The sequence below is a fragment of the Vibrio sp. KMM 9700 genome (genome assembly GCF_058545285.1).
This window is the reverse complement of sequence record NZ_CM178589.1, coordinates 2,363,786-2,421,456: the sequence shown is the minus strand read 5'-3', so window position 1 is coordinate 2,421,456 and position 57,671 is coordinate 2,363,786. Positions and strand designations below refer to the sequence as shown.

Genomic DNA, 57,671 nt, shown 5'->3' with positions numbered 1-57,671 from the left:
AGGGACGATTATCGAACTCATAGCGACCTTGCTTTTTCTCAACCGTGACACCAGCCCAGTTACCTACTTGTTGCTTAGCACCGGTTAAGCTATTGAAAAGCGTTGTTTTACCGCTGTTTGGATTACCAACGGTTAAGATATGAAAACTCATTATTCTGCCTCCACTAAGATCTTCTGAGCAACTTTTCCGCGTAGTGCCACAGAGACTCCACGGACTTCAACTTGCAGAGGGTCGCCAAAAGGCGCTTTACGCAACACGCGTACTTGGGTATTTGGCAATACGCCCATCACCATTAACTTTTTACGGATATCGGCTTCAAGATCAGAAAATTCGAGCACTCGCGCGAGTTGCCCTATTTGTAACTCATTTAATGTCATTTGCTCATACCTTAATGATAAGGATTCTTATTTGTTTTTATAATACCGTTTTTTTTGTAACAATTTCTTGCGATATCTCAAAATTCACCCAATTTAATCAAAAAGTTTTAAGACCTTTCGCCTGAATTAGGATTAAACAATGAGACTTGTCGATCGCTAGATTGGTTGTTTGGCTGGAATAAAGGTTGCGGTTGCATGGGCGCAGATTGTGGGGAGACTCTAGGTTGATATTGGTCAGCTTGACGCTGCATCAAAGGTAAATCTTGATTTATTTTAGCTAAAAACTCACGTCGCTGTGCAGACGAAAGCGGATCTGACTGTGGCAATTTGGCGGTCATAGGGTTAATTGCTTGACCAAATTTTATCAACTCAAAATGTAAATGTGGCCCTGTCACCCTTCCAGTTGCCCCAGATAAAGCTATTTGTTGCCCACGATTTACCTTTTGACCTTGATGTACCAGCACTTTACTTAAATGCAAGAAGCGTGCGCGATAAGCGCGATTGTAACGCAAGACAATATAACGCCCTGCCAGTGGATGATTGCCAATTTTAACGACCTCGCCATCGGATGTGGCAACAACCGGCGTGCCAACCGGCACAGCAAAATCAGTGCCGTAATGGGGCGCAATTTTACCTGTGACCGGATGCAGTCTCTGAGGGTTAAAGTTTGAGCTGATCCTTGCCTGAGAAAGCAAAGGTAAGCGCTGAAAAGTGGATTCTTGGGTTTGCCCTTGTCTAGAATAAAAACCTGAATTACTGGCTCGAAAAATAGAATAATCTTTACGTGGGGTGCGATACAGCGCGGCTTCAATCTGCATTTGCGACATATCTTGGGCGCTTAAGCTAAATTTAGGCGCGGTTAAAATCAAGGTCAGATAATTCACCCCGATCTGAGGTTTGCCTAAATCAACTTGAGGTTGCAAGCCAAGTACAACGCTTTGAATTTGCTTTAAACTTAAACCAAGCGCCTTGGCGGATTGATAAAAATTGCCTTTGATCTCCCCAAAAACCAACACCTTATTTTTACTCACCCGTTGGCTCTGCTGAGCGCTTTGGGCCACTTTAATACTTGGCTCAGTTTGCTTAACTTGAGAGTGCTCGGATAATGATGGCGTTTGTTGCAACTGTTTATCTAATTCATCTTGATGAAACTCAAATGCAGGGTCATCAAATGCAACTTGCTCTTCTTGCCAACTATCTGGCGCGGAAGAAAAAGTGAGCGAATGAAACAAAGGTAGGCGTAGGAGGATCAAAAAGGCGCACAAAAACAGCAGCAAAAGACTGAGCCTTTGCTGCCACTTTGGGATTTGTCGCCAAGAGGTTGCAATCCATGCTTTCATGAAGCTAAATACACTTCAATGGTTCGTTTCATTCACTTATCTTTTATTTTTTTAAGCAAGAAAGGTAACTATTTTTAAGACTATCTAAAAAGTCAAAATAGCTGCCTGATTTCACATCAATCTTGGTTCCAAGCGGATCAATCTCGCCAATTTTAACATCTGTGCCTTTGACAACGGTTTCAATAATTGCGGGTTTAAATTGAGGCTCAGCAAACACACAGACAGCATTTTGTGCGCTTAAATCCTCACGGATCGTTTGCAGAGTCTTCGCGCCTGGGCTACGCTCAGGGCTCACAGTAAAGTGACCTAAGTTATTTAGCTTAAATTTAGATTCAAAGTATTGATAACCATCGTGGAAAACATAATACCCTTGTGCATCAATTGGTGCTAACGCTTCTTGTATTTGTGTGACCTTCTGCGCTAAATTTTGCTTAAAACTTGCGAGGTTGGCTTGATATGTAGCTGCATTTTCAGCGTCAAGCTCAGTTAGTCTTTGAGTTAGAATGGTTGCTGTTTCAAGTGCTTGATCTGGGCCAAGCCAAATGTGTGGGTCTTTGCCGGTGTGCGAGTGACCATGGTGACCTTCTTCTTCATCATGATGTTCATGTTCATCTGCATGTTCGTGGTGATCGCCATCCTCATGATGTTCATGCTCATCTGCATGTTCGTGGTGATCGCCATCCTCATGATGCTCATGCTCATCTGCATGATCGTGATGCTCACTATCCTCATGGTGCTCATGCTCATCTGCATGATCGTGATGATCACCGTCATCATGGTGCTCTGCGCCTGAATGATTATATTCACCAAAGTTTAAAAAGTGGATATCTTGTTGCGCTGACAGTTGCAGCGAATTAGCCTCATCTTCAAGCAAGTGATCTAAAAAGGTTTCAAGCTCAGGGCCAACCCAAAGCATAACATCGGCTGATTTAATTTTACGAATATCAGATGGTTTTAACGCATAATCATGTGGTGATGCAGTGCTATTTAATAAAAGCTCCGGCTCTGTCACCCCTTGAGTAATTTCATTGGCAATCAGTTGCAAAGGCTTCACCGAGGTCACAACCTGTGGCGCAGCGATACTTGCAGCAGAGTACATCGCAAAGCTTGAGCCAAGCAAACTGGTTAAAACAAAACTTAATTTAGATTTTTTCACGAAGATTCCTTTTAATACTTTCTATGCTTGCCGTTAAACCAAGCCAAATGTTACAATATAACAAGACGACAAAATGTTACTATATAACATTACTTCATGACAAGCTGGTTTTCGATGACTTCCCTAATTTCTTTACACAATATCAATGTCACATTTGATAATAAACAAGCACTGCAAAATATCACCCTTGATATTGAAGCAAATAACATCATTACTATTATCGGTCCAAATGGCGCAGGTAAGTCAACCTTAGTCAAAGTGATGCTTGGCTTGCTCAAACCTACTTCAGGTAAAATTAATCGTGCGCCAAAACTCAAAATTGGTTATGTGCCGCAAAAGTTACGTCTTAATGAAACCTTGCCATTAACGGTCGATCGCTTTTTAAAACTTGCAGGCAAAAACACTCTTGCGCAAAGACAAGCGGTACTCGAACGTGTTGGCGCGGGGCATCTTGCAAAACAAAATATGCATCGTTTATCTGGTGGTGAAAACCAACGCGTCTTACTTGCTCGCGCCCTACTTAAACAGCCTAATTTATTAGTTCTCGATGAGCCAGCCCAAGGCGTTGATGTCCAAGGTCAAATCGATTTATATAAACTGATTAATCAGATCCGCCATGAAACAGGTTGCGGCGTGCTGATGGTGTCGCATGATTTGCATTTAGTGATGGCGCAAACCGATGAAGTGATTTGCTTGCAGCACCATATTTGTTGTCATGGTAGCCCAGAATCTATCAGTAAGCACCCAACTTATATTGAATTATTTGGTCAAAGCGCTAAAGATACGCTCGCAGTTTATCACCATAATCATAAGCATGAGCACACGCTCTCGGGTGAAGCTGTCAGTGAATGCTCACACCAAGATTGTCACCACAACACTCAGCCAACAAGTGCTAATCACAAAGGTTAATTATGTTTGAACTCTTACTTCCAGCGCTGATTGCAGGCTTAGGTATTGCATTAATTTCAGGCCCACTTGGTTCGTTTATTGTTTGGCGTAAAATGGCATATTTTGGCGATACCCTTGCCCACGCCTCGCTGCTTGGCTTAGCTTTAGGCTTCTTGCTCGATATTAATATCTATCTTGCATTAGTGCTTTGCTGCATCGTGTTGGCTATTGTGCTCACCCAGTTGCAACGACAAAAAGTGGTCGCCACCGATACCTTACTTGGTATTTTGGCGCACAGTTCACTCTCACTAGGTTTAGTTGCGGTGAGCTTTTTAGATAATGTGCGGATTGATTTAATGAGTTACTTATTTGGCGATCTCTTATCTGTCAATACGCAAGACTTACTTTTTATTTACTCAGGCGGCGCCGTTATTTTGGCCTTACTTGCTTATTTTTGGCGTGACTTACTCAATAGCTCCATCAATGAAGATTTGGCTGAAGTCGATGGCGTGAGCGCAGATAAAATGCGCCTGCTATTAATGCTTCTGGTAGGGTTAATGATCGCACTTGGAATGAAGTTTGTTGGCGCTTTAATTATTACCTCACTTTTGATTATTCCTGCCGCTACCGCGCGCCGTTTTGCGAAGACGCCAGAGCATATGGCGCTCCTTGCATCTTTCATTGGCATGCTTGCGGTTATTGGCGGCATCAGTATGTCTTGGTTTTATGACACCCCAACCGGCCCATCGGTTGTCGTCTGCGCTGCATTTATCTTTTTACTTACTCAGTTTAAAAAGATAGACGATTAAGATCTTAAGCTAAGATAACCCCTGCAATAATGCCGCTGGCGCTGACCACAAGCCAAGGCGGCAATTTCCAAAACACCAATGCCACAAAAGCAATCAGCGCCAAAGCGAAATCTTTGGACTGATGAATCGCGCTTATCCAAACTGGCTGATAGAGGGCTGCAAGCAGTAAGCCAACCACGGCTGCATTGACCCCACACAAAGCGGCTTGGGTGCGAGCATGTGAACGTAAACACTCCCAAAATGGCAACGCCCCTGTGACTAATAAAAAAGAAGGGATGAAAATAGCCAATAAACATAGCATGCCGCCCAACCATCCGCTTGGCGCATCATTCATCGACGCCCCAAGAAATGCAGCAAAGGTAAACAAAGGCCCAGGAACGGCTTGCGCTGCGCCATAACCGGCTAAAAAGGTGTCTTTATCAACCCACCCACTCGGCACAACTTCAGCTTGAAGCAATGGCAGCACCACATGTCCACCACCAAAAACTAATGAGCCACTGCGATAAAAAGTATCCAGCACAGCTAAGCTTTGGTTTGGGTATTGGTTGGCTAAAAGCGGCAATCCGAATAGCAAACTAAAAAATAAAACCAAGCATATAAAGCCTGCTTTACGCCCGAGTTGGATCGGTAACGGATCATGCGTAGCCACTTGCTCTGGTTTAAAAAATAAAAGCCCAATCAGCGCCGCAATGCCAATCACGCTTACCTGTCCCCAAGCCGATGGAACCATTATCACGAAACAAGTTGAGGCAGCCATAATCGACACCCTTGCTGCATCTGGGCAAAGGTTTTTACCCATTCCCCAAACGGCTTGCACAACCACTGCCACTGCGGCAATTTTTAGGCCATTTAACACCCCAACTGGCATCGCATCAGCATAATGACTAAGCCCCAGCGCAAAAAGAATCAAAGCAATGGCAGATGGCAAGGTAAACCCAAGCCAAGCAGCTAAAGCGCCGCTATAACCTGCGCGAGAAAGGCCTAATGCAATTCCCACTTGGCTACTCGCAGGGCCTGGCAAAAATTGACACAAGGCGATTAAATCCGCGTAACTTTGCTCAGATAACCATTTACGTCGGCTCACAAACTCATCACGAAAATAACCTAAATGCGCAACCGGCCCACCAAATGATGTGAGACCTAGCTTAAGAAAAATAACAAAAATATTCCAAGCGCTTCGACTTTCAAACCTATCCATTTGGCTCTTTGCCACAATCTGTACTCCGTTAAAAAGCTAAATCCTATCTAGGTTTTGAATATAACCTTGCAAGTCTTGATCGGCTTTAAGATCAAGCAAAGCATCATTGAAGAAAAACCTTGGCGTCCCCCACACTCCTTTGATTGCCGCATAACGGTTTGGTGTACGTCCAATATGGTACAATTCATCCTGCGTTAATGCGTCAATAAAACCATCTAAGTTCTGGAAACTATTCGCAAATCTCTTATCGTATTGACGCAATTGATCCAAGCAAAAGAGATATAAATCTTGATGTGTTTTATTATAAAAAGCTTTATCTCTAAAGCTCTCTTGATTGGCAAATAAAGTATCAATCAAGCCAAGTGCTTTTTCACCATCCCTTTTGGCATATAAGTGGACAGTTTTAGTTAACTCCCAGCTTTGCCTATGATTGGATAGACTAATCAAGTGTAAACGTACCCCGATCGTTTCATCCGCCTGAGTTAACAAGGCATAAATAGTTGGCCAAGCGATTTTTGAATGCGGACATTGAAGATCAATAAATATCTCCACTTGCTTGGCGGCGTTCATATCAGAAAATTGAAAACCGCTTCTATATTTACTTACCGGTATCGGCATGCGCTCCTCCTTGGACTAATGTTCAGGCATAAAAAAAGGCAGCCATCACGGCCACCTTCTTAGCATAACTTAATTTCTGTTACCTTTTGACGACAAGCTTACCAGCCTGTGATTTCTCGCAGCGCACTGCCAATATCTGCCAAGCTCTTCACAGTTTTTACGCCTGCGGCTTCAAGCGCAGCAAATTTATCTTCAGCTGTGCCTTTCCCGCCCGAGATAATTGCGCCCGCATGGCCCATACGTTTGCCTGGAGGCGCAGTCACGCCTGCAATGTATGAAACCACTGGCTTGGTGACATTGTCTTTAATGAAAGCTGCCGCTTCTTCTTCCGCAGTGCCGCCAATCTCACCGATCATCACAATCGCTTCGGTTTCAGAATCTGCTTCAAATAGCTTTAAGATATCAATGAAGTTAGACCCAGGAATTGGATCCCCACCAATGCCGACGCAAGTCGATTGACCAAAGCCTTCATCCGTTGTTTGCTTAACGGCTTCATAAGTCAAAGTACCTGAACGTGACACGATACCAACCTTACCTTTTTTATGAATGTGGCCTGGCATAATGCCAATTTTACACTCATCAGGGGTGATAACGCCCGGACAGTTTGGACCTATCATGCGCACGCCAGATGCATCTAAGCGCTCTTTGACATCGACCAAGTCTAAGGTTGGGATGCCTTCGGTGATGGTAATAATTAGCTTAATCCCAGCATCAATCGCTTCTAGGATTGCATCTTTACAAAATGGCGCCGGTACATAAATCACAGACGCCGTTGCACCTGTGGTTTCAACCGCTTCGCGCACAGTATTAAACACAGGCAAACCTAAATGCGTGCTGCCACCTTTGCCTGGCGATACACCGCCAACCATTTGCGTGCCATATTCAAGCGCTTGCTCTGAGTGGAAAGTCCCTTGACCGCCAGTAAAACCTTGGCAAATAACCTTAGTGTTTTTATCAATTAAAATCGACATTATTTGCCCTCCGCTGCTTGTACTACTTGTTGTGCTGCATCTGTCAATGATGTTGCGGCAATAATATTTAGGCCACTTTGTGCCAATTTTTGCGAGCCTAACTCTGCATTATTCCCTTCAAGGCGTACCACAACCGGCACACTAACGCCCACTTCTTCGACAGCGCCGATGATGCCTTCAGCAATCAAATCACAACGCACGATACCACCGAAAATATTGACCAATACGGCTTTTACATTTGAGTCAGATAAGATGATTTTAAATGCTTCGGTGACGCGCTCTTTGGTTGCACCGCCGCCAACATCCAAGAAGTTTGCAGGGCTGCCGCCATGTAGGTTAACGATGTCCATCGTGCCCATCGCAAGGCCTGCGCCATTGACCATACAACCAATACTTCCATCTAGCGCAACATAGTTGAGCTCCCATTTTGCCGCGTGTGCTTCGCGCTCATCTTCTTGAGAGGCATCATGCATATCACGTAGCTTTGGTTGGCGATACATGGCATTTGAATCAATGTTGATCTTGCCATCAAGGCACAATAAATTTTCTTCTGCAGTGATCACAAGTGGGTTTATTTCAAGTAAGGCAAGGTCATAATCGACAAACATTTTGCCTAGGCCTAAGAAGATTTGGGTGAACTGTTTGATTTGCGCGCCAGTTAAACCAAGTTTAAACGCCAATTCACGGCCTTGGAATGCTTGTGGGCCAACCAGCGGATCAATTGCAGCTTTGTGGATTAGCTCAGGCGTTTCTTCAGCGACTTTTTCAATTTCAACGCCGCCTTCTGTTGACGCCATAAACACGATACGGCGCGTAGCGCGATCAACAACAGCGCCAAGATAAAGCTCGTTTTTGATATTAGAAGCTTCTTCAACAAGAATTTTAGAGACTGGCTGCCCATTGGCATCCGTTTGATATGTGACGAGGTTTTTACCTAGCCATTTTTGCGCAAAGGCTTTGGTATCGCTTTTATTGTCATGGAGTTCAACACCACCTGCTTTGCCACGCCCCCCAGCGTGAACTTGGCACTTGACCACCCACTTTGACGTCGAAAGTTTACCTGCAGCTTCTGCAGCTTCTTGTGGGGTATCACAGGCGTAGCCTTCTGGCACAGGTAGCCCATATTCTGCAAACAATTGTTTGGCTTGATATTCATGCAAATTCATTATGCGTTATCCGTAAGTTTGTCTTTTAAACTTCTCAGCCTAAATCAGGTCAAGGCCTTACACTTAAAAGATGCTATATCCATAACTCTACTGCAAAGATTGGTTTCAACGTCCAACAAATCTTAGGTTGACCTCGGATTTGAACCATTTCAACGCACATCTTAAAACCCGTATTTATCCCAAAACATTTGAAAATTAAAGGCTTTTAGGCTTGCAGTCGCTTCTCTATTTTCATTTATATCACGTTATATTGATTTATAAAATGCACCTATTGCGGAAATAACAAAATAAATACAATGAGTTACCTCGCGCTTCTCCCTTTGGTACATGGCATATCATTTAAATATGAATTCGATCGCGTTTTTTCAAACTTGCAATCTATCTATTTATTTTTCAACACCAACCTCATGTTAACAAAGTGTTAGGAGAAGTTAAATCTACATTTATGCGATCTATCGAACACTTCGAGAAGAAACCAAATCGATTTGTCTGCATCTTTAATTTTACCTTATAAATTAAAGGATTAATCGGGTTTTATTTTAGACTAGAAACAAAAAAACCAGCCTATACACTCAAATAAATGAGTAAAGACTGGTTTACAATTGAAGCTTAATTGTCAACTAAACCAAGGAAGATCAACGCCATCCCTTGGTTTAAAATGATCAAATATCAAGCAATAGGCGTGCTGGATCTTCCAGTAATTCCTTGATAGTGACCAAGAAGCCGACTGACTCACGACCATCAATTAAACGGTGATCATAAGAAAGCGCTAAATACATCATCGGCAAGATTTTTACTTCGCCATCAACCGCCATTGGACGATCTTGAATTTTGTGCATGCCTAAAATCGCCGCTTGCGGTGGGTTGATAATTGGCGTCGACATCAATGAACCGAACACACCACCATTGGTAATGGTAAAGTTACCGCCCATTAACTCTTCAACTTTCAGTTTGCCATCACGCCCTTTCACCGCTAAGTCTTTAATGCCTTGCTCGACTTGCGCAAAGCTCAAGACATCACAATCTTTTAGCACTGGCGTCACCAAACCACGTGGGGTTGATACTGCCATGCTGATATCGAAATAGTTGTGATAAACGATATCTTCGCCATCGATCGAAGCGTTGACTTCTGGGTAGCGTTTAAGCGCTTCGGTGACAGCTTTCACATAGAAAGACATAAAGCCCAGACGCACGCCGTGACGTTTTTCAAAGTCATCTTTATATTGGGCGCGCAAGTCCATGATTGGCTTCATGTTAACTTCGTTGAAGGTCGTCAACATTGCTGTTGAATTTTTCGCCTCAAGCAGACGATTCGCAACCGTTTTACGCAGACGCGTCATCGGCACACGTTTTTCACTGCGACCGGCTGCGCTTGGCATGCTAGGCGCGGCTTCTAACTCAGATTTCGCTTGGCCTGGCGCAGCGGTTTTCGCTTTTTGATCCGCAAGATATGATTCGATATCTTCACGGGTTAGACGTCCGCCAACACCTGTGCCTTTAATGTCATCAGGGTTTAAATCATGTTCTTGCAATAAGCGACGTACCGCTGGTGACTGGGCATCGTTCTCGTCATCTTTAAGCACATCTGTGCGACGTTTTTCAGGCGATGGTTCCATTTGCTCAGTCGCAGGTTTGTCTGCTGTCGGCTCACCGGCAACTGCGCCTGGTTTAAGTTTTGCAAGCAGCTGCTTACTTAAAACCGTTGCACCTTCTTCTTCAAGAATTTCTTCTAATACGCCAGACTCAGGCGCAGGCACTTCCAATACAACTTTATCTGTTTCAATATCAACAAGAACTTCATCACGTTCTACAGCATCACCTGGTTTTTTATGCCAAGTTGCAACCGTTGCATCGGCAACAGATTCTGGTAAATCAGGGACTAGTATTTCAATTGTCATCGTATTCATCCTTGTCTATTAATCTTTTTTATCAATTGTTAGTGCATCTGCAATGAGTTCATTTTGTTGTTGAATATGAACAGACATATAGCCGACAGCCGGCGATGCAGAGGCCTCGCGACCTGCATAATGTAAAATCGCACCATCTGGCAATGCATAGCGCATATTGTGCTGGCTGCTATACCAAGCGCCTTGGTTTTGTGGCTCTTCTTGACACCAGACAAAGTCTTCCACATTGGTATAAGCTTCGATGGCCTGACTCACATCCTCATATGGGAATGGGTAGAGCTGCTCAATACGAATAATTGCCACATCTTCTTGTTCATTCTTACGACGCTCAGCTAAAAGATCATAATAAACCTTACCCGAGCACATCACGACGCGACGTACTTTTGCTGGATCTAAATCATCAATTTCAGGAATCGCGGCTTGGAAAGTGCCATTCGCTAGCTCTTCCATGCTTGAAACACAAAGTGGATGACGTAAGAGTGATTTTGGCGACATCACGATCAATGGACGACGCATTGGGCGCACCACTTGGCGGCGGATCATGTGATAAACCTGGGCTGGCGTTGACGGCACCACCACTTGCATATTTTGCTCCGCGCAAAGCTGTAAGTAACGCTCTAAACGTGCAGAGGAGTGCTCAGGTCCTTGACCTTCATAGCCGTGTGGCAAGAGCATAGTTAAGCCGCATAAGCGACCCCATTTTTGCTCACCGGATGAAATGAACTGATCAATCACGACTTGCGCGCCATTAGCAAAGTCACCAAACTGGGCTTCCCAAATGGTTAAACCTGCCGGCTCTGCCGTTGCATAACCATATTCATACGCAAGTACTGCTTCTTCGGATAACACCGAATCAAAAATTTGCACAGGACCTTGTTTATCATGAATATGTGCAAGCGGCATATAAGTGCTCGCATCTTCTTGATTGTGAAGCACAGCGTGACGGTGGAAGAAGGTTCCACGTCCTGAGTCTTGGCCGGTAATACGAATGCGCTTGCCATCATCGAGCAAGGTTGCATAAGCTAAGATTTCTGCCATCCCCCAATCAAGTGGCTTCTCGCCATTAATCATGGAAATACGGTCATTATAAATCTTCGCAACACGGCTTTGCAGTTTATGGCTATCTGGGTATTGGCACACCTTCATGCCAAGCTTTTTGAGATAATCAAGCTCTATATGACAATCCCACTCTTCTTGCCAATCGTGGTTAATATAAGGAGACCAGTCAACCGAATGCATTTGCATTGGGCGCCACTCTTTAACCACGACTTCACCTTTATCGAGCGTGTCACGGTAGTCATTGACCAGCGCAGTCGCATCTTCGAGTGAAATATCACCACGCTCAACCAACACATCGGTGTAAAGTTTACGCGGCGTTGGGTGTTTCTTGATTTTTTGATACATCAAAGGCTGGGTTGCATTTGGCTCATCCGCCTCATTGTGACCATGGCGGCGATAACACACCAAGTCAATCACAACATCACGTTTAAATGTATTTCTAAAATCAAGTGCAATATGGGTAATGAAAGCCACCGCTTCTGGATCATCAGCATTGACGTGGAAAATTGGCGCCTGCACCATTTTCGCAATATCCGTACAATACATAGTTGAGCGGGTGTCTCTTGGGTTGGAGGTAGTAAAGCCGATTTGGTTATTCACCACGATGCGAATCGTACCGCCGACTTGGAAACCGCGCGTACGTGACATATTAAAAGTTTCAGCCACAACGCCTTGACCGGCAATCGCAGAGTCACCATGCACGGTAATTGGCAACACTTTCGCGCCATCTTTATCACCGAGTCGATCTTGACGCGCACGCACAGAGCCAATCACCACAGGGTTGACAATTTCTAGGTGCGATGGGTTAAACGCAAGCGCTAGGTGAACGTTGCCTTTTTCTGTGGCAAAGTCCGCAGAGAAACCTTGGTGATATTTTACATCCCCAGTGCCCCAAGTTTCATCATGCTTGCCAGCAAACTCATCAAACAAGTCTTGCGGCTTTTTACCCAGCACGTTGACGAGCATATTTAAACGCCCACGGTGCGCCATACCAATCACAACTTCGCGCATTCCTTGGCTACCCGCGCGGCGGATAAGCTCTTTGGTCATCGGGATAAGTGCATCCCCACCTTCAAGTGAGAAGCGCTTTGCTCCCGGGAATTTGGCGCCAAGATAACGCTCAAGACCTTCTGCTGCGGTGAGCTCATCAAGGAAGGTTTTCTTTTGCTCTTTCGTAAATTCGCCTTTACCAATCACAGATTCTAAACGATCTTGAATCCAACGTTTTTGTTCTGTATTGGTAATATGCATATATTCTGCGCCAATCGAGCCGCAGTAAATTTGATTAAGCGCTGCATAAATATCTTTAAGCGCCATGGTTTCGCGGCCGACAGCAAATGAACCGACATTGAACTCTGATTCCATATCATCTTGAGTCAGGTTATGGAATGCAGGGTCAAGCTCTGCCACTGGGTCACGTTGCCAAATGCCTAAAGGATCAAGGTTTGCAGCCTGATGCCCGCGAAAACGGTACGCATTGATAAGCTGTAGAACTTTAACTTGCTTCGCGTCTACTTCTGGATCTGTTACTTGGCCGGCACATTTTGGCGTTTCTTTAGCTAAACTGCGAAAGTAATCGCGAACGCGTGAGTGAGGCTGTTCTGGCGCATCAGATGATGGCGCAGGCAAGCTTTCAAACACAGTTTTCCATTCGCCACTGACGCTGTCTGGATCACTAAGAAATGCTTCGTAGAGTTCTTCTACATACGTGGCATTAGCGCCAGCTAAGTGGGAAGACTCAATCCATGCCTTCATCGCACTATTATGCATATATCCCCTTAACCTTTTTGGATTCAATCGTATTAGAGTGGATTTCATTTAGGTGCTTCCTAGCTTAACTGAAATCCACTATGTAAAATACCTTAATTTACTTAACATTCAATGAGTAAGATTAAGACACACTAAACCGAACGGCTCACCAACATCTTACGAATTTTCCCGATCGCTTTGGTTGGATTTAAGCCCTTAGGACACACACTGACACAGTTCATAATACTGTGGCAACGGAAGACACTAAAGGCATCATCAAGCTCAGACAAACGTTCGTCAGTTGCAGTATCACGGCTATCAATTAACCAGCGATAGGCAGCGAGCAAACCTGCTGGGCCGATAAACTTATCTGGGTTCCACCAAAAAGATGGACATGAGGTGCTACAACATGCACATAAAATACAGTCATACAGACCATCAAGATGCGCACGCTCCTCTGGTGACTGCAAGTGCTCACGGCTCGGTGGCAATTCACCATCTGAAATCAGATAAGGTTTGACTCTAGCATAATTATCATAAAACTGTGACATATCAATAATTAAGTCACGAATAACTGGCAAACCCGGCAGTGGTCGAACCACGATCTTACCTTTGCCTGCAAGCGCAGACACTGGCGTGATACAGGCGAGGCCATTTTTACCATTCATGTTCATGCCATCAGAGCCGCACACCCCTTCACGGCACGAACGTCGAAATGAAAGACTTGGATCTTGCTCTTTAAGCAAAATCAGTGCATCCAGCATCATCATATCTGAGCCTTCATCCACTTCTAGCTCATAGTCTTTCATATAAGGTTTAGTATCCACATCTGGATTATAACGATAGATAGAAAAATTTAATTTCATCGCTCAATCCTCCTAGTAAGTACGTGCTTTTGGTGGGAATGCTTCACGCAGAGTTGGCTGCATGTTCACATCACGTTTGCTCATGTCTTCTGTCTCAGGATTATAAATCGAGTGACATAGCCATTTCTCATCGTCACGATCTGGGAAGTCAAAGCGAGAGTGCGCGCCACGACTTTCGGTGCGATAATTTGCTGCTACCGCTGTCGCAAACGCAGTTTCCATCAAGTTATCTAGCTCTAAACATTCGACACGTTGGGTATTAAACTCAGTCGATTTATCCGCCAAGTGTGCATCTTGCAAACGCTCACGAATTTCTTTGAGCTCTTCAAGGCCAGACGCCATCGCATCCCCTTCACGGAAGACCGAGAAGTTACGCTGCATGCAGTTTTGCAGATCTTTACGGATTTGGAATGGATCTTCACCGCCTTTGCTGTTTTCCCAACGCATGCTACGTGCAAGAGAAGCTTCAATATCAGACTCAGTTGCCGCGCGTGCTTCACTTTGCGCGGCCAAGGTTTCACCAAGGTGCAGACCGGTTGAGCGACCAAAGACCACTAAATCAAGCAAGGAGTTACCACCTAAGCGGTTTGCGCCATGCACAGATACAGAGGCAATTTCACCGCAAGCATATAAGCCTTGGACTTCGACATCTTGACCTTGAGCATCTTGTTTAATCGCTTGACCTGACACCTGAGTTGGCACGCCACCCATCATGTAGTGACAGGTTGGAATCACAGGAATCGGCTCTTTCACCGGATCCACGTGCGCAAAGGTGCGCGAGAGTTCCAAAATGCCCGGCAAGCGTGCATCGAGTACATCTTTGCCTAAGTGGTCCAGTTTAAGTTTAAGGTGCGGGCCCCAAGGACCATCACAGCCGCGGCCTTCACGGATCTCAATCATCATTGAGCGCGCGACCACATCACGGCTAGCCAAATCTTTCGCATTTGGTGCATAACGCTCCATGAAGCGTTCGCCATCATTATTAAGAAGATAACCACCTTCACCACGACACCCTTCGGTCACCAATACACCTGCGCCAGCAATGCCTGTTGGGTGGAACTGCCACATTTCCATATCTTGCATCGGCACGCCAGCGCGCAATGCCATGCCTACGCCATCACCGGTATTAATGTGTGCATTCGTGGTCGATTGATAAATGCGCCCTGCGCCACCGGTAGCCAGTACGGTAGCTTTGGATTTGAAGTAACACACCTCACCGCTTTCCATGCTAATTGCGGTGCAGCCAAGAATTGCGCCATCTTGGTTTTTAACTAAATCAAGTGCATACCACTCAGAGAAAATCGTCGTTTTATGTTTAATATTTTGCTGATATAAAGTATGCAATAACGCATGCCCGGTGCGGTCAGCCGCCGCCGCAGTACGCGCTGCTTGCTCACCACCAAAATCACGTGATTGACCACCAAATGGACGTTGATAAATGGTGCCATCATCAAAACGAGAAAATGGCAGACCCATGCGCTCAAGCTCAAGAACTGATTCTGGGCCATTTTTACACATATATTCAATGGCGTTTTGATCACCAATATAATCTGAGCCCTTGACTGTGTCATACATGTGCCACTGCCAGTTATCTTCGTGGGAGTTGCCAAGTGCAACCGTGATCCCACCTTGTGCGGAGACCGTATGTGAACGGGTTGGAAAAACTTTAGATAGCAAAGCACAAGATAGGCCTTGCTCTGAGATTTGTAGTGCAGCACGCATGCCAGCACCACCTGCGCCAATTACGACAGCATCAAATTCACGAACTGGAATACTCACTTACACACCCCACAAAATAAAAAAGCCAGAAAACAAATAGCTTACCAAAGCCACAATCACGATAAGTTGCAGTATCGCGCGCAGCATAGGTGGTTTGACATAGTCGGTTAAGACTTGCCACAGACCAATCCAGGCATGCACAAGCACACTTAAAAGTGCCAGCATAGTGAAGACTTTGGTAAACGTTCCGCCAAAGAAAGAGGCCCAAGTTGCAAAATCAATCTCGCCGCTAAACGCGAAAAAACCGATTAGGTAGATAGTGTATAAGAGAAGAATTGTGCCTGTTGCACGTAACAGAACCCAATCTTGAACCCCATTACGACCAACGGATGTGATGTGTTTTACCATACTAAAATCCCCGCAAGTAGTGAGAGAACAACAGTTGCAATCATGGCAGCTTTGGCTGTCATCGCACCTTGCTCAAGGCTTTCATAGCGCCCCGTATCCATCACCATATGACGCAAACCGCCACAAATGTGATAAGATAGAGCGGTAAGGATGCCCCACAAGATGAATTTTACAAAGAAACCATCAACAAGTTCTTTAGCTGATTCAAACCCTGCCGGCGACGACAAGGATGAAGATAAAAGCCAAAGTAAAATGCCAACAGCGACGAACATGATCACACCTGAGATGCGGTGTAAGATGGATGCAATTGATGCAATAGGAAATTGTATCGTTTGCAAATCAAGATTGACTGGTCTAGATTTTTTTTCTTTCACGACTGCTCACCTAAGCTCCATGATAAGAGCAATTATTGTTATAAACATACAACTTAAGCCAAACACCAAGTCTTGCAGCAAGCTACAAGCTATCCATTTGTTTGTACTTATTTTGCGTCCTTACCTTTTTATCACTTACTCAACCAAAATACTCAACAAAATATTAACTTAACTTTGCTCTTGTTAACGAAATTTGTATTTTTGCTATCTTGCTCGCAAATTTTATGTGACAAAAGACCCAATAAAAACTGCAACTAATTCTTGAAAAACAAAGTGTTTATCTAAGGTTAAGTGCTAGCCTACCTCTCAAAATTGATAAATACAAAATTGGGTTTTATTTTTGATACGAAGTACAAATTTTTAACTTTTTAGGTATAAAAATTAGAAACTAGGCCGCACAAATCAATCTATTGATTGACTTTCAAGCAGTGCATCAGTTACAAAAGTAGTTATATTTATATTCAAAACATAAGAATATGAGTCTGGAAAGGAATAAATAAAACAAGGAGAACATCATGACACAAAAGAAAGCAGTGCTTCAAATTGAAGGTTTAACGCCTATTGATTTGCCAATTTTAAGCGGCACTGAAGGCGCTGATGTTTTGGATGTACGCAAATTAGGCGCAAGTGGTTACTTCACGTTTGATCCTGGTTTTCTTGCAACTGCCTCATGTGAATCACAAATTACTTTTATTGATGGGGATAAAGGTATTTTGCTACATCGTGGCTATCCAATTGACGAGCTTGCTAACAATGCTGATTATCTAGAAGTCTGCTATATCTTGCTTTATGGCGAAGCACCTACAAAAGAAGCATATAATGAATTTAAAAGAGTTGTCTCTCAGCACACCATGGTGCATGAGCAAATCTCAAGCTTCTTCCATGGTTTCCGTCGTGATGCTCACCCTATGGCAGTCATGTGCGGCGTGGTCGGTGCATTGGCAGCGTTCTACCATGATTCATTGGATATCAATAACGAAGAGCACCGTAAAATCACCGCTTTCCGCTTGTTATCAAAAATGCCAACACTGGCTGCAATGTGTTATAAATACTCGATTGGTCAACCGTTTATCTATCCACGCAATGATTTAAACTATGCTGAAAACTTCCTTCATATGATGTTTGCCAACCCATGTGAAGAATATGTGGTCAGCCCTGTGCTTGCGCGTGCAATGGATAAAATCTTTACCCTTCATGCCGATCACGAACAAAACGCGTCCACTTCAACCGTGCGTCTAGCCGGCTCTTCAGGTGCGAACCCATTCGCTTGTATCGCTGCAGGTATTGCATCACTTTGGGGCCCTGCCCACGGCGGCGCAAACGAAGCCTGTTTGAAGATGCTAGAAGAGATTGGCAGCGTAGATAAAATCCCTGAGTACATCGAAAGAGCCAAAGATAAAGATGATCCATTCCGTTTGATGGGCTTTGGTCACCGCGTATACAAAAACTTTGACCCACGTGCAAAAGTCATGCGTGAAGCATGCCACCAAGTACTGACAGAGCTTAAACGCGAAGATCCTCTTTTGGATGTTGCGATGGAATTAGAACGCATTGCATTGTCTGACCCTTACTTTGTGGAGAAAAAACTATACCCTAATGTAGACTTCTACTCAGGTATTATCCTCAAAGCGATCGGTATCCCAGTGTCGATGTTTACGGTAATTTTTGCCCTTTCTCGTACAGTCGGCTGGATTGCCCACTGGAATGAAATGCATGATGATCCAAGTAACCGTATCGGTCGTCCGCGTCAGCTTTATACTGGCTTATCACAGCGTAAATTTACGCCGATCAACGAGCGTGACTAATTGATTTTTAATTAAGTTTATAGTGAATGAAATCCCCCAAATTGAGCATTCGATTTGGGGGATTTTTCTATTTTTAGACTCGGTTTAGATGACGCTTATGATGCAGCCTTCGAGTGAAGTTTAGTGCGAGAATATAAACGATACCAAACGGCTAAAATCAGGCAACCAAATGCAGGAATAAGTAAGGCTTGACTATGTAATATTTGGAACAAAAATGCTCCAAAACCAGCGCCTAAAATAAAGCCAGATAAAATAAAACTAAATAATATTAGCTTTTTATAATCAAAAGCTTGCCCACGAAATGCCTGCCCAAGCATCAAGCCTAAATCCGTCACAATTCCAGTTAAGTGAGTGGTGCGCACGACAGCCCCACTGTAGGTCGTTGCCATAGCATTTTGAAGACCACACGCCATTGATGCAGCCAAGTGCCCATAAAAACTATTTTGAGATAAAAAATAGCAGCTTAAACAAAGAAGTAGCGATTCTAAAATTAAGACTAAATCATAGTAATGCCCTAGCTTGAGTTGACCGTGATGTAAAATCATTCCAGACAGGCATGCACCGATAAAAAACGCAACTAAAATGCCAACAAGGTGCAGGCTATTAAGCTCGGTTGTGACCAAAGAGCTGCCAAGTAAGGTGGCAGTGCCTGAGATATGAGAAACGGCTTGGTGCTCAAAGCTAAGCAGTCCAATCGCATTAATGCTGCCAGCAATCAAGGCAAGGATAAAAGCGCCATATTTTACCCAAGGTGGGAGTTTGCGGATCAAGGGGGCTCCAAATAAAATACCCATCCTAGTCAAAGCTGCAACTTCAACTATTTTGGGTATTTTAGTTCAAAAAGTAAGGATTATATGAAATTTGGATGTTAAACAGGGTTATCTATATCAATAAATTCCACATCTAAGTCAAATTCTTTCGCTAAATACTCACCTAATGCCTTGACGCCATAACGCTCGGTCGCATGATGGCCGGCGCTGAAATAATGGATCCCAATTTCACGCGCAGTATAAGTTGTGCGCTCTGAAATTTCACCTGAAATAAAGGCATCAAAGCCTTGGCTTGCAGCCAGTTCAATGAAATCTTGACCGCCACCTGTGCACCATGCAATGCGGCGAATCGGCTGGCTGGCTTTTGCTTCATCCGATGGCGCAATATGTAGCGGCTTACGCGCGAGCACCTGCTCAATCTTATTTGTTAACTCATCCGCTTGCATTGGCGTATTGAGCTCACCATAAATCGCCACAGATTGCGCATGCCCTTCCAGACCGCCTTGCACCTTGATATCAAGTAAACTTGCAAGCTGCGCGTTATTACCCAATGTTGGATGAATATCAAGCGGTAAGTGATAGGCATACAAGTTAATATCATTTTGAATCAACGCCTTGATGCGCTTGCCTTTCATCCCGCGAATGGATTCGGCTTCACCTTTCCAAAAATAGCCATGATGAACCAAAATTGCATCCGCTTGCTTGGCAATGGCTGCATCAATTAAGGCTTGGGATGCGGTCACGCCTGTGATGATTTTTGTCACCTCAGGCTTGCCTTCTACTTGCAGGCCATTTGGACAATAGTCTTTAATTTGCTCAGGCTGTAGAATTTGATTGAGTAGCTGCTCAAGCGCGATATTATTCTTCATCATACCCCTTCTCTTGATTCTCTTGTTCTTGTTGCAGACGTTTGTGCTTTGGCACATAGTTTAAAATTGAAATTGGCACTGGCTTGCGTGGCACAAAACCTTCAATTTCGCGGCGCTCTAAAAGATGGCCCAAACGGCTTTCAATCATGCATAAGTTTTTAAAATTATCTTTTGATACGAGTGCAACCGCTTCACCTTGTGCATCGGCGCGACCTGTACGGCCAATACGGTGGACATATTCATCGGCAGGATAAGGCAAGTCATAGTTAATCACGCACGGAAGGCCATCAATATCAAGGCCACGCGCCGCCACGCCAGTTGCGACCAAGTATTGGATTTTGCCTTCTTTAAAGTCTGATAATAATTGCTGGCGCACCGCTTGGCTGCGACCACTGTGAAAACCTTCTGCTTTAATCCCGCGTTTTTCAAGTTGGGTGACAAGTTTGGCTGCGCCATGCTTGGTTTCGATAAAAATCAGCGCTTGCGCCCAATCATGGGTTTGAAGTAAATGACTTAGCAGTGATGATTTCATATCTTTATCGACGGTCACAATCCACTGCTTAATATTTGATTTTGACGCACTGTGCTTGGCAATCGAGATCTCAAATGCATCTTCCACCGCGCTACGCGCCAGATCGCGCACAGGGTTAGACAGAGTTGCAGAGAAAAGCAGCGATTGCAGATCATCTTCAGGCAGGCGCGATAAAATCTTATTAATATCTTCAATAAAGCCCATATCTAACATGCGATCAGCTTCATCAAGCACCAGCATTTGCACTTCTTCAAAGTGAATCGCTTTTTGAGTGCACAAATCAAGCAAACGTCCCGGCGTTGCCACCAAGATATCAGTGCCATCAATCAAGGCTTGCTTTTGCGGTTTATCATCCACCCCGCCATAGACGGCAAAACTTTTAAGATCAGTAAATTGACCATAAGTTTGAATGCTTTGGTTAACCTGAATGGCAAGTTCGCGCGTTGGGACTAAAATCAGCGCGCGGATACGTTTTTTGCGCTGAGTTTCACCTTTGGATAAGATCTCAAGCATAGGCAAGACATAGCTTGCGGTTTTACCTGTACCGGTTTGGGACGCCGCAATCAGATTCTCACCCTTTAAGATCACAGGGATAGCTTTATTTTGAATTGTGGTTGGCTTGGTGTAACCTTGAGCTTCAATCGCTTGAAGGATAGACGGCGATAACGCGAATTTAGAAAATGACATTCAGACTCTATTTTATGTGATGGAAATACTGCGCCTAGTTTAGCGGTTTTCCGGTTATTTCCCAAGCTTAATCACACTGACAAGAAATTATCACACAGGTAATGCATTTATGGACGATAAAGCGCAGATCATGCAACTGACAACTTGGGTCACCCATGCGCAAAGCTTAATCGGTGAGCCAATCCCCTTTGATCAAAGCTACCCCGTGGCTTACCTACCATACGCTGGCAATTCACGGCTTGGCTTTTATTATCAACATGCGTGCATGAGCCATTTTGCGTCCCATCCTAACTATCAAATTAAAGCCAGTGAAATTCAGGTGTTTGAATATAATGAAGCGCTCAAGCAAAACAAAACCTTAGGCGAAATTGATTTCTTAATTCAAAATCAAGACTCTCAAGAGCTTGAACATTGGGAAGTTGCGGTAAAGTTTTATTTACTCGATCAAGGGCTTTGGTATGGCCCAAATCGCGGTGATAGGTTGGATCTAAAACTAGCCCATATGCTTGAGCATCAATTAAAAATGAGCCAAACAGCGGCCTTTAAAGCTCAATACCCAGAATATGCGAATACCCAAATAGTGCCTAAGCTTTTACTCCAAGGGCGTTTATATACCAATCCATTTTTAGACCAAGACATTCCTCAAACCTGCTTAGGTTACCCATTAAATCAAGCGCAGATATGCGGCCATTGGTGTTATCACAGCCAAATGAATTTACTTGCCAGTGATTTGGGCTTAGTGGCATTTTGGCCGATTCATAAGGTCGAATGGCTATATGGAAAAGAGACTTGTAAACCTGAAGATGGATTTAACATTGAAGAAATAAAGGCAAAATTTTTTAGCCCAACACCAGCGCCTTGTCTAACGCAGCAAAACGGCGCTCAGAAAAACGACACTCAGCAAGCAAAAACTAACCGAGCCAAATACAACAAAACCCGCCCCCTTCATTGTTTAGATGAAAACGGCGAGTTTTGGTTTATCGTGCCAAATGATTGGGCTTAGCAGCCTGCTGCTGCAAACACATCATCGACAATTTTTTGCGCTTCTTGCTCGATACGTTTTAAGTGCTCGGCGCCTTTAAAGCTCTCGCAATAGATTTTGTAAATCTCTTCAGTGCCCGATGGACGCGCGGCAAACCAGCCAAACTCAGTGGTCACTTTTAAGCCGCCAATCGCCGCATCATTACCTGGCGCATGAGTTAAGCGCGCAGTAATCGGATCACCTGCCAGCTCAGTCGCCGTTACCATTTCAGCCGACAGATTGCTTAATACAGATTTTTGCTCTGCATTAGCAACCGCTTGCAAACGGTTATACGCAGACTCACCGTGCTGGCTGGCAAGTTTTTCATAATACTCTTGCGGATTCATACCTGTGACAGCTGTAATTTCTGCTGCGAGCAAGCATAAGATAATCCCATCTTTATCTGTTGACCAAGGCGTGCCGTCAAAGCGAAGGAAAGATGCACCTGCGCTCTCTTCACCGCCAAAACCAAAGCTGCCGTCATACAAGCCATCAACAAACCATTTAAAACCAACTGGCACTTCACAAAGCGTACGACCTAAATCAGCCACAACTTTGTCGATTAATGCACTCGAAACCAAAGTTTTACCCACTGCTACTTCAGGTTTCCATTGTGGACGGTGGCGGAATAAATAATCAATACAAACAGCAAGATAATGGTTTGGATTCATCAAGCCTTTTGGCGTCACAATGCCGTGGCGATCATAATCCGGATCATTACCAAAGGCTAAGTCATAATCATCTTTTAGTGCGAGTAGACCTGACATTGCATAAGGAGATGAGCAGTCCATACGGATCACGCCATCTTTATCAAGGCTCATGAAAGCAAATGATGGGTCAACAGCTTCTGAAACCAATTCAATGTTAAGATCAAAATGCTTGGCAATACGGCGCCAATATTCAATCCCTGCACCGCCGAGTGGATCAACACCAATTTTTAGATTCGCTTTTTGAATCGCTTCAATGTCAATCACATTAACCAAATCTTCAACATACGGCTGTACCAGATCTTTGGCATTCAGTTTGGCTTCAACATCTTTTAAGCTGGCACGTTTCACACCTTCAAGATTGTTCGCAAGGTAAGCATTGGCTGCATTTTCAACGCGCTTGGTAATTTCAGCTTCAGCAGGACCGCCATGCGCAGGATTATATTTGATCCCGCCATCTTGCGGTGGGTTGTGCGATGGGGTGATAACAATCCCATCTGCTTTGTCTGCATGCTTTTGATTGTAAGTTAAAATGGCATGTGAAATACCCGGTGTTGGAGTATAGCCTTGCTCTGCTTGAACAATCACTTCAATATCATTGGCAACTAAAACTTCAACCACACTACGTAGCGCAGGCTCCGACAATGCGTGCGTATCTTTACCGACAAATAAAGGGCCAGTCAAGCCTGCTTGCTTACGCTCATCCACAACGGCTTGCGCAATCGCTAAGATATGATATTCGTTAAAACTTGCTTTACTTGAGGTGCCGCGGTGACCGGAAGTGCCAAATTGGACACGGTTTGCTGGGATATCTGTTTGAGGGGTGATTTGATAATAGTCACTAACAAGTGCTGGAATGCTGATCAGATCACTTGCAATCGCTTGTGTACCTGCTCTTGGATGAACGGCCATTTAGTTGTCCTTTTCAATTTAAATAATAAAACCACAAGTAAATTACTCCACTTGTGGCTTATGATTCAATGGCTTTGGATACGTTTTGCGATCTTAGAGCGAGTATTTGTATGTTTTAATTCTTTGTATTTACGTTTCGCTAACCTTTATGAAAACTTCAGCGATAAAGAATTAAATCACTCAAATACAGATTTCAAATACATATTTAAAACCATTGCGCAAATTCCTAGATTGATTTACCGATGCGCTCGGCTAAATCTTGGCTAAAGCCCATACGCTCCATCAATTGCTGCACCATTTGGCGCTTGCGATTGGTGTTGTTATTTGTGATCACCCAAAATGGGGTGTCAGGAATCAAACGCGGCTTAGTCGTTTTACCACTTGCAAGCAAAGTTTCTTTATTATCGGCAAAATAAACACGCGTGCGTCCTTTGACTTGCGCAGCAGTGGCGAAATCTTCACTTGATAATTGATATAAATGGCTTAAAACCAGCATGAAACGATCAATCGCTTTATCTTTTGCTGCAAACTCATCTGAGATCAACAAAGATCGCATCGCTTTGACTTTGTCTTGTGACGATTGCGCAGCAAGCGCAACATTGGCTTCAGCTGTCTCTTGAGGCGCATCATTTTGTGCAGCAGGACTTACCAAAGGAGCAACCTGAGAAACACCAGCGGATAAACTTGGATTCGATAAAGGTGCTTGTTTTTCAATAAGTAAGCGTCTTAAAATATCGGATGCACTTTCACCTATATGCTTAGTTTGGCTGGCAATGTAGCGATAAAGCTCTTCATCTACCTCTATGTTTTTCATTGGCTGTTCTATCTCTGTTTAGTAAATACTTCAGTCTAGTATACATGGTTCTAAGTAAAGACTCTATGATTTCTTGATCTTGCAGATCACCCATTTAGATCAAATAAATACGCTTTATTTTCAAACACTTTGATTTTTATTTAAACAATCTAGATCGCATTGTGATCTGTTTAGGATGTGCCATAGCTAAGGCTTATGAGTGAATACAAATGCTTAGCAAAAGCCTGATTAAAACTAATGCTATAAAAATGATGCTAACACTTTTGTTCTCTGGCATTTATCTTTATGATAGCGAGTCGTATTTACCTTATTTTGTAGCTATCGGTACAGGCTTATTATGCTATCTAAGACTAATCAAATTTTAAATTATAAAGATTCTGGCCCCTTAAATGAGGCGGCGCAATCAAACCAGCCTTTGGTTTTAGTACATGGCTTATTTGGCAGTTTAGATAACTTGGCTGTCTTAGCTCGTCAGTTTGAAAAAAATTACCGTGTGATCCAAGTAGATCTTCGTAATCACGGCCGCAGTTTTCATCATTCACAGATGACTTACACTGAGATGGCAACCGATTTAGCCAACCTGCTTGCACATCTTGAAATCAAGCAAGCTATCTTTATCGGCCATTCTATGGGCGGCAAAGCCGTGATGAAGATGGCAAGTCTTTATCCAGAATCTGTGCATGCGATTGGCGTGCTCGATATGGCGCCGGTTGCCTATCAAGAGCACCGTCACCTTGATGTATTTGAAGCCATTCAAGCTGTCGCAGACGCTAAACCACAAAGCCGCAGTCAAGCGATGAGCATAATGAAAGCGATAGTTGCTGATGATGGCGTCGGCCAATTTCTAGGAAAGTCTTTATATCAAGCAGAAGATGGTTTGGCCTGGCGTTTTAACTACCCAGTCATTATTGAGCATTATTTAGATATTATGGGCTGGCAAGCGATCGCCCCAAACCCAGTGCCTGCGCTTTTTATTAAAGGCAGTGAGTCTGATTATATTCAAACCAGCCACCAAGCGATGATCCGCCAGCAGTTTCCCAATTCACGCGGGCACATAGTGCAAAATGCAGCGCATTGGTTGCATGCAGAAAAGCCTAGCGAAGTCATGCGCGCGCTGCAGGGATTTTTAGATAAGCTAGAGATTTAAGCAAAAGCTAGACATTCTGGCGCCTATCACACCAAAATTTCAAGCAAAGTTTAACTTTAAGCGTTAACAATGGTATAGTTTTGCCCATGATAATGCGATGAGTCTCAATTATGCTCTATGACTATTATGACACCTTAGAAGCAATAGGTTTAGACCTCTTTTTTGCACTGCTTTTTCTCTTGATTGGGCTGGCAATTAAAGATGTTCTCAAACAAGGCAACGTTCCCCCTTTTGGACGTAAAATTGTTTGGTTGGTGCTGTGTCTTGGCTGCATTGGATTTATCGCAAAAGGTGTGATTCAACTGATTTACGCATAAGGTATCCCTCTGATTTTAGATACCTTGAGAAGAAGAGTCTTAATCGCTTAGACGTCTTTGGCTCACTCTGAAACAAATTTTTATTTCTGCAATGCAGAGCAAACCATTAATAATAGGTACGATTAATTATGGCAAGTGTAGGTCTCTTCTTTGGTAGTGACACAGGCAATACTGAAGCTGTTTCTAAAATGATCCAAAAGCAACTTGGCAAGCAAATGGTGCATGTCCAAGATATCGCCAAGAGCAGCAAAGAAGATATTGATAACTTTGATTTACTTCTGATTGGTATCCCAACTTGGTACTATGGTGAGTCTCAATGTGACTGGGATGACTTCTTCCCAGAGTTTGAGAAAATTGACTTCTCAACCAAGCTAGTGGCTATTTTTGGTTGTGGTGACCAAGAAGATTATGCTGAGTATTTTTGTGATGCGATGGGCACAGTACGTGATATCGTTGAAGCAAAAGGCGGCACAATTGTGGGTCACTGGCCAACAGAAGGCTATGAGTTTGAAGCATCAAAAGCGCTTGTAGACGACAATACATTTGTTGGTCTGTGCATTGATGAAGATAGACAACCTGAACTGACTGAAGAGCGTGTTGACGCTTGGGTTAAACAAGTCTACGAAGAAATGTGTCTGGCTGAGCTAGAAGACTAATCTCGAAAATATTTCAAATAATTTCAATCACCTCCTTTAATGGGGGTGTTTTTTTATCCAAGCCTTGTTATGATGGAATGTAACAATTTAGTAAACTTATTAAAGCCTGACCCAAGATAAGGTTTTATCTTCATGGATACTAGCTTATAATAAGTTTTACCAATCGCAAATCATTCGCTAATCCTAGCGTTAGTAACTCGTACAGGGATAATCAATGCCAGATAATAACCAAGCACTAAAAGAAGCAGGCCTAAAAGTAACCTTGCCAAGGTTAAAAATCTTGGAAGTACTCCAACAACCTGACTGCCAACACATTAGTGCTGAAGATCTCTATAAGAAATTAATCGATCTTGGCGAAGAAATTGGACTTGCGACTGTCTACCGTGTGTTAAACCAATTCGATGATGCAGGTATCGTGACCCGCCATCACTTTGAAGGTGGTAAGTCTGTGTTCGAACTCTCTACACAAGAGCACCATGACCACCTTGTTTGCCTAGATTGTGGCGCTGTGATTGAGTTTTCTGATGCGATGATTGAAGAACGTCAGCATCAAATCGCAAAACTTTATAATGTTGAGCTAACCAACCATAGTTTATATCTTTACGGTCGTAGCAAAGATGTCAATTGTAAAGGTGACCCAAGCTTACACAAAAAGCAGTCTTAAGTTTATTGCTTAAATAAAGACAAAAAGCAGATAAATAAAAACCGAAACTCGAGCATTCAAGTTTCGGTTTTTTATTGCTTTAAATTAGCAAAAATTAGTCAGCGATTTTCGCCCATGTATCACGTAAACCAACAGTGCGGTTAAACACAAGTTTCTCTGGCGTAGAGTCTTTTGAATCTAGGCAGAAATAACCCGTACGCTCAAATTGGAAACCTTGCTCAGGGGTTGCATTTGCAAGACTTGGCTCCACATACGCTTTTTTAACCACAAGTGACTCTGGGTTAATGGTTGCTGCAAAGTCATCGGCTGCCGCTGGGTTTGGCACTGTGAACAAGCGATCATACAAACGTACGTCTGCTTCGATGCCCTGCTCTGCGCTGACCCAATGGATCACGCCTTTTACTTTACGACCATCTTCAGGGTTTTTACCTAAAGTTTGTGGATCATAAGTACAGTAAATGCACGTCACTTTGCCACCTGCATCTTTTTCAATGCGCTCAGCTTTGATCACATATGCGCCACGTAAACGAACTTCTTTGCCAAGAACCAAACGCTTGTATTTTTTGTTTGCTTCTTCACGGAAATCATCCGCTTCAATCCAAATTTCACGACTAAATGGTACAGTACGCGTGCCCATTTCAGGTTTGTTTGGATGGTTGCTAACGGTTAGCTCTTCTGTGTCATTGAAGTTTTCAATCACAACTTTCACAGGATCAAGCACTGCCATTGCACGTGGGGCATTTTCATTTAAGTCATCACGGATGCAAGACTCAAGTGAACCAAACTCAATCATGTTCTCTTGCTTGGTAACGCCGATACGTTGGCAAAACTCACGAATAGACGCAGGTGTGAAACCGCGACGACGTAAACCAGAAATAGTTGGCATACGCGGATCATCCCAGCCTTCAACCAGCTTCTCGCTCACCAATTGGCTTAGCTTACGCTTTGACATCACAGTATATTCAAGGTTTAGACGGCTAAACTCATACTGATGTGGGCGTGCTTCGATACTAATGTTTTCAAGTACCCAATCATATAAACGACGGTTATCTTGGAATTCAAGCGTACACAATGAGTGAGTAATGTTTTCCAGCGCATCCGAAATACAGTGGGTAAAATCGTACATCGGATAAATGCACCACTTGTCACCGGTTTGGTGGTGGTGGGCAAAACGCACGCGATATAACACAGGATCGCGCATCACCATAAATGATGACGCCATGTCGATTTTTGCACGTAGACATGCTTTGCCTTCTTCAAAACCGCCATCACGCATTTTTTCAAATAAAGCTAAGTTCTCTTCCACGCTGCGGTTACGATATGGGCTTTCTTTGCCTGGCGCAGTTAAGGTGCCGCGGTATTCGCGGATCTCATCTGGGCTCAGCTCATCCACATAAGCCAAACCTTTTTCAATTAGCTCAACAGCGTAGCCATACAAGGCATCAAAGTAGTTTGATGAATAGCAGATCTCGCCATCCCAATTAAAACCAAGCCATTGCACATCAGCTTTGATTGAATCAACAAATTCAATGTCTTCTTTTTCTGGGTTGGTGTCATCAAAACGTAGGTTACACTGCCCTTGATACTCTTGTGCTAAGCCAAAGTTTAAACAAATAGACTTGGCATGCCCGATGTGCAAGTAGCCGTTTGGCTCTGGCGGAAAACGGGTGTGAACAATGTTGTGTTTACCATCTGCTAGATCTTTATCAATAATTTGACGAATAAAGTGAGATGGACGAGCAGTTGTATCACTCATCAAAAAGTACCTCAAAAATAGGAAAATAAGTTTATATTCTAATATTGTACCTAAATTGACAAGATTTAGTTAGCTTCTATTTCGTTTTGTCTTATCAATTGGCTTATTAATGCCCAAGTATTCACACTTAGCCAAAAAAGGCCAACCACAAGTCAGTGATCAGCCTTTCATTTTTATATTGCTATGCTAGATAATTGCTTATTCTGGCAATTTCACATCAGCTAAGTCATCACCTGCTGGAATTTGCTTAATTTCTCCAGCAATAATCTCTGCTTGTGGGCCTAAAATTACTTGTAGGTTTTTCTCGCCAAGTTTCACCACCCCTTTTGCGCCAAGCTTTTTCAATGCAGCTTCATCAATTAAAGTGCGATCTTTTAAGGTTAAACGCAAACGTGTGATACAAGCATCAATATTTTCAAAGTTTTCAAGTCCACCAAGTGCTTTCGCATATTGACGCGCTTCTTGTAGCGGCTCTTTCGCGACACCTTTCGCATTCTTATTTGCCGCAGCAACTTCTGCCGCGCTTTGATCTTCACGACCAGGTGATTTGAGATTGAAAGTACGAATCGCAAATGTAAAGGTTAAGAAGTAAAGCACAAAGAAGGCCAAACCAACCACAATAATCATCAGCGGCTTAGTTGCCAAACCATAGTTCAATGCAAAGTCAATCATACCGGCAGAGAAACCAAAGCCATGCAGCGCGCCAAGCATGTTAACAATCACAAAAGAAAGACCTGTGAAAATCGCATGAATGAAGTATAAAACCGGCGCAAGGAAGACAAACATGAACTCAATTGGCTCTGTGATACCGGTTAGGAAAGCACAAAATGCAACAGAGAACAATGCCCCACCGACTTGGTGGCGACGCTCAGCTGGCGCAGCTAAGTACATTGCTAGCGCAGCGCCTGGTAAACCAAACATCATGATAGGGAAGAAGCCCGTCATAAAGACGCCCGCACTCTTGTCGCCTGCAAAGAAGCGGTTCAAGTCACCATTTTTCACTACATCTGTCACGCTGTTTACTACAGCTGTGATTTCAGGCGTTACTGAATTAGCAAACTGGAAGGTATGCTCTTGGCCAACGACTAAGGTTTTCGCCAGCGCAGGATCCACACAAAGTTGGCTAATGCCTTCAAATGCGCCAGTGCCAGTTACCATAATTTGCTGACACGTGCCCATACCAAACCAGAAGAAGGAGTTGAATACATGGTGCAAACCAACAGGAATTAAGGCGCGGTTTAAGCTACCAAAGAGGAATTGACCAAAGGCGCCAGCTTGTGAAATGCCATGTGCTAAGTTATCTAAGCCGGTTTGAGCAAAAGGCCAAATGACGCCAAAGACTGCGCCAGCAACCAAAGCAAACAAACCCGCCATAATCGGCACTAAGCGTTTGCCAGAGAAGAAAGCGAGCCATTCAGGTAAACGTGTGTCGCTAAACGCGTTATAGGAGTGGCCGGCAATGATCCCGGCAAAAATACCGCCGAAGAAAGACATATTTACATCAGCGTTAATGGTTTTAGTGGTCGCCGTTAAAACAAAGTAAGCGACAGCCCCAGCAAGACCTGCTGCGCCTGAGCCATCTTTAGATAAACCAATCGCAATCCCTAGACCAAATAAAAGTGGCAAGTTGGCAAAAATTGCATTACCTGCCTCCGCAATAAATGCCACATCGAAAAGATCAGGCTGACCTAAACGTAGTAACAGAGCTGCAACCGGTAAAGTTGCAATCGGTAACATTAGCGCTTTACCGAGTCGCTGCGCATATCCTAAAACATCCATCCTAAATCCTCCTGTGGATTTGATGCTATATTATTATTATCTTTGACCAAAAATCTTTGCCTTATCACGAAAGCCTTCAATTGGATCATAGCTTATGTTATTAACCGAGTATTCTACTCTATTTCATTAAACACATACTTATTTTTAATGTCGAAATATGTATAACTCATTTTCTAATCTTAGTTCACAAAAGATGCTTTTTGTTACTTATTTTTGAGATGTAAAGCACATTTATTGTTAAAACCGATCGTATTGCAAAAAAAATTCGCACAAAAACTAGCCTTGGCATAAAACTTATTTTATTATAAAAAATAACAATTCAATTCCTATAAGTAAAAGGCAAAAAAATGAGACTGATCCCTGTTCAAAATAAACATCAAGTGGGTTGCTGGGCTGCACGTCATATCGTATATCGTATTAACCAATTTGCACCAACAGCCGATAAGCCTTTTGTACTAGGCCTACCAACAGGTAGTACGCCACTTGAAACCTACAAAGAATTAATTCGTTTACATCAAGCTGGTGAAGTCAGCTTTAAGCATGTGATCACTTTCAATATGGATGAGTATGTTGGCTTGCCAGCGGATCACCCTGAGTCTTACCGCACTTTTATGTATCAAAACTTCTTCAACCACGTTGATATCCAAGAAGAAAACATCAACCTTTTAGATGGCACGACAGATGATCATGAAAAAGTCTGCCGTGAATACGAAGAAAAAATGAAAGCGTTAGGCGGCATTGATCTTTTCATGGGCGGTGTGGGTAATGATGGTCATATTGCATTTAATGAACCGGGCTCATCTTTGGCATCACGCACGCGCATTAAAACCCTAACGGAAGATACGCGCATCGCGAATTCACGCTTTTTTGAAGATGATGTGAGTCAAGTGCCTAAATATGCTCTGACTATCGGTGTTGGCACCCTACTTGATGCCAAAGAAGTGTTAATTTTGATCACAGGCCACAATAAAGCGCAAGCCCTGCAAGCGGCTGTTGAAGGTAGTGTGAACCACTTATGGACAGTCACAGCGCTACAACTTCATCCAAAAGCTGTGCTGGTTTGTGACGAACCATCCACCGGTGAGCTAAAAGTGAAAACAGTGAAATACTTCAGTGAGCTTGAAGCGCAAAATATTAAAGGACTATAAAATCTAATTCATATCTTTTATGAATGTATTTTAACCGTGCGTTGTGATAAATATCTTGATGTAAGCATATGAAGTCTTGCACTTAAATGTGAGATAGCTTGAAATATGACGAGTATATTACACCACGCATGGTTATAATACGGATAGATTATAAGAATAAAGGAAAAGACATGTACGCACTCACCAATGGCATTATTTATACCGCGCATGATATTTTAACTGAGCATGCAATTGTCATCCAAGGCACTCAAATCAAAGAAATATTACGCCAAAGCGAGCTTGATCCAACACTGCCAACGAAAGATCTTCAAGGCGCAACGGTAAGCGCAGGGTTCATCGATCTGCAACTCAATGGTTGTGGTGGCGTGATGTTTAATGATGACATTAGTGAGTCGGCGCTTGAGATTATGCATCAAGCCAACCTAAAATCAGGTTGTACGAGCTTTTTACCTACTTTTATTACTGCAAGTGATGCAGACATGCGCCAAGCAATTGAAGTGGCGCGTGCGTATCAAACTAAATACCCAAACCAGTCACTTGGCCTGCACCTTGAAGGACCTTATTTAAACTTAGCTAAAAAAGGCATTCATAACCCTGAATTTGTGCGCACGCCAAACCAAGAAATGATCGACTTATTGTGCGCCAATGCCGATGTGATTGCGAAGGTAACACTTGCACCAGAGAAAAACGACCCACAAACCATCCAAGCCTTAACTCAAGCTGGAATTTTAGTTTCTGCAGGGCATACCAATGCAACCTATCAAGAAGCACGCCAAGGTTTTGCTGCAGGGATTGGTTTTGCGACTCACCTTTTTAATGCCATGAGCCAAATCACAGGCCGCGATCCTGGTATGGTCGGCGCAATTTATGATACGCCTGAAGTTTACACCGGCGTCATTGCTGATGGCTTTCATGTCGATTATGCCAATATCCGTATTGCGCACCGTGTCAAAGCTGACAAACTTGTGCTCGTTACCGATGCAACTGCCCCTGCTGGCGCTGACATTGAATCCTTTAATTTTGTTGGCCAGACGGTTTATTATAAAGATGGCAAATGCATTGATGAAAATGGCACCCTAGGCGGTTCAGCTCTCACTATGCTTGAAGCGGTTGCCAATACTGTACATCATGTTGGTTTACCTCTGCCTGAAGCTATTCGTATGGCATCCCTCTATCCAGCGCGCGCGATTAAACAAGATCACAAGCTTGGACAAATAAAAGCTGGCTATATTGCGAATTTAGCAATATTTACGCCAAGCTCAAATGTAAAAGAGGCTTTTCAACTGCTTGCGGTTGTGGATAATGGGGAATATATTCCTTATACATAAAAATTTAATCAAGCAAGGCAGGGAAAAGCATGACCGATGGGAAAATTGGTAACATTGACTTAGTCAAACAGCTTAATAGTGCTGCGGTTTATCGCCAGATAGACAAACATGGTCCTATTTCTCGTATTCAAGTTGCCGAAGCCAGTCAACTTGCCCCTGCCAGTGTTACCAAAATTACCCGTCAATTGCTTGAACGTGGCCTAATTAAAGAAGTCGCGCATCAAGCCTCAACCGGTGGTCGCCGTGCTATATCACTCACCACTTCGACTCAAAACTTTCACACTATTGCCATTCGCCTTGGTCGTGATGATATTGAAATCGGCCTTTATGATCTAAGTGGCAGCTATTTGCTTGGTGAGCGTCAATCCTTTTTATATCAAGATCAAGCCCAACTGGCGCATGGCTTAGTTGACCATATTCAACGCTTTCTTGATACAAACATTAAAAATATCAATGAATTAATTGCTATCGGTTTGGTGATGCCAGGGCTTATCAACCCCAATACTGGGATTGTTGAGTATATGCCAAATATCCAAGTTTCAGATTGGCCGCTGGCGCAAGAGCTGCAAGCTGCCTTTGATATCAGCGTATTTATTGGTAATGATATTCGTGGCCTTGCTTTAGCTGAGCATTATTTTGGTGCGACGCAAGATTGCCAAGACTCGATTGTTGTGAGTATTTATCGCGGTACAGGCTCTGGGATCATCGTCGATGGCAATGTCTTTTTAGGCCATAAGCAAAACGTGGGGGAGCTCGGTCATATCCAAGTGGATCCGCTAGGCAAGCGTTGCCAGTGTGGCAATTATGGCTGCCTTGAAACCATCGCCACAGAGCCTGCGATGATTGCTTATATCGAAGAACAAATTCAAAACGGCTACCCAACTAGCTTGCACGATGAGCATGAGATCAACATGAAAGTGATTTGTCAGCATGCACAAGATGGCGATCCTTTAGCTCGTAATATGCTCGTCTATGTAGGTGAGCAGATAGGCAAAGTCTTGGCCATGACAGTAAACCTTTTGAACCCGCAAAAAATAGTCATTGCCGGTGATATTATTCTCGCCAAAGAAATCGTCTTTGATGCCATTCATCGCAGTTTAGCGCATCAAGCCTTACATGCTTTTGCCAAAGATTTAAGTCTGACCGAATCCCAGCTCTATACTCAGCCAAGTATTGCTGCATTTGCCCTAATCAAACGTGCCATGCTAAATGGTGAGCTACTCCTAAAATTGCTCAATGAGACCCATGAGACAAATATAAATCTCTGAAACTGATACGAATATCATTTGTGAAGTAGAAGTTTCAGTATAAAATGTCCTTTTCAAGCCAAGGCTTATATCTAAGTTATTGATAAGGATACTTTTAAGGTTAATATGGAATTTCTCACTTTTATTATTGTGGCCTATGCGGCTGGTTTTTTAGCCCAAAAATGCTATTTACCTCCTTTAGTCGGCTTTCTTATTGCCGGCTTCGGACTGGCTAGTGCAGGCTATGCCTCAACGGATCTAATTGAAGGCTTAGCCAATCTTGGGGTCACATTATTACTCTTCACCATAGGTTTAAAACTTGATGTCAGCTCTTTGCTCAAAAAAGAGATTTGGCTCAATGCGAGTATCCATAACCTTGCCACCACCGCATTTTTCACCTTAGCCTTAATTTGCTTTAAATATCTTGGCCTTAGCATGTTTGCAGGTCTTGAAATTTATCAATTAGCCTTACTTGGTTTTGCCTTGTCTTTCTCAAGTACTGTTTTTGCAATCAAGAACTTGCAAGAACACGGCACCATGAATGCCAACTTTGCAAAAATAGCGATTGGTATTTTGGTCATGCAAGACATCATTGCCGTGCTCTTTTTAACTGCATCGACAGGTAAAATCCCACATTGGACGGCAATCTTCTTATTTATCTTGCCTTTTGTACGCCCTATTTTCTATCGCTTATTGGAAAAATCTGGGCATGGCGAAATGCTAGTCTTATATGGCTTTTTTATGGCGCTTGTGATGGGTGCAGGCCTGTTTGAGCTAGTTGGCATGAAACCCGATCTTGGCGCGCTTATCTTAGGCATGCTGCTTGCGGGACATGCAAAATCTTCAGAGCTTTCCAAGGCATTATTTAATATTAAAGAGCTATTTTTAGTCTGCTTTTTCTTAAATATCGGCCTTGCACAACCGCCTCACCTAGACTCCTTTTTAATGGCTTTATTGCTGCTTCTACTCTTGCCATTTAAAACGATTTTGTATTTCTATTGCACCAATTTCTTCCGCTTTCGTGTGCGCACTAGCCTTTTAACTAGCTTAACCTTAACTAACTTTAGTGAGTTTGGCTTAATCGTTGCTGGAATTGCATATAAATATGGTTGGTTACCGGGCGAGCTACTGGCGACTATCGCCTTAACCGTTTCGATGAGTTTTATTCTCGCAGCACCGCTAAATAACTTAGCCAATACGATTTATGAATACATGGCAAAACGCCTCAAAGAACATACAGATGAAAAACTGCATGTGGTTGATCAACGTATTAACCCAGGCAACGCGCAAGTACTTATTTTAGGTATGGGACGTATTGGTACGGGTGCTTATGATGAACTGCGTACCCGCTTTGGTAAAATTTGCCTTGGCATTGAAATGCGTGATGAACTGGTTCATCAACATAAAATTCATGGACGTAACGTGATCCAAGGTGATGCAACTGATTCTGATTTTTGGGCACGTATTTTAGATACCGCCAACGTCAAGCTCGTGCTTTTATCAATGCCGCACAATAAAGCCAACCAAAATGTTATCGATCAACTTCAGTTGCGTGATTATCAGGGCAAAATTGCTGCGATTGCGGAATACCCAGACCAAGTTCAAAGCCTGTGTGAGAATGGCGTCGATGCCGCATATAACATTTATCATGAAGCCGGCGCTGGTTTCGCGCGTCACGTATATGAAGAACTCAAACCTAACTTCTCGCCAATGCAAAGCGGTGAGTGGCAAGCAGGTGAATGGGATCTTGAAACCCAAAGTACACAATCTTCTTTGCTTGAAGAGGTGACGCAAAACAAGTAAACGTGAACAAAAAATCACCATCATTAAAAATTATCTAATAAAAATGCACAAAGGTTAGATTTTATCTATCTTAGTGCGTTTTTTATTAATTAATTCATGTAAGGGCATTGCTTTTTTTGCACAGCGTGGCACATTGGATACATAAGCAAACACAACACTGCTAACACAATACAATAACCACTTGCGCTTGAACCCTTCAAGTGACAAGGGAATAAGGAAATAATATGTGCTCAATTTTTAGTATTTTAGATCTTAAAACAGATGTCGAAACCTTGCGCCCTGTGGCGCTTGAAATGTCCAAAAAACTTCGCCACCGTGGCCCAGACTGGTCAGGTATTTATGCTTCGAAAAATGCTATTTTAGCGCATGAGCGTTTGGCAATTGTAGGTTTAAATTCAGGTGCGCAGCCGCTTTATAGCTCTGATAAAAAACATATCCTAGCGGTTAACGGTGAGATCTATAACCACAAAGAAATTCGCGCACGTTATGCCGACAAATTTGACTTTCAAACCGAATCGGATTGTGAAGTTATCTTAGCCCTTTACCAAGAAATGGGTGAAGATTTGCTTGAAGAGCTAAACGGTATTTTTGCTTTTGTCTTGTATGATGAAGAAAAAGACACTTACCTTGTCGGTCGTGATCACATTGGTATCATCCCACTTTATCAAGGCTATGATGAACACGGTAACTACTACGTCGCATCAGAAATGAAAGCCCTTGTTCCTGTTTGTAAAACAGTCAGCGAATTCCCACCGGGAAGTTTTTATAGCTCAGGCATGGCAGAGCCAAAACGTTATTATGAACGTGATTGGATGGAATACAACGCAGTAAAAGGCAACCTTTCAAGTAAAGAAGAACTGACTGCGGCGCTAGAAGAAGCAGTGAAGCGTCAATTGATGACAGATGTACCTTATGGCGTATTGCTTTCTGGTGGTCTTGATTCTTCTATCACTTCTGCGATTGCAAAACGCTTTGCAGCTAAACGTATCGAAGACGATGAACAGTCACAAGCTTGGTGGCCACAACTGCACTCTTTTGCAATTGGTCTTGAAGGTGCGCCTGATCTAAAAGCTGCGCGTGACGTTGCCGATAAACTTGGCACGGTTCACCATGAAATGACTTATACCGTTCAAGAAGGTTTGGATGCTATCCGTGACGTGATTTATCACATTGAAACTTATGATGTGACCACGATTCGCGCCTCAACACCTATGTTCCTATTGGCGCGTAAGATCAAAGCCATGGGCATTAAGATGGTTCTTTCTGGCGAAGGCGCAGATGAGCTATTTGGTGGTTATCTGTATTTCCATAAAGCACCTGATGCAAAAGAATTCCATGAAGAAACAGTCCGTAAGCTACTTGCTTTAAACATGTTTGACTGTGCGCGTGCAAACAAATCATTGGCAGCTTGGGGCGTTGAAGGCCGCGTACCTTTCCTTGATAAAGAATTTATCGATGTGGCGATGCGTCTTAACCCTGAAGACAAAATGTGTGGCAACGGCAAGATGGAGAAACACATTGTTCGTGAGTGTTTTGAGCATTATCTGCCTGAATCTGTTGCATGGCGTCAAAAAGAGCAATTCTCGGATGGCGTTGGCTATGGCTGGATTGACTCGCTAAAAGAGCAAGCGGAAGAGAAAGTGACAGATCAACAACTTGAAAACGCAAAATTCAAGTTCCCATACAACACGCCAACAACCAAAGAAGGCTATGTGTACCGTGAGATCTTCAGTGAGTTGTTCCCACTAGAAAGCGCTGCGCAATGTGTACCGGGTGGCCCGTCAGTGGCATGTTCATCTGCCAAAGCAATTGAATGGGATGAGTCATTTAAAGATAACGCGGATCCTTCTGGCCGCGCAGTTAAAGCGGTTCACAACGACGCTTACTAAGAAAGACTGATGCATTGATACTCGCTATTGATTATCTTTTAGCGAGTTCTCATGAGTAGAGATACAAAAACACCAACTCAAAGTAAAATCTGAGTTGGTGTTTTTTTATGCTTAATAAATGCCTTAAGACTTCAGCAAATTAATTAAAACTTATAATCATCCAATGATACTCTTGGCGCACGCGCCGCATTGAGAACACATAAAAATGCCACCCCACCTGCAACTAAAAAGCCTGTTTGGAATGCATTGATAATCACATCTTTTGGACCCGTGAGTAAGGTTTCAATGGTCGAAGTCGCATCAAAGCCTGGGATCAATGAATAAGTCAGCGTCCCAAATAAAGCGGTGCCGACAGCTGCGCCCAATGAGCGCCCAAGAGATGCCATCGCAGTAATACGCCCAAGGTTTGCTTTGCCGGCAACAGTTTGAATCAAAATTTGAGTCGATGGCATCACAGTACCAAGACCAAGGCCGCACAACAGCCCCAAGCCGCCGGTTAAAGCTGGTGATGGCGTACTGATGCCAAGTAATACAAAACCGATACTGGTTATGCTCATGCCAACCACAGGGATAGGTTTTGGCACGCCAGTTTTAGCAATTAATTTACCCGTAATATAAGAGCCTGTGATAATCCCAGTGGTTAAAGGCAAGAGTAACAAGCCAGAATAGGCAGCATTAGCGCCAAGACCCAGTTGCAGATAAATTGGCAAGAAAAAGATCATCGCAAATAAGCAAGCTGCAAATAAGAAGGATGAGGTTAACGGCACATGAATTTCACGGCGCTTTAATAACTCAAGCGGCAAAAAAGAAACCGAAGTTTTACGTTGCTGAACGGCCAAAATAAGTGCAAAGCTAAGGCTAATGCCAATCACCCAAAAACTTTCCACAGATTGCCAATCAAACTCATGACCACCTGAAGATAACCAATAAATCATCAAGGTCACGCAAATAGGAAACAGCATTAAGCCCCACCAATCTACTTTACGCGCTTCGCCAGAGAACTTTTTAACCGGCAATCTTCTTAAACGATAAATTGCGTAAGCAGCCAAGGGAATGTTTGCCCAAAATAGCCAAGGCCAAGATAAATGGGTCACGACTAAGCCGCCAATCACAGGGCCAGATACACTTGAAAGCGCAAACAAAGAAGAAAAGTAACCTTGGAAACGAGCACGTTCACGCGGCGGAATAAGCTCACCAATTAAGGCTTGCGAGAGACTCATCAAACCGCCCCCCCCTATGCCTTGAATCACACGTCCAATCACAAGTGTGAGCATAGAGTCTGCCAAGCCTGCAACCGCTGAGCCAATAGAAAAAACCACCAGCGCAAACATCAACATATTACGGCGCCCAAAGCGATCCCCCATCCAGCCATAAATCGGCACTGTGGCAGCGCCGGCAAGCAAATAACCAATGGCTATCCAAGAAGCAGACTGTAGCCCGCCTAAGTCTTTCACTATTGAAGGTGTCGCCGTAGCAAGTAAGGTTTGATCCACCGCAGCCAAAAACATTGGCAAAAAGACAACCGTAAAAATCGCCACAAAATCTTGCTTACTTGGGGATGTCGATTTTGTTTCAGCTGGTGCTGGATTGTGTTCTAAATCAGTATCTTGTGATATGTCCTGTTTGGCTGACATGAAATAACCTTATCTTGAATATATATGTTGGTTGCGCCGCAAAAGTATTAGTTTTGATCACAATACTCCTGCCAATATGTAAGCGCTGTGCCCTGCGCTTGTTCGAGGTCTTGAAGTTGCGCATATAAAATAACTGTCATCGTACTAACAATCACATTAGCAATATGCATTGGCGTTTGTTTTTGCGATGCGAATAAGCGGCTTTGGGATAAATAGGACTCACTTGGCAAGCACAAGTCATCGCGCATTGCCTCAGCAAGATAAAAATCTTCAACCCCTGCATGGGTCGATAGCCAAACGCTTTGGCTCACACTAGGATTAAATTCTGCTTCCCCGTGCTGGCCTTTAAAAGAAACCACTTTCAAGCTCGTGCGATCGACTAATTGATCCACCTGCGCATGCAACTTGCCATAACCTGGATGAAAACTGCCACGTATCCCTAACGTTGCGCGTCCTGGATTGAGTCCTCGCGCCATCGTATTGATTGGCGTGCGCAAGCCATAACGGTTTTTCCAAAGCAGCATTTGTTGCGCTTTTGGCGCGAAAGATTGCAAAGGTAAATATGCAATATTGTTTGTCTCAAGTAATCTTTGTGCATCTTGCATATCACCAGCTTGAGTGATATCAAGATCGGATAGGTAATCCGAAATATGCTGACGCGCACTTTTGTCTATGCCGCCATGAAGCAAAACTTTATAGCCATTATTCGCTAAAATTTTTGCAGCTAAACCATGCCAAGGCGCTTCATCACGCTTACCGGAATAACAAGGCCAATCAATGTCAGCTTTCAATTCTTCTAAGTCTTCTTGGAAGGCCTGAATAAAACCTGCAATTTCAGCTGGCGTTTCTTCATTCACGCGCATCAACATCAGCATCATTGCCATTTGATCATCACCAATTGGCTCGATATCTTGATCTTTATCTTGCAACAAATAAGCGCGCATCACTTCATATGCTTGGGTTTGAGTCAAAGGCTTACGACCTCGAAGGCCACGTCCTAAGCTGCGAATCGATTCTAATATGAGACTCATTTCAATTCCTTGATTTATTCGGTATTTTTATTTATCTGAAGTATTTTTATTTCAGCTATTTTGCCTTACTTGGCCGTCTTTTATATGTTCTTTTCTTTTTAAAACTAGGTTTGACTTGCGGCAAGTTACGCAAACTCATTGGAATATCTTGAGATTGAACTTGCGCCATGAGTTGGCTCACTTGCTCATTTAAATGCTGCATAAAAGGTTGATATGCTTGTTTTTTATCAGCCATATCTTGTAACTGATGCTCCCAATGGGCCGTCATATCAGGAAAACTTGCCAGATCAGGCAAAGCGAGGACGAGTCCGCGGCCGGCTTGCGTGGCGCGCACTTGTTTGCCCTCACGCTTTAATAGCGCACGCTTAAATAAAGTATCTAAAATCCCAGCACGCGTTGCCTCAGTGCCCAAACCATCCGTCTCTCTTAAAATCTTTTTCAAAGACTTATCTTGAACAAAACGCGCAATCCCAGTCATCGCTTGAAGCAAACTGGCTTCATTGAAATAACGTGGCGGCTCAGTTTGCAGGGCTTTAACTTCTCCTTCACGGCAAGTTAATTGCGAACCTTTCTCAATCACAGGTACTTTATCAAACTCTTCTTGATCTTGGGAAGATTTTTCCTGTTTGGCTTTGGATTTTGGCATGATTTCACGCCAACCTGGTTTGATTAACTGCCTTCCTTTTGCGATAAACAAGCCGCCTTGGATCTCAAAGTCTAATTGTGCATGCGCATACACAGCTTTCGGGTAAAACTGATATAAATATTGACGCGCTATCATTTGATAGATTTTACTTTCATCGTCTGAAAGTTGCTGTGGATTTACTTGCCTTGGAGTTGGGATGATCCCATGGTGCGCATCCACCTTACTATCATTCCAAGCGCTTGATTTAAGGCTAAGATTTGCGCCAGAAACTGAACTAGCTAGCTGAGGATCATTATGCTCAATCGCAGCGCTCACCTGTGGCGCTTGCTGTAGATGCTCAAGGGGTAAGTATTGGCAGTCGGATCTTGGATAAGTAATAAGCTTATGTTTTTCATATAAAGCTTGGCAAACATCGAGCACATGTTGGGCGCTCATGCCAAAGGCGCGCGCAGCTTCAATTTGCAGTTTAGATAATGCATACGGTAGCGGCGGTGCTTGTTGGCTTTGTTTTTGCGTCATGGCTTTAACGAGTGCCGCTTGGTTTTGGATTTTCTTGGCGATATGCTCCACCAAAGCTTTATTTAAAACCCGCCCTTCTTCATCTTGATGCGGCTTAATATGCTCAGACGGCTGCCAACGCGCGCGAATATCAAAGCTTTCACCCTGCTGATTTTGATATGGGATCAAGGCATCAAGTTGATAATAATCATGCGGTTTAAAGTTTTCGATTTCAATCTCACGGCGCACCACAAGCCCGAGCACAGGGGTTTGCACCCGCCCAACCGATAACACCCCTTGATAGCCAGCTTTTTGCCCAAGCAAGGTATATGCACGGGTCATATTCATCCCATAAAGCCAGTCAGCGCGTGAGCGCGCGAGCGCAGAAACAGATAAAGGAATAAAGTCTTGATTGGAGCGCATCGCGGAAAGCGAGCGTTTAACTGCGGCAAAGTTTAAATCGCTGATCAGCAAACGTTGAATTTTCGCTTGCATGGTTTTGGATACTTTTAAATGATGGATCACTTCATCAACCAAAAGTTGGCCTTCACGGTCTGGATCCCCAGCATGGATAATTTGCGCCGGTTTTTGCTTGAGTAAAGTTTTGATCACATTAAGCTGAGACTTGGCGCTCGCCCTTGGCCTAAGCTGCCAAGTATCTGGGATAATAGGTAAGTCTTGCATCTGCCATTTTTTATACCGCGGATCATAAGCATCCGGCTCAACTTGTTCAAGCAAATGGCCAATACACCAAGTCACCACATCGCCATTGGCAGCTTGGATATAGCCGTTTTGTTTTTGGTGTGGTTTTGGCAAAGCCGCGGCAATCGCTCGCCCAAGGCTTGGTTTTTCAGCAATAAATAAACGCGCTATAGACATGAGTTAAACTTCAAGTGATCATCAAAACTTAAAGTTTAACTCATTTGGCTAAAAAATGAAGTCAAAAACTGTAAATATATACAGTTAAAAAGTATCAAGAAATTGATAATAAAGGATTAAGATGAGAGTTTATAAGCAAGTTCAAAACCTTGCCGAATCGCCCTTGCTGCATCGAGTTCACCTGCTTTATCAGCGCCGCCAATAACATAAACTTTATCCTGCCAAGCCTGTGAAATGCCTTTAGATTCATCTTGCCAAATCTCTTGTGCAAAACGCACTGACTCTTGACCGGCGCATAAAATAATCTGGTCCACATCAAGTAAGATGGACTCGCCATTGCGCGTAATATGCAAGCCTTGTTCATCGATTTTTTGATAGTTCACTTCATCCCACAAATGAACCCCACGTTGTTGCAAGGTTTTACGATGGATCCAGCCTGTGGTTTTGCCCGGTCCTTTGCCAACCGGCCCTTTTTTGCGTTGCAGCAGCCAAATTTGTGGCGATTGGGCTTGTAATTTTGCCTGCTTTTGCTCGGCTAAGGTATCACGCGCGATGACTCCTCCTGCCTGCATCAAGCTCGTATCAACGCCCCATTCATCTAGCCAATTTTGCAAATTCTGGGCATATTTTTCACTCAGCATGCTAGCTATATCCACGCCTATCCCACCTGCACCAATAATCGCCACCTTGCTTCCTAAAGCTGGTTTTTGATGAATAAAACTTTGATAATCAATTACCTTGGGTGATTCTGCGCCTTCAATTGCAACTTTCCTTGGCTGTACGCCAGAGGCAACCACTACCTTGTCAAAAGCTGATAAGGTTTGCCAATCTGCCGCTTCAGCTAATTTGAGCTCAACCTGATACATATCTAATTGATGTTTGAAATAACGTATGGTTTCACGAAACTCTTCTTTGCCAGGAATTTGCATCGCTAAACGAAACTGCCCGCCCACCTCATTGTTTTTTTCAAATAAGGTCACTTGATGTCCAAGGCGCGCAGCAGTGGTGGCAAAACTAAGCCCTGCTGGCCCTGCGCCAACTACAGCTATGTTATATACCTGCTTGGCATGAGTAAGTGTCCACTTCATTTCTTGCGCTGCCATAGGATTAACCAAACAACTCGCATGCTTGCCTTGAAACACTCTATCTAAGCAAGCTTGGTTACAGGCAATACAAGTATTAATTTGCTCGGGCGTGCCTGCAGCAGTTTTCGCCACAAATTCTGGATCAGCTAAAAATGGCCGCGCCATCGACACCATATCCGCTTGCTGGCTTGCTAAAATTTGCTCAGCCACATCAGGATGATTGATTCGGTTGCAGGCAATTAAAGGAATCGAAACTTGATGTTTGAGCTTTTGCGTCACCCAAGCAAAGGCGCCACGTGGCACTTGAGTGGCTATGGTTGGAATACGTGATTCATGCCAACCTATCCCAGTGTTGAGTAGACTGACGCCTGCTTTTTCCAAAGCCTTGGCTAAAGTTAAAACTTCCTCATATGTGCTGCCTTGCTCGACAAGATCAAGCATAGATAAGCGAAAAATAATAATAAATTTATGCCCAAGGGCGGCGCGCATTTGGCGCACGATTTCAAGCGCAAAACGAATTCGGTTTTCATAACACCCACCCCATTCATCCTCTCGCATATTGGTGCGCTGACAGATAAACTGATTAATTAAATAACCTTCTGATCCCATGATCTCAACGCCATCATAACCAGCATCTTTGGCAAGCTTGGCGGAATGAACAAAATCGGCAATGGTTTGTTTGATTTGGCGTGGGCTCATTGCAAACGGCGTAAATTTATTGATTGGCGCTTTGGCTGCGCTCGCACTTTGCAGTAAAGGATGCATGGCATAACGCCCAGCATGCAAGAGTTGCAGCACAATTTTGGTCGGATATTGATGCACGGCTTGGGTCACAACACGGTGCTTTTTAACATGCCAACTATGACTAAATTGAGCGCTTAAAGGATGCAAGCGACCTCGAAAATTAGGCGCAAAGCCTCCAGTTACGATGAGCCCAACACCGGCTTTCGCTCTTTGCTCATAAAATGCAGCAAGTTGTTTGAGTTCGCCTTTTTCCTCTTCAAGGCCAGTATGCATTGACCCCATCAAGACGCGATTTTGTAACTTGGTAAACCCAAGATCTAGCGGTGCTAACAGATGCTCATAGTTCATCGCCTGCGTATCCTTGCATGACTTATTGGTCTGACCAGACTAAAGCGCACTTAAAACTAGGTCAATTTTCATTCAAATAATTGCAAACTGCTTCAAGATTCGGAAAATTAATTTCAAATATTGTCAAATCCAAGTTGCGATGATTAAAATAAGTGCTTGTGTCTAAGTCTTTATTTTTAATCATTAACGCACTCATTTACCAAGTTATTAGTATAGAATTAGTAAATAACTAAAATCACTCTCAATTTTTGGGTAAACATATGAAAAAGTTTTTTCACTACATCGGGCGCTTTTTAAAAGGGATATGGAATATCGTCACCTTTTTACGTATGGCGGTTTTTAATCTTTTATTTTTAGTCTTACTTGCTGCTTTTGCGATCGGGTATTTTCTTGATAATCAAGAACCAAGCATGCCAATGACGCCAAAACCACAAGCATTAGTGCTGAATATTAATGGCCCAATTGTTGAGCAAACTCAAGAAGTCGATGCCTTTAGTGCTGTCTCTGAAAGCCTATCTGGACAAGAGCAGCCAAAAGAAACCAAGCTTTATGATCTCGTGCAAACCATACGCACTGCGGCCAATGATGAAAGTATTACCGGCCTCGTATTAAAGCTTGGTGAAATGCCAGAAACTAGCCTTACTAAGCTAAAATATATTGCCAAAGCGATACAAGAGTTTAAGCAAGCCGATAAACCAGTTTATGCGCAAGGTGATTTTTATAATCAAAGTCAATATTACCTTGCAAGCAACGCAGACCAAATATTCTTAGCGCCAGATGGCGGCGTGCTGCTCAAGGGTTATCAAGCTTATGGTTTATATTATAAAGACTTACTCGATAACCTAGATTTATCCACGCATATTTTCCGCGTTGGCACCTACAAATCTGCGGTTGAGCCTTTTATCCGCAATGACATGTCTCCTGCTGCGCGAGAAGCAACGCTTGCTTGGATCAATCAGATGTGGGATAGCTATGTGGATGACATTGCAAAAAATCGCAACATCGATGCGCAGCGCTTAAAGCCAAGCGAAGATGAACTCTTAGGGCTTTTAAGCAAACATCACGGCGATCTCGCGCAAGTCGCGCTTGAGTTAAAGTTGGTTGATAAACTCGCTTCTCGTCAAGAAGTGAACCAAGAACTAATCAAGGCCTTTGGTCAAACTGAAAAAGGCGAACTGCAAGCGATTGGCTATCAAGCTTATCAAGCACGTACGGCGCCAAGCTTGCAAAATCAAGGCAATATTGCGGTGATTGTCGCGCGTGGCACCATTTTAGATGGTGAACAGCCAATTGGCCGCGTCGGAGGCGATTCAACTTCCGCCCTGCTTAAGCGTGCACGTTTAAATCCACAAGTCAAAGCTGTGATTTTACGTGTCGATAGCCCTGGAGGCAGCGCCTTTGCATCCGAGGTGATCCGCAATGAAATTCAAGCAATCAAGGCTGCGGGCAAACCTGTTGTTGTTTCCATGTCTAGCCTTGCCGCATCGGGCGGTTATTGGATCTCGATGGACGCAGATAAAATCATTGCTTCGCCAAATACGATTACAGGTTCAATCGGCATTTTTGGCGTGATCACCACAGCCGAAAACATCTTAAATGATATTGGCGTACATACCGATGGCGTAGGCACGAGCCCATTTTCCAAAGATGGCTTTACCACTGGCCTTTCTGATGGCGCAAAACAAGCGATGCAACTTGGCATTGAGCATGGCTATCAAAGATTTATTGGATCTGTTGCCAACGCTCGTGGCATGAGCCCAGAAGAAGTTGACAAGATAGCTCAAGGACGCGTTTGGACTGGCCGTGATGCCAAACAAAGAGGCCTCGTTGATGAACTGGGCGACTTTGATACTGCAATTGTAGAAGCGGCTAAACTTGCCAAGTTGGATAACTATCAGCTGAATTGGGTGACTAAAGAGCTCACGCCAACCCAAGAGTTAGTTAAAGAAGTGTTTGGTTCTATGGATGCATATTTCAATACCCAAACCAAAGCAAAAGTCATGGCTCTGCTGCCTAGCGCAATAAAGCCTATGGCTATGCAACTTGATGCGCAAGCTAATTTACTTGAAAGCTTAAATGATCCAAAAGGACAGTATGCTTTTTGCTTGGTTTGCCAAATAGATAACTAGTCTTGAAATGATGATAAAGGGCGGATTACTTTTCCGCCTTTTTTCCTTTACGGCGTGAGGCTATATCAACTACGCCTTGGGTGTCTTGGATTAGATTTGAAAGTTGCCCATCTTCATCTCGACGTTGCAACAGTGATAGAAAAATTAAGTCACAAAGGGTATGTTGCGCTGTGCGTGAAGAAATTGACGAACTGCGCACGCCCTCTTCACTAGCGTGGGTTTCTAGCGCGATATCGGCAATTTCACGTAAAGGGTTAGATGTGCAGCCAGTTAAGGCTATCACTTTAGCTCCATGTTGTTTGGCTATCTCCGCTGCAAATACCACGTCATTGCGATCTCCAGAAAAAGAAATCGCAACCAATACATCATTTTGATTTAAAGTATTCGCCATTGAGATCTGAATATGAGTGTCATATTCTGACACTGTAAATAAACCAATTTTTTGTAATTTATAACACAGATCTTTAGCAACTAAGGCAGAATTACCAACAGCAGTCACTTGTATACGAGTGGCATTATCTAACCAATCAATAACTTGATAAAAATCCTGATCATTAAGTCGGTTCGTTGTTTGTAAAATTGCGTCGTATTTTTCTAAGGTTAATTTCTGCGCAACATCTTGCAGCGTATCATTTTTTTGAATTTGATTATGGAGAAGAACGCGACGATCTGTGATCGCTTGCTGACGTCCCATGGCTTCGCTGAGTAGCATTTTAAAAGCAGTAAAACCTTTACAGCCTAATTTCTGACTAAATTTAACAATGCTTGATTGGCTGACCTGACAACTATCGGCTAATTCTTGCGAAGACATTTCCACTACAGAGTCTAAATGCTCTAAAATATAAGTGGCAACTTTTGACTCACTTTGCGTAAACGAATCAGTTTGATACCTTAGTTGCGCTAAAATCGACATATTTTTCCTTTCTCAATCACTATCTACAGCTATGCAAGATGAAATTTAACAAGTATCCAAAAAAAATAAAAGTCAATTTTAATTATTCAAAAAAAAATATTATTTATTCTCATTTTAGAATAATTATTACGATAGATAGCTCACAGTTTTACTAGGCTCTTTGGCTTAACCTTTAACCAAATTATTTTAGGTTAGTTATCTAAATATATATAAATAAAAAGATTTAATTCAAATATAGATATATTCATGAGTTTTATATTTCAATATTAAAATCATACTAATTACATACCCACTGAAGTAGTAAGTTAATTATTTAATTTTAGAATATAAATATATTAAAAAATAATAAAGGTTCAACAATGTCCATCGACTTAAATGCTCTGATCACCGAAACCCGTAACCCGAATAGCGCCAATATTGATGCCTTATCCACACTAGAGATCTTAAAGGTGATCAATGATGAAGATAAACAAGTCCCGCATGCAGTCGCGCAAACCTTGCCGCAAATTGCCCTTGCAGTCGATAAAATCAGCCAAGCTTTCCAAAACCAAGGGCGCTTAATTTACATCGGCGCTGGCACCTCAGGCCGTCTTGGGATTTTAGATGCAAGTGAATGCCCACCGACTTACGGCACGCCTGCTGAGCAAGTTGTTGGCCTGATTGCTGGTGGAAAGCCTGCTATTTTAAAAGCAGTTGAAAATGCAGAAGATAACAGCGATCTTGGCGCGCAAGATTTGAAAGATCTAGAGTTTAATCACAAGGACGTTTTAGTTGGCATCGCTGCCAGTGGTCGCACGCCTTATGTCTTAGGCGCTATGGCCTATGCTAAATCGCAAGGCGCGTGTGTGGTAGCAATTAGTTGTAACCCACAAAGCCCAATGACTAAAGAAGCCGAAATTGCGATCACACCTGTGGTGGGCCCAGAGGTAGTGACAGGCTCATCGCGAATGAAAGCAGGCACTGCGCAAAAGCTTATTTTAAATATGCTGACCACAGCTTCGATGATTAAAACGGGTAAAGTCTATGGCAATTTAATGGTTGATGTGGAAGCCACCAATGCCAAATTAGTAGAACGTCAAAAACGCATCGTGATGCAGGCAACAGATTGCAGCCGTGAAGAAGCAGAGATAGCCTTGAACGCATGCAATGGTCACTGTAAAACTGCGATTGTCATGCTCCTGACTCAAACCGATGCCATCACAGCCAAAGCCCTTTTAGCAAAACATCACGGTTTTACTCGCCAAGCCATTATGGATGAAAAGGACAATTAATTTCGTATTGTTGTTAATTTCATCGGCTCGCTTGGAGCAATAACTGAGCGAGCCTAGAAAATTATTCCAAATTAAGAATAAATAAAGGCCAATTTTTGATTAAAGTGACTTCAAGTTTTGACTTGGGTATACTCTTGCGAAATTTAGCGAGTCTTTTGGATAAATCATGACAAAGAAACATATTTATATCGCCTACACAGGCGGCACAATTGGGATGAAAAAATCAGCCAATGGTTACATCCCTGCTGAAGGTTTTATGAGTGAGCAGCTCCAGTCGATGCCGGAGTTTCATCGTGAAGAAATGCCTAACTTTACTGTGCATGAATATGATCCTTTGATGGATTCATCAGATATGACGCCCGACGATTGGCAGCATATTGCCGATGATATTAAAGCCAATTATGACAAATATGATGGCTTTGTGATCTTACACGGCACAGATACCATGGCGTATACCGCTTCTGCGCTTTCGTTTATGCTAGAAAACTTAGCTAAGCCTGTGATTGTCACGGGTTCGCAAATCCCATTGGCGCAACTGCGCTCAGACGGTCAAGCAAACCTATTGAATGCGTTACATATTGCAGCGAATTATCCAATTAATGAAGTGACGTTATTTTTTAATAATCAGCTTCTTCGTGGCAACCGCAGCACAAAATCACACGCTGACGGTTTTAATGCCTTTACCTCACCAAACTTCCCTGCACTGCTGGAAGCAGGGATCAACATCCAAGTGCGTGACCCTGAGCTAATCGACAAAAAACCACAAGGTGAATTCAAGGTCCATCAAATTACGCCTCAACCAATTGGGGTGATTACCATGTATCCAGGGATTTCCCATGAGGTGATCAAAAACACCTTACGTCAACCTGTTAATGCAATGATTTTGCTTACCTTTGGCGTAGGCAATGCGCCACAAAATCCCGAGCTTTTAGGGCATTTAAAAGAAGCCTCTGAGCGTGGCGTAATTGTGGTGAACTTAACCCAATGTTTGGCAGGTAAAGTCAATATGGGTGGTTATGCCACCGGCAATGCGCTCGCCCATGCCGGCGTGGTCAGCGGGTTTGATATGACGCCTGAGGCAGCACTGGCAAAACTTCACTTCTTATTAAGCCAAAACCTCTGCTATGAAGAAGTGAAAGTGAAAATGCATGAGATTTTACGTGGTGAAATGAGCCATTAATTGACGTCATGAAAAGCATTTAAAGTATTGCAAATACCCAACTCAGCAATTCAAAGCGGTTGGGTATTTTTATATCTAGAATATAGATAAAATCAAATGGCAGCTTTAATCATGATCTACTTTGGTGCGAAAGATATCTTCTTGCTCGCTGAAGACTTTTTTGAGCTCGGCTTTGGATTTTAAGTGCATTTCACCACCGGCGGCAATTGTCATATGCTCGGCATCATGGTTGTGCTTGGACTGATAAATCATCACAGCTTGCATGCAAATATCACGCTGCTCAGGGGTAAGCTTAGTGCCATTTTGCCAACGCCCTGTTTCAACCGCATAACATAAGTTTTGATAAGCCGTCTCATCCATCATTTCAAGTATGCTTTCTAAGCTTAATGCTTGGGTCATCTTTTATATCCTTCTATTTATCTAAAAAATCTAACGCAACTGAATTAACGCAATAACGCTCCCCTGTGGTGTCTTTGGGACCATCAGCAAACAAGTGCCCAATATGCGCATCACATTGAGAGCATTTCACTTCGATTCGATACATATTGTCACGGGTGTCTGCTTCAAACACCAAAGCATGAATTGAGATTGGTGCATCAAAGGTTGGCCAACCACATGGGCTTTGATATTTATTATTTGAATCAAACAAGGCTTGCCCACAACAATGGCACGCATAAATACCGGTTTGGTGATGATAGACAAATTTCCCTGAAAATGCCTTTTCGGTTTGCTTTAACCGACACACTGCATACGCTTCTTCTGAAAGCTCAGATTTCCAATCTTTTTCTTTTTCCGACAAACCCACACCTTAAACATGGTCAATTATTCAACTAACATAAGACAAGTTAACTTGTTTGAATCATTTTTCAAAATAATTTCATAAAATTTACTGCCTAAAAGAAATCAATCCGCTACACTATGATTCAAGGTGCTGGTTTCGAGAGTTGAATTTTTTACTTCGTGTAATAATTGCTGAAAAAAGCAACGATTTTTGTTAAATAAGTCAGAAAATACCACTTTTTTTTGACATTTCGCAATTAAAGTCGGATTATCTCTTGCAGCATTGCACTGGTAGCTGTAATTTTACTACCAGTTATTTTTTCTATTAAACTCAAAGTTGTGGAGCAACTACAATGACTATCAAAGTAGGTATTAACGGTTTTGGCCGTATCGGACGTTTCGTTTTCCGTGCATCTGTTGAGCGTGACAACATCGAAGTTGTTGGTATTAACGATCTAATCGACGTAGATTACATGGCATACATGCTAAAATACGATTCAACTCACGGTCGTTTCAATGGCACTGTTGAAGTAAAAGACGGTAACCTAATCGTTAACGGTAAAACTGTACGTGTAACAGCTGAGCGTAACCCAGAAGATCTAAAATGGGATGCTATCGGTGTTGACGTTGTAGCTGAAGCAACAGGTATCTTCCTAACTGACGAAACAGCTCGTAAACACATCACAGCTGGCGCGAAAAAAGTAGTTCTAACTGGTCCTTCAAAAGACGCTACTCCAATGTTCGTTATGGGTGTTAACCACGAAACTTATGCTGGTCAAGATATCGTTTCTAACGCATCTTGCACAACTAACTGCCTAGCGCCAATCGCTAAAGTTCTTAACGACAAGTTCGGTATCGAATCTGGTCTTATGACTACAGTTCACGCAACAACAGCAACTCAAAAAACTGTTGACGGTCCTTCTGCGAAAGACTGGCGTGGTGGTCGTGGTGCTTCTCAAAACATCATCCCATCATCAACTGGTGCTGCTAAAGCTGTAGGCGTTGTACTTCCTGAAGTAAACGGCAAACTAACTGGTATGGCTTTCCGCGTTCCAACTGCAAACGTTTCTGTTGTTGACCTAACAGTTAACCTTAAAAACGGTGCATCTTACGAAACTATCTGTGCTGCTATGAAAGAAGCATCAGAAGGCGAACTAAAAGGTGTTCTAGGTTACACTGAAGATGCAGTTGTTTCTCAAGACTTCATCGGCGAAACTCAAACTTCTGTATTTGATGCAAAAGCTGGTATCGCTCTAACTGATAACTTCGTTAAAGTTGTATCTTGGTACGACAACGAAATCGGTTACTCAAACAAAGTTCTTGACCTAATCGCACACATCTCTAAGTAATTTTTACTTAGTAAGCGATTTGTCTTAAGACGAATACTAAAGGCGGCCATAGTGTCGCCTTTTTATTTATATATAAAATCAGCTATAGCTTATAATAATATTTTTAATTTATATGGTTTCTTTATAGATTAAACATATTAATATATGTCTGTTATTATTAAATTTTTACTGCCGGGCAGATCTTATGGACTTTCAATCTCTTTCAGCAACTAAACATCTTTGTGAACATATCGACCTTGTGACTTATCAAGGCATAGATGTCCTGCGTATTAACCACCCTCTTTTTACTGCTGGTGTCGCCACCCATGGTGCGCATTTACTTTGGTTTCAACCAAGTAATGAAGCCAAGCCTGTGATTTGGATGAGTGAAAAAGCCGAGTTTGCAAAAGATAAGGCGATTCGAGGTGGCGTGCCGGTTTGTTGGCCTTGGTTTGGCAAACTCGCCAATCCATCTCATGGGTTTGCACGTACCAGTGAATGGCAAATATTAAGCCATGAATCAACTGACGACAAACTCACATTAAGACTTGGCCTTGAGGACACAGAACAAACCCGTGAGATTTGGCCACATAAGTTTAAACTTGTAATGAATTTTGAGTTCTCACAAACGCTTAAAATTAGCTTAGATGTGACCAACACAGATGAATCTGAGTGGGTTTTCTCTGGGGCGCTGCATACTTACTTTAATCTTGGTGATATCAATCATACCTTAGTCACTGGTATGGGTGAGACCTACCTTGATAATTTAAATACTTATGCCAAATTTAAAGGCCAAAAGCTACTTGGTTTTAATCGTGAAACCGATCGCGTTTATCCCTATCCTGAAGCGAATATTCGTATTCACGATCGACTCAATCGTCGCACAATTGTGGTCTCAAACCAAGGAGATAACTCGGCTGTAATTTGGAACCCGTGGCAAGAATTATCGAAAAACATGGCGGATATGGCAGATGATAGTTACATGACTATGGTTTGTGTCGAGGCGGCTGTCCACGCCCAAGCTAAAGATCAAGGCATCAAACTAGCGCCGAATCAAAGCCATCAACTTAGTACATTTATTGAAGTAGCAAAACACTAACTGCTTCAAGTAACACATTCACCCTATTTAAAGTCGTAGTTGGATGCCCACTACGGCTTTTGCTCTTTAAGGTAGCTTATGACTTATCAATGCCCTTTATGCCAAACGCCACTTACTGCGAGTGAATCAGGCCTAGCATGTACCAATCAACATCAGTTTGATCGCGCCAAAGAAGGTTATATTCACCTCATGCCAGTGCAGCACAAAGGTTCGAAAAATCCAGGTGATAGCACGGAAATGATGCAGGCACGACGTGCATTTTTAAATGGCGATTATTATCACCCAATGCGCGAAGCTGCCTCACAATTACTTATTGAGCATATTCAAGGTAATAAAGCCTTAGATATCGGCTGCGGTGAAGGGTATTACACCCATTATTTTGCTGATGCCTTGCTAACAAAATCAAAGGATGCCCAAACTTACGGTCTTGATATTTCAAAAGTTGCCGTACGTTATGGGGCCAAACGCTATCCAAATGTGGATTTTTGTGTCGCATCAAGCTACCGCTTACCTTTTGCCGAGAATAGCCTCAATGCTTTAGTGCGCATCTATGCGCCGTGTGAAGCGAGTGAAATGCAGCGCGTCTTAGCCCAAGATGGTATTTTGATTACCGTGACCCCAGCTGCGCGCCACCTTTATCAACTGCGTGAGCGCGTCTACCCAAGCGTGCGTCTGCATGATGAAAATGCAGAAGAAATTGCAGGCTTTGAGCTAATTTCAAGCCAAAAACTAAGTTATGACATGAGCCTTAAAGATGGCGCAGCCTTTAATTTACTCCAAATGACGCCCTTTGCTTGGAAAGCCAGTAACGCCCTAAGAGATGATTTAAAATCAGCATCATCGTTTAGCTGCGAAGCAGACTTTATGTTAAGAGTCTATCGCATCATTGAATAGGCGCAGAGTTGCAAATTAACTGACGTTAGCGATTGGGATGATTTAAAATGTGATCTTCCCAATCGACCACATCCACCTCATACACCACTTTATTACGCACGCTTTCACCGGCGGCATGCATCGCAGATTTTGAGCCTGTTAATAACGGATGCCATGCTGGCAAAGGTTTATCTTCAGAAAGTAGGCGATAGGCGCAAGTTTCAGGCAACCAATAAAATTCGTCAACATTTTCTTTCGAGAGTTTTAAGCACTCTTCACCTGAGCTAAAACGGTTTGGGTAATCTTTACAACCACAAGTTTTGCTATTAAGCCAAGAGCAAGCCACATTAGTGTAATAAACTTCGTCGCTATCTTCATCCATGAGTTTGTGTAAGCAGCATTTTCCACAGCCATCGCAAAGCGACTCCCATTCTTCTTCCGTCATTTGTGAGAGCGTTTTTTGCTGCCAGAATTTTTGACTCATGTGTAACCTTTTTGAATAATTTAAATACTTTTTAGATAGGGATCATTAGACACGTCGAAACGAGCACAGGTTATACCTAGGTTTGATTAAAATTACAACTATTTTGGGGATATAACCTTGCAGCAGCAGGTGTCTGTTGTTATTATCAGCGCCCTTTTGAGCTCACAAATAAAGTATAGGATTTTTTGATGGAATGTCGCCTTGGTTGCGGTGCATGTTGTATTGCTCCGAGTATTTCAACACCTATTCCTGGTATGCCGCAAGGTAAACCTGCTGGCGTGCGCTGTGTGCAACTATCAAGCGATAATTTATGTAAAATTTTTGGCAAACCAGAGCGCCCAGCCGTCTGCCATCAGTTTAAAGCTGACCCACAAATTTGCGGCCAAACCAACGAATTTGCACTTCAAACGATTTTAGAGCTTGAAGAAATCACCGCCAAAGATTAAAAAATAAACAAATTCTTTGTCTTACCTCAAGACATGATTGCTTTTGTTTTTACAAAGGCCTAACATCCTGATATAACTATATCGAATATGCATTACGTATTTGTAAGCAGTATAGAAAGGATGCACTCATGAAGTTACAACAACTGCGCTACCTTGATGCGATCGTCAAACATGATTTAAATATCTCTCTGGCATCAAAAAGTTTATTTACGACTCAGCCAGGCGTGAGTAAACAAATTGGCTTGCTTGAATCAGAGCTTGGGCTCAAGATATTCGAGCGTAAAGGCAAGCATTTAAACTCAATTACCCCAGCCGGCCAACTCATCATTGATGAAGCAGCGAAGATGCTTGAGCTTGAGAAAAAAATTCAAGCCATTTCAAAAACTTTCGTTAATCCAGACGATGGCTGTCTCAATATCTACACCACCAATACTATTGCGCGTTTCTTATTGCCTGAAACCGTGAATAAATTTGTGCGTAAATATCCGCAAATTACTTTCCATATTGGCGCGGTGCAGCCGGACAAAGATGGTTCGTTAATTAAAAAAGGACATTCGGACTTCTCGATTGTCGCGCAAGATGTAAAACCTGAATCAGATCTCATTATTCTGCCCGCTTACAAATGGGGGCTATCTTTAGTTGTGCCAAAAGATCACCCGCTAACCAAAATAAGCCAAGTGAGTTTAGAAGATATTGCTAAGTATCCGTTAATTAGCTATGAAACAGGCTCCACAGGCAAACTGACTCAAGAAAAAGCCTTTGCCGAAGCTGAGCTTGATCCGAGCTATTTTATGACGGTTATGGATGTGGATGTAATTTTAAAATACGTCAATATGGGTTTTGGGATTGGTATTGTGGCGCGTGTCGCGGCTAAAAATATCCATGATGAGAATCTAGTAAGTATCGACCTTGAAGGTTTAATGCCAGCTTGTAATGCTTGGATCTGCTTTAGCCGAAATATCTTCTTGCAGCGTCATACTTATGATTTTATTGAAAATTTCTGCCCACATCTAACCAGAGAAGTAATGGAGAAAATCGTCACTTATACGGATCTAGAGATCCAAGAGTTGTCACAAAACTTTGTATTGCCTGAGCATTAATCTTCACGCTTTGCATCTCTCTCAACAAAAAATGCCAAGGCAAAGTGATGATTCACGCCTTGGCATTTTTGTATCATGTAAATCAAATTTAAGACAGAACTTGTCGTCCCAATAAAGAGTGCGACAAAGTGGTGCCGTCAACGAGCTCCAACTCTCCGCCCATAGGTACGCCATGGGCAATACGACTCGCTGTGACTTGATAAAGCTTACACAGCTCAGCAATATAATGCGCTGTCGCTTCCCCCTCAACTGTTGGGTTGGTCGCGAGGATCACCTCACGAATATCCCCAGCGCCAAGGCGTCTATCGAGTAAATCAAGCCCTATATCACTTGGCCCTATGCCATCAAGCGGCGACAAATGCCCCATGAGAACAAAATAACGTCCTGAAAACTGCCCTGTTGCTTCAACCGCTGCAATATCTGCTGGCGTTTCCACGACACAAAGCTGGCCATTTTCTTGACGCTTGGGGTTCTTGCAAATATGGCAGACTTCTTCTTCGGTGAAGGTGCGGCACGATTCACAGTGACCAATTTCAGTCATCGCTTTGCTTAACACATCTGCCAGTTGCAAACCACCTTGACGGTTGCGTTGGAGTAAATGAAAAGCCATACGCTGCGCTGATTTTGGCCCTACGCCCGGCAGCACACGTAAGCTTTGCATTAAAGATTCAAGTAGTTGACTCGATTGCATGGTTAGAAAGGCATTTTCATGCCTGGTGGTAATTGCATACCGCCAGTCACGCTAG

Annotated in this window: 52 protein-coding genes (2 of these 52 running past the window's edge); 21 read left to right on the top strand and 31 right to left on the bottom strand. The window is 43.1% G+C overall.

What is annotated here, in order from left to right:
* The 4 genes from feoB to znuA all read right to left on the bottom strand — a co-directional run.
* Nucleotides 1–151 carry the start of a Fe(2+) transporter permease subunit FeoB gene (gene feoB / locus AC2VOY_RS10775; protein WP_491831359.1) on the bottom strand. It extends 2,141 nt beyond the left edge of the window, so the window shows 151 of its 2,292 coding nt (coding positions 1–151); the start codon lies at nucleotides 149–151; its stop codon lies off the left edge, out of view.
* The gene (locus tag AC2VOY_RS10770; RefSeq protein ID WP_491831358.1) at nucleotides 151–378 is read right to left on the bottom strand and encodes a FeoA family protein; all 228 of its coding nucleotides are present in this window, start codon (nucleotides 376–378) and stop codon (nucleotides 151–153) included. Before AC2VOY_RS10770 ends, feoB begins: the two co-directional genes overlap by 1 nt.
* A gap of 107 nt (nucleotides 379–485) precedes the next feature.
* Entirely contained in the window at nucleotides 486–1,718 is a 1,233-nt protein-coding gene (locus tag AC2VOY_RS10765) for a peptidoglycan DD-metalloendopeptidase family protein (RefSeq protein ID WP_491831357.1), read from the bottom strand.
* A gap of 43 nt (nucleotides 1,719–1,761) precedes the next feature.
* Entirely contained in the window at nucleotides 1,762–2,874 is a 1,113-nt protein-coding gene (gene znuA / locus AC2VOY_RS10760; RefSeq protein WP_491831356.1) for a zinc ABC transporter substrate-binding protein ZnuA, read from the bottom strand.
* Between the two features lie 114 nt (nucleotides 2,875–2,988).
* On the opposite strand from znuA, the gene znuC reads away from it, so the two are divergent.
* Together znuC and znuB are read left to right on the top strand one after the other, a co-directional pair.
* Nucleotides 2,989–3,783 (top strand): zinc ABC transporter ATP-binding protein ZnuC, encoded by a 795-nt coding sequence (znuC, locus tag AC2VOY_RS10755; RefSeq protein WP_491831354.1) that lies wholly within the window; start codon nucleotides 2,989–2,991, stop codon nucleotides 3,781–3,783.
* A gap of 2 nt (nucleotides 3,784–3,785) precedes the next feature.
* On the top strand, nucleotides 3,786–4,571 hold the full coding sequence (znuB, locus tag AC2VOY_RS10750) for a zinc ABC transporter permease subunit ZnuB (protein WP_491831353.1): 786 nt from the start codon (nucleotides 3,786–3,788) through the stop codon (nucleotides 4,569–4,571).
* Between the two features lie 4 nt (nucleotides 4,572–4,575).
* On the opposite strand, the gene chrA is transcribed toward znuB, so the two are convergent.
* The 10 genes from chrA to sdhC form a co-directional block, all read right to left on the bottom strand.
* Complete coding sequence (chrA, locus tag AC2VOY_RS10745; protein ID WP_491831351.1) at nucleotides 4,576–5,769, bottom strand: chromate efflux transporter; 1,194 nt, start codon at nucleotides 5,767–5,769, stop codon at nucleotides 4,576–4,578.
* A gap of 36 nt (nucleotides 5,770–5,805) precedes the next feature.
* Complete coding sequence (locus AC2VOY_RS10740; protein ID WP_491831350.1) at nucleotides 5,806–6,387, bottom strand: DsbA family protein; 582 nt, start codon at nucleotides 6,385–6,387, stop codon at nucleotides 5,806–5,808.
* Nucleotides 6,388–6,485: 98 nt separating this feature from the next.
* Nucleotides 6,486–7,358 (bottom strand): succinate--CoA ligase subunit alpha, encoded by an 873-nt coding sequence (gene sucD, locus AC2VOY_RS10735; protein ID WP_491831349.1) that lies wholly within the window; start codon nucleotides 7,356–7,358, stop codon nucleotides 6,486–6,488.
* A complete protein-coding gene (gene sucC, locus AC2VOY_RS10730) occupies nucleotides 7,358–8,524 on the bottom strand; it encodes an ADP-forming succinate--CoA ligase subunit beta (protein ID WP_491831348.1) in 1,167 nt (388 codons plus the stop codon). The genes sucD and sucC overlap by 1 nt, the downstream gene beginning before the upstream one ends.
* Before the next feature lie 662 nt (nucleotides 8,525–9,186).
* On the bottom strand, nucleotides 9,187–10,422 hold the full coding sequence (gene odhB, locus AC2VOY_RS10725) for a 2-oxoglutarate dehydrogenase complex dihydrolipoyllysine-residue succinyltransferase (protein ID WP_491831347.1): 1,236 nt from the start codon (nucleotides 10,420–10,422) through the stop codon (nucleotides 9,187–9,189).
* Between the two features lie 18 nt (nucleotides 10,423–10,440).
* Nucleotides 10,441–13,260 carry a 2-oxoglutarate dehydrogenase E1 component gene (sucA, locus tag AC2VOY_RS10720; protein ID WP_491831346.1) on the bottom strand — a complete coding sequence of 940 codons (2,820 nt, stop codon included), beginning with the start codon at nucleotides 13,258–13,260 and terminating at the stop codon, nucleotides 10,441–10,443.
* A gap of 131 nt (nucleotides 13,261–13,391) precedes the next feature.
* Nucleotides 13,392–14,105, bottom strand: a complete 714-nt coding sequence (locus AC2VOY_RS10715) for a succinate dehydrogenase iron-sulfur subunit (RefSeq protein ID WP_491831344.1) — start codon at nucleotides 14,103–14,105, stop codon at nucleotides 13,392–13,394.
* Between the two features lie 12 nt (nucleotides 14,106–14,117).
* Nucleotides 14,118–15,884 carry a succinate dehydrogenase flavoprotein subunit gene (sdhA, locus tag AC2VOY_RS10710; RefSeq protein ID WP_491831343.1) on the bottom strand — a complete coding sequence of 589 codons (1,767 nt, stop codon included), beginning with the start codon at nucleotides 15,882–15,884 and terminating at the stop codon, nucleotides 14,118–14,120.
* A complete protein-coding gene (gene sdhD, locus AC2VOY_RS10705; RefSeq protein ID WP_491831342.1) occupies nucleotides 15,885–16,232 on the bottom strand; it encodes a succinate dehydrogenase, hydrophobic membrane anchor protein in 348 nt (115 codons plus the stop codon).
* Nucleotides 16,226–16,606, bottom strand: a complete 381-nt coding sequence (gene sdhC, locus AC2VOY_RS10700) for a succinate dehydrogenase cytochrome b556 subunit (protein ID WP_491831341.1) — start codon at nucleotides 16,604–16,606, stop codon at nucleotides 16,226–16,228. Before sdhC ends, sdhD begins: the two co-directional genes overlap by 7 nt.
* 515 nt (nucleotides 16,607–17,121) lie before the next feature.
* Between sdhC and AC2VOY_RS10695 the strand changes: the two genes are divergently transcribed.
* On the top strand, nucleotides 17,122–18,411 hold the full coding sequence (locus AC2VOY_RS10695; protein ID WP_491831340.1) for a citrate synthase: 1,290 nt from the start codon (nucleotides 17,122–17,124) through the stop codon (nucleotides 18,409–18,411).
* A gap of 95 nt (nucleotides 18,412–18,506) precedes the next feature.
* Here the strand turns inward: AC2VOY_RS10695 and AC2VOY_RS10690 are convergent, their stop codons facing one another.
* The 3 genes from AC2VOY_RS10690 to AC2VOY_RS10680 form a co-directional block, all read right to left on the bottom strand.
* Nucleotides 18,507–19,181, bottom strand: coding sequence for a YoaK family protein (locus AC2VOY_RS10690; RefSeq protein ID WP_491831339.1), 675 nt, complete (start codon nucleotides 19,179–19,181; stop codon nucleotides 18,507–18,509).
* A 98-nt stretch (nucleotides 19,182–19,279) separates the two neighbouring features.
* Complete coding sequence (locus AC2VOY_RS10685) at nucleotides 19,280–20,050, bottom strand: Nif3-like dinuclear metal center hexameric protein (protein ID WP_491833079.1); 771 nt, start codon at nucleotides 20,048–20,050, stop codon at nucleotides 19,280–19,282.
* Complete coding sequence (locus tag AC2VOY_RS10680; protein WP_491831338.1) at nucleotides 20,040–21,269, bottom strand: DEAD/DEAH box helicase; 1,230 nt, start codon at nucleotides 21,267–21,269, stop codon at nucleotides 20,040–20,042. The genes AC2VOY_RS10685 and AC2VOY_RS10680 overlap by 11 nt, the downstream gene beginning before the upstream one ends.
* Nucleotides 21,270–21,378: 109 nt before the next feature.
* On the opposite strand from AC2VOY_RS10680, the gene AC2VOY_RS10675 reads away from it, so the two are divergent.
* Entirely contained in the window at nucleotides 21,379–22,272 is an 894-nt protein-coding gene (locus AC2VOY_RS10675; RefSeq protein ID WP_491831336.1) for a DUF1853 family protein, read from the top strand.
* On the opposite strand, the gene pgm is transcribed toward AC2VOY_RS10675, so the two are convergent.
* Together pgm and seqA are read right to left on the bottom strand one after the other, a co-directional pair.
* Nucleotides 22,269–23,909 (bottom strand): phosphoglucomutase (alpha-D-glucose-1,6-bisphosphate-dependent), encoded by a 1,641-nt coding sequence (pgm, locus tag AC2VOY_RS10670; protein WP_491831334.1) that lies wholly within the window; start codon nucleotides 23,907–23,909, stop codon nucleotides 22,269–22,271. The two genes, AC2VOY_RS10675 and pgm, sit on opposite strands and share 4 nt — an antisense overlap.
* Nucleotides 23,910–24,135: 226 nt before the next feature.
* Nucleotides 24,136–24,723, bottom strand: a complete 588-nt coding sequence (gene seqA, locus AC2VOY_RS10665; RefSeq protein ID WP_491831333.1) for a replication initiation negative regulator SeqA — start codon at nucleotides 24,721–24,723, stop codon at nucleotides 24,136–24,138.
* A 337-nt stretch (nucleotides 24,724–25,060) separates the two neighbouring features.
* On the opposite strand from seqA, the gene AC2VOY_RS10660 reads away from it, so the two are divergent.
* From AC2VOY_RS10660 to fur, 4 genes are all read left to right on the top strand, one after another.
* A complete protein-coding gene (locus tag AC2VOY_RS10660) occupies nucleotides 25,061–25,870 on the top strand; it encodes an alpha/beta fold hydrolase (RefSeq protein WP_491831332.1) in 810 nt (269 codons plus the stop codon).
* A gap of 110 nt (nucleotides 25,871–25,980) precedes the next feature.
* Nucleotides 25,981–26,187: a DUF2788 domain-containing protein gene (locus AC2VOY_RS10655; protein ID WP_491831331.1), complete on the top strand. Its 207-nt coding sequence runs from the start codon at nucleotides 25,981–25,983 to the stop codon at nucleotides 26,185–26,187.
* Between the two features lie 128 nt (nucleotides 26,188–26,315).
* The gene (gene fldA / locus AC2VOY_RS10650) at nucleotides 26,316–26,843 is read left to right on the top strand and encodes a flavodoxin FldA (protein ID WP_491831330.1); all 528 of its coding nucleotides are present in this window, start codon (nucleotides 26,316–26,318) and stop codon (nucleotides 26,841–26,843) included.
* 214 nt (nucleotides 26,844–27,057) lie between these two features.
* On the top strand, nucleotides 27,058–27,507 hold the full coding sequence (fur, locus tag AC2VOY_RS10645; protein ID WP_491831329.1) for a ferric iron uptake transcriptional regulator: 450 nt from the start codon (nucleotides 27,058–27,060) through the stop codon (nucleotides 27,505–27,507).
* Between the two features lie 94 nt (nucleotides 27,508–27,601).
* Here fur and glnS read toward each other — a convergent pair whose 3' ends face one another.
* Both glnS and nagE read right to left on the bottom strand, forming a co-directional pair.
* Complete coding sequence (gene glnS / locus AC2VOY_RS10640; protein WP_491831328.1) at nucleotides 27,602–29,263, bottom strand: glutamine--tRNA ligase; 1,662 nt, start codon at nucleotides 29,261–29,263, stop codon at nucleotides 27,602–27,604.
* 198 nt (nucleotides 29,264–29,461) lie between these two features.
* Complete coding sequence (gene nagE, locus AC2VOY_RS10635; protein WP_491831326.1) at nucleotides 29,462–31,042, bottom strand: N-acetylglucosamine-specific PTS transporter subunit IIBC; 1,581 nt, start codon at nucleotides 31,040–31,042, stop codon at nucleotides 29,462–29,464.
* Nucleotides 31,043–31,389: 347 nt separating this feature from the next.
* Between nagE and nagB the strand changes: the two genes are divergently transcribed.
* The 5 genes from nagB to asnB all read left to right on the top strand — a co-directional run bounded on the left by nagB (nucleotide 31,390) and on the right by asnB (nucleotide 38,457).
* On the top strand, nucleotides 31,390–32,190 hold the full coding sequence (gene nagB, locus AC2VOY_RS10630) for a glucosamine-6-phosphate deaminase (protein WP_491831325.1): 801 nt from the start codon (nucleotides 31,390–31,392) through the stop codon (nucleotides 32,188–32,190).
* A 170-nt stretch (nucleotides 32,191–32,360) separates the two neighbouring features.
* Nucleotides 32,361–33,518, top strand: coding sequence for an N-acetylglucosamine-6-phosphate deacetylase (gene nagA, locus AC2VOY_RS10625; protein WP_491831324.1), 1,158 nt, complete (start codon nucleotides 32,361–32,363; stop codon nucleotides 33,516–33,518).
* 29 nt (nucleotides 33,519–33,547) lie between these two features.
* Entirely contained in the window at nucleotides 33,548–34,786 is a 1,239-nt protein-coding gene (locus AC2VOY_RS10620) for an ROK family protein (RefSeq protein WP_491831322.1), read from the top strand.
* Between the two features lie 105 nt (nucleotides 34,787–34,891).
* Nucleotides 34,892–36,568 carry a cation:proton antiporter domain-containing protein gene (locus AC2VOY_RS10615; RefSeq protein ID WP_491831321.1) on the top strand — a complete coding sequence of 559 codons (1,677 nt, stop codon included), beginning with the start codon at nucleotides 34,892–34,894 and terminating at the stop codon, nucleotides 36,566–36,568.
* 224 nt (nucleotides 36,569–36,792) lie between these two features.
* A complete protein-coding gene (gene asnB / locus AC2VOY_RS10610; protein WP_491831320.1) occupies nucleotides 36,793–38,457 on the top strand; it encodes an asparagine synthase B in 1,665 nt (554 codons plus the stop codon).
* Nucleotides 38,458–38,600: 143 nt separating this feature from the next.
* Here the strand turns inward: asnB and AC2VOY_RS10605 are convergent, their stop codons facing one another.
* From AC2VOY_RS10605 to AC2VOY_RS10590, 4 genes are all read right to left on the bottom strand, one after another.
* Nucleotides 38,601–39,965: an MDR family MFS transporter gene (locus AC2VOY_RS10605; protein WP_491833078.1), complete on the bottom strand. Its 1,365-nt coding sequence runs from the start codon at nucleotides 39,963–39,965 to the stop codon at nucleotides 38,601–38,603.
* Nucleotides 39,966–40,138: 173 nt separating this feature from the next.
* A complete protein-coding gene (locus tag AC2VOY_RS10600; protein ID WP_491831319.1) occupies nucleotides 40,139–41,122 on the bottom strand; it encodes a glycosyl transferase family protein in 984 nt (327 codons plus the stop codon).
* Between the two features lie 55 nt (nucleotides 41,123–41,177).
* Complete coding sequence (locus AC2VOY_RS10595; RefSeq protein ID WP_491833077.1) at nucleotides 41,178–43,139, bottom strand: DNA topoisomerase III; 1,962 nt, start codon at nucleotides 43,137–43,139, stop codon at nucleotides 41,178–41,180.
* 122 nt (nucleotides 43,140–43,261) lie between these two features.
* On the bottom strand, nucleotides 43,262–45,322 hold the full coding sequence (locus AC2VOY_RS10590) for an oxidoreductase (RefSeq protein ID WP_491831318.1): 2,061 nt from the start codon (nucleotides 45,320–45,322) through the stop codon (nucleotides 43,262–43,264).
* A 260-nt stretch (nucleotides 45,323–45,582) separates the two neighbouring features.
* Between AC2VOY_RS10590 and sppA the strand changes: the two genes are divergently transcribed.
* Entirely contained in the window at nucleotides 45,583–47,451 is a 1,869-nt protein-coding gene (sppA, locus tag AC2VOY_RS10585) for a signal peptide peptidase SppA (protein ID WP_491831316.1), read from the top strand.
* A gap of 25 nt (nucleotides 47,452–47,476) precedes the next feature.
* On the opposite strand, the gene AC2VOY_RS10580 is transcribed toward sppA, so the two are convergent.
* A complete protein-coding gene (locus AC2VOY_RS10580) occupies nucleotides 47,477–48,364 on the bottom strand; it encodes a MurR/RpiR family transcriptional regulator (protein ID WP_491831315.1) in 888 nt (295 codons plus the stop codon).
* 359 nt (nucleotides 48,365–48,723) lie between these two features.
* Between AC2VOY_RS10580 and murQ the strand changes: the two genes are divergently transcribed.
* Both murQ and ansA read left to right on the top strand, forming a co-directional pair.
* Nucleotides 48,724–49,635 (top strand): N-acetylmuramic acid 6-phosphate etherase, encoded by a 912-nt coding sequence (gene murQ / locus AC2VOY_RS10575; RefSeq protein WP_491831314.1) that lies wholly within the window; start codon nucleotides 48,724–48,726, stop codon nucleotides 49,633–49,635.
* Between the two features lie 166 nt (nucleotides 49,636–49,801).
* Nucleotides 49,802–50,815 (top strand): asparaginase, encoded by a 1,014-nt coding sequence (ansA, locus tag AC2VOY_RS10570; RefSeq protein ID WP_491831312.1) that lies wholly within the window; start codon nucleotides 49,802–49,804, stop codon nucleotides 50,813–50,815.
* 105 nt (nucleotides 50,816–50,920) lie between these two features.
* Here the strand turns inward: ansA and AC2VOY_RS10565 are convergent, their stop codons facing one another.
* Both AC2VOY_RS10565 and msrB read right to left on the bottom strand, forming a co-directional pair.
* On the bottom strand, nucleotides 50,921–51,214 hold the full coding sequence (locus tag AC2VOY_RS10565) for a YeaC family protein (protein WP_491831310.1): 294 nt from the start codon (nucleotides 51,212–51,214) through the stop codon (nucleotides 50,921–50,923).
* A 13-nt stretch (nucleotides 51,215–51,227) separates the two neighbouring features.
* Nucleotides 51,228–51,620 carry a peptide-methionine (R)-S-oxide reductase MsrB gene (gene msrB / locus AC2VOY_RS10560; protein ID WP_491831309.1) on the bottom strand — a complete coding sequence of 131 codons (393 nt, stop codon included), beginning with the start codon at nucleotides 51,618–51,620 and terminating at the stop codon, nucleotides 51,228–51,230.
* A gap of 328 nt (nucleotides 51,621–51,948) precedes the next feature.
* On the opposite strand from msrB, the gene gap reads away from it, so the two are divergent.
* From gap to rlmA, 3 genes are all read left to right on the top strand, one after another.
* Nucleotides 51,949–52,944 carry a type I glyceraldehyde-3-phosphate dehydrogenase gene (gene gap, locus AC2VOY_RS10555; protein WP_491831308.1) on the top strand — a complete coding sequence of 332 codons (996 nt, stop codon included), beginning with the start codon at nucleotides 51,949–51,951 and terminating at the stop codon, nucleotides 52,942–52,944.
* 184 nt (nucleotides 52,945–53,128) lie between these two features.
* Nucleotides 53,129–54,022: a D-hexose-6-phosphate mutarotase gene (locus tag AC2VOY_RS10550; protein ID WP_491831307.1), complete on the top strand. Its 894-nt coding sequence runs from the start codon at nucleotides 53,129–53,131 to the stop codon at nucleotides 54,020–54,022.
* A 78-nt stretch (nucleotides 54,023–54,100) separates the two neighbouring features.
* The gene (rlmA, locus tag AC2VOY_RS10545) at nucleotides 54,101–54,916 is read left to right on the top strand and encodes a 23S rRNA (guanine(745)-N(1))-methyltransferase (RefSeq protein ID WP_491831306.1); all 816 of its coding nucleotides are present in this window, start codon (nucleotides 54,101–54,103) and stop codon (nucleotides 54,914–54,916) included.
* A gap of 25 nt (nucleotides 54,917–54,941) precedes the next feature.
* Here the strand turns inward: rlmA and AC2VOY_RS10540 are convergent, their stop codons facing one another.
* Nucleotides 54,942–55,379, bottom strand: coding sequence for a YcgN family cysteine cluster protein (locus AC2VOY_RS10540; RefSeq protein ID WP_491831305.1), 438 nt, complete (start codon nucleotides 55,377–55,379; stop codon nucleotides 54,942–54,944).
* A 188-nt stretch (nucleotides 55,380–55,567) separates the two neighbouring features.
* Here AC2VOY_RS10540 and AC2VOY_RS10535 point away from each other — a divergent pair, with 188 nt between their 5' ends.
* The gene (locus AC2VOY_RS10535) at nucleotides 55,568–55,825 is read left to right on the top strand and encodes a YkgJ family cysteine cluster protein (protein WP_491831304.1); all 258 of its coding nucleotides are present in this window, start codon (nucleotides 55,568–55,570) and stop codon (nucleotides 55,823–55,825) included.
* 128 nt (nucleotides 55,826–55,953) lie between these two features.
* Nucleotides 55,954–56,925, top strand: coding sequence for a LysR substrate-binding domain-containing protein (locus AC2VOY_RS10530; RefSeq protein WP_491831303.1), 972 nt, complete (start codon nucleotides 55,954–55,956; stop codon nucleotides 56,923–56,925).
* Nucleotides 56,926–57,013: 88 nt separating this feature from the next.
* On the opposite strand, the gene recR is transcribed toward AC2VOY_RS10530, so the two are convergent.
* Both recR and AC2VOY_RS10520 read right to left on the bottom strand, forming a co-directional pair.
* On the bottom strand, nucleotides 57,014–57,616 hold the full coding sequence (gene recR / locus AC2VOY_RS10525) for a recombination mediator RecR (RefSeq protein WP_491831302.1): 603 nt from the start codon (nucleotides 57,614–57,616) through the stop codon (nucleotides 57,014–57,016).
* Between the two features lie 2 nt (nucleotides 57,617–57,618).
* On the bottom strand, nucleotides 57,619–57,671 hold the end of the coding sequence (locus AC2VOY_RS10520) for a YbaB/EbfC family nucleoid-associated protein (RefSeq protein WP_491831301.1). 277 nt of this gene lie beyond the right edge of the window; only the last 53 of its 330 coding nucleotides appear in the window; its start codon lies off the right edge, out of view; it ends in the stop codon at nucleotides 57,619–57,621.

What these genes read in the sequence shown, in the direction of transcription:
- AC2VOY_RS10770 (WP_491831358.1), bottom strand. Translation starts at nt 378, where the DNA reads ATGACATTAAATGAGTTACAAATAGGGCAACTCGCGCGAGTGCTCGAA.
- AC2VOY_RS10765 (WP_491831357.1), bottom strand. Translation starts at nt 1,718, where the DNA reads ATGAAAGCATGGATTGCAACCTCTTGGCGACAAATCCCAAAGTGGCAG.
- znuC (WP_491831354.1), top strand. Translation starts at nt 2,989, where the DNA reads ATGACTTCCCTAATTTCTTTACACAATATCAATGTCACATTTGATAAT.
- znuB (WP_491831353.1), top strand. Translation starts at nt 3,786, where the DNA reads ATGTTTGAACTCTTACTTCCAGCGCTGATTGCAGGCTTAGGTATTGCA.
- chrA (WP_491831351.1), bottom strand. Translation starts at nt 5,769, where the DNA reads ATGGATAGGTTTGAAAGTCGAAGCGCTTGGAATATTTTTGTTATTTTT.
- AC2VOY_RS10740 (WP_491831350.1), bottom strand. Translation starts at nt 6,387, where the DNA reads ATGCCGATACCGGTAAGTAAATATAGAAGCGGTTTTCAATTTTCTGAT.
- sucD (WP_491831349.1), bottom strand. Translation starts at nt 7,358, where the DNA reads ATGTCGATTTTAATTGATAAAAACACTAAGGTTATTTGCCAAGGTTTT.
- sucC (WP_491831348.1), bottom strand. Translation starts at nt 8,524, where the DNA reads ATGAATTTGCATGAATATCAAGCCAAACAATTGTTTGCAGAATATGGG.
- odhB (WP_491831347.1), bottom strand. Translation starts at nt 10,422, where the DNA reads ATGACAATTGAAATACTAGTCCCTGATTTACCAGAATCTGTTGCCGAT.
- sucA (WP_491831346.1), bottom strand. Translation starts at nt 13,260, where the DNA reads ATGCATAATAGTGCGATGAAGGCATGGATTGAGTCTTCCCACTTAGCT.
- AC2VOY_RS10715 (WP_491831344.1), bottom strand. Translation starts at nt 14,105, where the DNA reads ATGAAATTAAATTTTTCTATCTATCGTTATAATCCAGATGTGGATACT.
- sdhD (WP_491831342.1), bottom strand. Translation starts at nt 16,232, where the DNA reads ATGGTAAAACACATCACATCCGTTGGTCGTAATGGGGTTCAAGATTGG.
- AC2VOY_RS10695 (WP_491831340.1), top strand. Translation starts at nt 17,122, where the DNA reads ATGACACAAAAGAAAGCAGTGCTTCAAATTGAAGGTTTAACGCCTATT.
- AC2VOY_RS10685 (WP_491833079.1), bottom strand. Translation starts at nt 20,050, where the DNA reads ATGAAGAATAATATCGCGCTTGAGCAGCTACTCAATCAAATTCTACAG.
- AC2VOY_RS10680 (WP_491831338.1), bottom strand. Translation starts at nt 21,269, where the DNA reads ATGTCATTTTCTAAATTCGCGTTATCGCCGTCTATCCTTCAAGCGATT.
- AC2VOY_RS10675 (WP_491831336.1), top strand. Translation starts at nt 21,379, where the DNA reads ATGGACGATAAAGCGCAGATCATGCAACTGACAACTTGGGTCACCCAT.
- pgm (WP_491831334.1), bottom strand. Translation starts at nt 23,909, where the DNA reads ATGGCCGTTCATCCAAGAGCAGGTACACAAGCGATTGCAAGTGATCTG.
- seqA (WP_491831333.1), bottom strand. Translation starts at nt 24,723, where the DNA reads ATGAAAAACATAGAGGTAGATGAAGAGCTTTATCGCTACATTGCCAGC.
- AC2VOY_RS10660 (WP_491831332.1), top strand. Translation starts at nt 25,061, where the DNA reads ATGCTATCTAAGACTAATCAAATTTTAAATTATAAAGATTCTGGCCCC.
- AC2VOY_RS10655 (WP_491831331.1), top strand. Translation starts at nt 25,981, where the DNA reads ATGCTCTATGACTATTATGACACCTTAGAAGCAATAGGTTTAGACCTC.
- fldA (WP_491831330.1), top strand. Translation starts at nt 26,316, where the DNA reads ATGGCAAGTGTAGGTCTCTTCTTTGGTAGTGACACAGGCAATACTGAA.
- fur (WP_491831329.1), top strand. Translation starts at nt 27,058, where the DNA reads ATGCCAGATAATAACCAAGCACTAAAAGAAGCAGGCCTAAAAGTAACC.
- glnS (WP_491831328.1), bottom strand. Translation starts at nt 29,263, where the DNA reads ATGAGTGATACAACTGCTCGTCCATCTCACTTTATTCGTCAAATTATT.
- nagE (WP_491831326.1), bottom strand. Translation starts at nt 31,042, where the DNA reads ATGGATGTTTTAGGATATGCGCAGCGACTCGGTAAAGCGCTAATGTTA.
- nagB (WP_491831325.1), top strand. Translation starts at nt 31,390, where the DNA reads ATGAGACTGATCCCTGTTCAAAATAAACATCAAGTGGGTTGCTGGGCT.
- nagA (WP_491831324.1), top strand. Translation starts at nt 32,361, where the DNA reads ATGTACGCACTCACCAATGGCATTATTTATACCGCGCATGATATTTTA.
- AC2VOY_RS10620 (WP_491831322.1), top strand. Translation starts at nt 33,548, where the DNA reads ATGACCGATGGGAAAATTGGTAACATTGACTTAGTCAAACAGCTTAAT.
- AC2VOY_RS10615 (WP_491831321.1), top strand. Translation starts at nt 34,892, where the DNA reads ATGGAATTTCTCACTTTTATTATTGTGGCCTATGCGGCTGGTTTTTTA.
- asnB (WP_491831320.1), top strand. Translation starts at nt 36,793, where the DNA reads ATGTGCTCAATTTTTAGTATTTTAGATCTTAAAACAGATGTCGAAACC.
- AC2VOY_RS10605 (WP_491833078.1), bottom strand. Translation starts at nt 39,965, where the DNA reads ATGTTTTTGGCTGCGGTGGATCAAACCTTACTTGCTACGGCGACACCT.
- AC2VOY_RS10600 (WP_491831319.1), bottom strand. Translation starts at nt 41,122, where the DNA reads ATGAGTCTCATATTAGAATCGATTCGCAGCTTAGGACGTGGCCTTCGA.
- AC2VOY_RS10590 (WP_491831318.1), bottom strand. Translation starts at nt 45,322, where the DNA reads ATGAACTATGAGCATCTGTTAGCACCGCTAGATCTTGGGTTTACCAAG.
- sppA (WP_491831316.1), top strand. Translation starts at nt 45,583, where the DNA reads ATGAAAAAGTTTTTTCACTACATCGGGCGCTTTTTAAAAGGGATATGG.
- AC2VOY_RS10580 (WP_491831315.1), bottom strand. Translation starts at nt 48,364, where the DNA reads ATGTCGATTTTAGCGCAACTAAGGTATCAAACTGATTCGTTTACGCAA.
- murQ (WP_491831314.1), top strand. Translation starts at nt 48,724, where the DNA reads ATGTCCATCGACTTAAATGCTCTGATCACCGAAACCCGTAACCCGAAT.
- ansA (WP_491831312.1), top strand. Translation starts at nt 49,802, where the DNA reads ATGACAAAGAAACATATTTATATCGCCTACACAGGCGGCACAATTGGG.
- AC2VOY_RS10565 (WP_491831310.1), bottom strand. Translation starts at nt 51,214, where the DNA reads ATGACCCAAGCATTAAGCTTAGAAAGCATACTTGAAATGATGGATGAG.
- gap (WP_491831308.1), top strand. Translation starts at nt 51,949, where the DNA reads ATGACTATCAAAGTAGGTATTAACGGTTTTGGCCGTATCGGACGTTTC.
- AC2VOY_RS10550 (WP_491831307.1), top strand. Translation starts at nt 53,129, where the DNA reads ATGGACTTTCAATCTCTTTCAGCAACTAAACATCTTTGTGAACATATC.
- rlmA (WP_491831306.1), top strand. Translation starts at nt 54,101, where the DNA reads ATGACTTATCAATGCCCTTTATGCCAAACGCCACTTACTGCGAGTGAA.
- AC2VOY_RS10540 (WP_491831305.1), bottom strand. Translation starts at nt 55,379, where the DNA reads ATGAGTCAAAAATTCTGGCAGCAAAAAACGCTCTCACAAATGACGGAA.
- AC2VOY_RS10535 (WP_491831304.1), top strand. Translation starts at nt 55,568, where the DNA reads ATGGAATGTCGCCTTGGTTGCGGTGCATGTTGTATTGCTCCGAGTATT.
- AC2VOY_RS10530 (WP_491831303.1), top strand. Translation starts at nt 55,954, where the DNA reads ATGAAGTTACAACAACTGCGCTACCTTGATGCGATCGTCAAACATGAT.
- recR (WP_491831302.1), bottom strand. Translation starts at nt 57,616, where the DNA reads ATGCAATCGAGTCAACTACTTGAATCTTTAATGCAAAGCTTACGTGTG.